The 56,361-nt window shown below is 62.9% G+C and carries 54 protein-coding genes and 1 pseudogene (1 of these 55 only partly in view); 30 read left to right on the top strand and 25 right to left on the bottom strand.

Annotation, left to right across the window (positions count from 1 at the left end; genetic code table 11):
• The 3 genes from FA94_RS08370 to FA94_RS08380 form a co-directional block, all read right to left on the bottom strand.
• Entirely contained in the window at positions 1-1,860 is a 1,860-nt protein-coding gene (locus tag FA94_RS08370) for an Hsp70 family protein (protein WP_035549622.1), read from the bottom strand.
• Positions 1,857-2,435 carry a DUF2760 domain-containing protein gene (locus FA94_RS08375; RefSeq protein ID WP_035549624.1) on the bottom strand — a complete coding sequence of 193 codons (579 nt, stop codon included), beginning with the start codon at positions 2,433-2,435 and terminating at the stop codon, positions 1,857-1,859. Before FA94_RS08375 ends, FA94_RS08370 begins: the two co-directional genes overlap by 4 nt.
• A 205-nt stretch (positions 2,436-2,640) precedes the next feature.
• Positions 2,641-3,561 (bottom strand): LysR family transcriptional regulator, encoded by a 921-nt coding sequence (locus FA94_RS08380; protein WP_035549626.1) that lies wholly within the window; start codon positions 3,559-3,561, stop codon positions 2,641-2,643.
• A gap of 131 nt (positions 3,562-3,692) precedes the next feature.
• Between FA94_RS08380 and FA94_RS08385 the strand changes: the two genes are divergently transcribed.
• Positions 3,693-4,352 (top strand): NADPH-dependent F420 reductase, encoded by a 660-nt coding sequence (locus tag FA94_RS08385; protein ID WP_035549629.1) that lies wholly within the window; start codon positions 3,693-3,695, stop codon positions 4,350-4,352.
• 63 nt (positions 4,353-4,415) lie between these two features.
• Here the strand turns inward: FA94_RS08385 and FA94_RS08390 are convergent, their stop codons facing one another.
• Both FA94_RS08390 and FA94_RS08395 read right to left on the bottom strand, forming a co-directional pair.
• Positions 4,416-4,886 (bottom strand): hypothetical protein, encoded by a 471-nt coding sequence (locus FA94_RS08390; RefSeq protein ID WP_231584897.1) that lies wholly within the window; start codon positions 4,884-4,886, stop codon positions 4,416-4,418.
• Complete coding sequence (locus FA94_RS08395; protein ID WP_035549632.1) at positions 4,876-5,454, bottom strand: YcxB family protein; 579 nt, start codon at positions 5,452-5,454, stop codon at positions 4,876-4,878. The genes FA94_RS08390 and FA94_RS08395 overlap by 11 nt, the downstream gene beginning before the upstream one ends.
• A gap of 472 nt (positions 5,455-5,926) precedes the next feature.
• Here FA94_RS08395 and FA94_RS08400 point away from each other — a divergent pair, with 472 nt between their 5' ends.
• The 3 genes from FA94_RS08400 to FA94_RS37210 are packed head-to-tail and all read left to right on the top strand — an operon-like array spanning position 5,927 to position 7,738.
• Positions 5,927-6,943, top strand: coding sequence for a DUF6402 family protein (locus tag FA94_RS08400; RefSeq protein ID WP_286165979.1), 1,017 nt, complete (start codon positions 5,927-5,929; stop codon positions 6,941-6,943).
• A gap of 37 nt (positions 6,944-6,980) precedes the next feature.
• Positions 6,981-7,151 (top strand): DUF6402 family protein, encoded by a 171-nt coding sequence (locus tag FA94_RS39735; protein WP_286165980.1) that lies wholly within the window; start codon positions 6,981-6,983, stop codon positions 7,149-7,151.
• A complete protein-coding gene (locus FA94_RS37210; RefSeq protein ID WP_051980478.1) occupies positions 7,127-7,738 on the top strand; it encodes a hypothetical protein in 612 nt (203 codons plus the stop codon). Before FA94_RS39735 ends, FA94_RS37210 begins: the two co-directional genes overlap by 25 nt.
• Positions 7,739-7,806: 68 nt before the next feature.
• On the opposite strand, the gene FA94_RS08410 is transcribed toward FA94_RS37210, so the two are convergent.
• Positions 7,807-9,519: a nicotinate phosphoribosyltransferase gene (locus FA94_RS08410; protein WP_035549635.1), complete on the bottom strand. Its 1,713-nt coding sequence runs from the start codon at positions 9,517-9,519 to the stop codon at positions 7,807-7,809.
• Between the two features lie 53 nt (positions 9,520-9,572).
• Entirely contained in the window at positions 9,573-10,391 is an 819-nt protein-coding gene (gene prs / locus FA94_RS08415) for a ribose-phosphate diphosphokinase (RefSeq protein WP_035549637.1), read from the bottom strand.
• A 134-nt stretch (positions 10,392-10,525) separates the two neighbouring features.
• On the opposite strand from prs, the gene FA94_RS08420 reads away from it, so the two are divergent.
• The 5 genes from FA94_RS08420 to pheA all read left to right on the top strand — a co-directional run bounded on the left by FA94_RS08420 (position 10,526) and on the right by pheA (position 15,704).
• Positions 10,526-11,224: an NUDIX hydrolase gene (locus FA94_RS08420; RefSeq protein WP_035549639.1), complete on the top strand. Its 699-nt coding sequence runs from the start codon at positions 10,526-10,528 to the stop codon at positions 11,222-11,224.
• Positions 11,225-11,239: 15 nt separating this feature from the next.
• Positions 11,240-11,941, top strand: coding sequence for a LysR substrate-binding domain-containing protein (locus tag FA94_RS37885; RefSeq protein ID WP_081935821.1), 702 nt, complete (start codon positions 11,240-11,242; stop codon positions 11,939-11,941).
• 465 nt (positions 11,942-12,406) lie between these two features.
• The gene (locus FA94_RS08430) at positions 12,407-13,564 is read left to right on the top strand and encodes an acyl-CoA dehydrogenase family protein (protein ID WP_035549642.1); all 1,158 of its coding nucleotides are present in this window, start codon (positions 12,407-12,409) and stop codon (positions 13,562-13,564) included.
• 53 nt (positions 13,565-13,617) lie between these two features.
• Positions 13,618-14,742 (top strand): 3-deoxy-7-phosphoheptulonate synthase, encoded by a 1,125-nt coding sequence (locus FA94_RS08435; protein WP_051980480.1) that lies wholly within the window; start codon positions 13,618-13,620, stop codon positions 14,740-14,742.
• Entirely contained in the window at positions 14,739-15,704 is a 966-nt protein-coding gene (pheA, locus tag FA94_RS08440) for a prephenate dehydratase (RefSeq protein WP_081935823.1), read from the top strand. The genes FA94_RS08435 and pheA overlap by 4 nt, the downstream gene beginning before the upstream one ends.
• 71 nt (positions 15,705-15,775) lie before the next feature.
• On the opposite strand, the gene FA94_RS08445 is transcribed toward pheA, so the two are convergent.
• Positions 15,776-16,537, bottom strand: coding sequence for an alanyl-tRNA editing protein (locus FA94_RS08445; protein ID WP_035549645.1), 762 nt, complete (start codon positions 16,535-16,537; stop codon positions 15,776-15,778).
• Between the two features lie 172 nt (positions 16,538-16,709).
• On the opposite strand from FA94_RS08445, the gene FA94_RS08450 reads away from it, so the two are divergent.
• Complete coding sequence (locus FA94_RS08450; protein WP_035549647.1) at positions 16,710-17,531, top strand: AraC family transcriptional regulator; 822 nt, start codon at positions 16,710-16,712, stop codon at positions 17,529-17,531.
• Between the two features lie 106 nt (positions 17,532-17,637).
• Here the strand turns inward: FA94_RS08450 and FA94_RS08455 are convergent, their stop codons facing one another.
• The 3 genes from FA94_RS08455 to FA94_RS08465 form a co-directional block, all read right to left on the bottom strand.
• Positions 17,638-18,048, bottom strand: a complete 411-nt coding sequence (locus FA94_RS08455) for an acyl-CoA thioesterase (protein ID WP_035549650.1) — start codon at positions 18,046-18,048, stop codon at positions 17,638-17,640.
• 115 nt (positions 18,049-18,163) lie between these two features.
• Positions 18,164-19,567 (bottom strand): glutamate--cysteine ligase, encoded by a 1,404-nt coding sequence (locus FA94_RS08460; RefSeq protein WP_051980482.1) that lies wholly within the window; start codon positions 19,565-19,567, stop codon positions 18,164-18,166.
• A gap of 190 nt (positions 19,568-19,757) precedes the next feature.
• Positions 19,758-20,681, bottom strand: a complete 924-nt coding sequence (locus tag FA94_RS08465) for an AraC family transcriptional regulator (RefSeq protein WP_081935825.1) — start codon at positions 20,679-20,681, stop codon at positions 19,758-19,760.
• 204 nt (positions 20,682-20,885) lie between these two features.
• Between FA94_RS08465 and FA94_RS08470 the strand changes: the two genes are divergently transcribed.
• From FA94_RS08470 to FA94_RS08490, 5 genes are all read left to right on the top strand, one after another.
• Positions 20,886-22,343 carry an efflux transporter outer membrane subunit gene (locus tag FA94_RS08470; RefSeq protein WP_035549653.1) on the top strand — a complete coding sequence of 486 codons (1,458 nt, stop codon included), beginning with the start codon at positions 20,886-20,888 and terminating at the stop codon, positions 22,341-22,343.
• On the top strand, positions 22,340-23,698 hold the full coding sequence (locus tag FA94_RS08475; RefSeq protein WP_035549656.1) for an HlyD family secretion protein: 1,359 nt from the start codon (positions 22,340-22,342) through the stop codon (positions 23,696-23,698). Before FA94_RS08470 ends, FA94_RS08475 begins: the two co-directional genes overlap by 4 nt.
• On the top strand, positions 23,695-25,251 hold the full coding sequence (locus FA94_RS08480; protein ID WP_035549658.1) for a DHA2 family efflux MFS transporter permease subunit: 1,557 nt from the start codon (positions 23,695-23,697) through the stop codon (positions 25,249-25,251). The genes FA94_RS08475 and FA94_RS08480 overlap by 4 nt, the downstream gene beginning before the upstream one ends.
• A gap of 96 nt (positions 25,252-25,347) precedes the next feature.
• The gene (locus tag FA94_RS08485) at positions 25,348-25,761 is read left to right on the top strand and encodes a hypothetical protein (protein ID WP_035549660.1); all 414 of its coding nucleotides are present in this window, start codon (positions 25,348-25,350) and stop codon (positions 25,759-25,761) included.
• Positions 25,762-25,852: 91 nt separating this feature from the next.
• On the top strand, positions 25,853-26,599 hold the full coding sequence (locus tag FA94_RS08490) for a helix-turn-helix transcriptional regulator (protein ID WP_051980483.1): 747 nt from the start codon (positions 25,853-25,855) through the stop codon (positions 26,597-26,599).
• Here the strand turns inward: FA94_RS08490 and FA94_RS08495 are convergent.
• The 6 genes from FA94_RS08495 to FA94_RS08520 form a co-directional block, all read right to left on the bottom strand.
• Positions 26,513-27,343 (bottom strand): glutamine amidotransferase, encoded by an 831-nt coding sequence (locus tag FA94_RS08495; RefSeq protein WP_063771775.1) that lies wholly within the window; start codon positions 27,341-27,343, stop codon positions 26,513-26,515. The genes FA94_RS08490 and FA94_RS08495 overlap by 87 nt on opposite strands.
• Positions 27,344-27,374: 31 nt before the next feature.
• On the bottom strand, positions 27,375-28,019 hold the full coding sequence (locus tag FA94_RS08500) for a glutathione S-transferase family protein (protein ID WP_035549665.1): 645 nt from the start codon (positions 28,017-28,019) through the stop codon (positions 27,375-27,377).
• Positions 28,013-29,254: a cystathionine beta-lyase gene (gene metC, locus FA94_RS08505; RefSeq protein WP_081936325.1), complete on the bottom strand. Its 1,242-nt coding sequence runs from the start codon at positions 29,252-29,254 to the stop codon at positions 28,013-28,015. The genes FA94_RS08500 and metC overlap by 7 nt, the downstream gene beginning before the upstream one ends.
• On the bottom strand, positions 29,251-29,940 hold the full coding sequence (locus tag FA94_RS08510; protein ID WP_035549668.1) for a pyridoxine/pyridoxamine 5'-phosphate oxidase: 690 nt from the start codon (positions 29,938-29,940) through the stop codon (positions 29,251-29,253). The genes metC and FA94_RS08510 overlap by 4 nt, the downstream gene beginning before the upstream one ends.
• Before the next feature lie 23 nt (positions 29,941-29,963).
• Positions 29,964-30,866, bottom strand: a complete 903-nt coding sequence (locus tag FA94_RS08515) for an HpcH/HpaI aldolase/citrate lyase family protein (RefSeq protein ID WP_035549671.1) — start codon at positions 30,864-30,866, stop codon at positions 29,964-29,966.
• A 359-nt stretch (positions 30,867-31,225) separates the two neighbouring features.
• Entirely contained in the window at positions 31,226-32,140 is a 915-nt protein-coding gene (locus tag FA94_RS08520) for a LysR family transcriptional regulator (protein WP_035549674.1), read from the bottom strand.
• A gap of 174 nt (positions 32,141-32,314) precedes the next feature.
• Between FA94_RS08520 and FA94_RS08525 the strand changes: the two genes are divergently transcribed.
• The 12 genes from FA94_RS08525 (at position 32,315) to FA94_RS08580 (ending at position 44,933) form a co-directional block, all read left to right on the top strand.
• Complete coding sequence (locus FA94_RS08525) at positions 32,315-33,703, top strand: nucleobase:cation symporter-2 family protein (RefSeq protein ID WP_051980484.1); 1,389 nt, start codon at positions 32,315-32,317, stop codon at positions 33,701-33,703.
• Positions 33,704-33,742: 39 nt separating this feature from the next.
• Positions 33,743-34,252, top strand: a complete 510-nt coding sequence (locus FA94_RS08530) for a nucleoside deaminase (RefSeq protein WP_035549676.1) — start codon at positions 33,743-33,745, stop codon at positions 34,250-34,252.
• Between the two features lie 185 nt (positions 34,253-34,437).
• Positions 34,438-34,689 (top strand): hypothetical protein, encoded by a 252-nt coding sequence (locus FA94_RS08535; RefSeq protein ID WP_035549678.1) that lies wholly within the window; start codon positions 34,438-34,440, stop codon positions 34,687-34,689.
• A gap of 166 nt (positions 34,690-34,855) precedes the next feature.
• Complete coding sequence (locus FA94_RS08540) at positions 34,856-35,983, top strand: hybrid sensor histidine kinase/response regulator (protein WP_035549680.1); 1,128 nt, start codon at positions 34,856-34,858, stop codon at positions 35,981-35,983.
• Between the two features lie 148 nt (positions 35,984-36,131).
• The gene (locus FA94_RS08545) at positions 36,132-36,950 is read left to right on the top strand and encodes an ABC transporter substrate-binding protein (RefSeq protein ID WP_035549682.1); all 819 of its coding nucleotides are present in this window, start codon (positions 36,132-36,134) and stop codon (positions 36,948-36,950) included.
• A 131-nt stretch (positions 36,951-37,081) separates the two neighbouring features.
• Positions 37,082-37,849, top strand: a complete 768-nt coding sequence (locus FA94_RS08550) for an amino acid ABC transporter permease (protein WP_035561655.1) — start codon at positions 37,082-37,084, stop codon at positions 37,847-37,849.
• The gene (locus tag FA94_RS08555; RefSeq protein WP_035549684.1) at positions 37,846-38,532 is read left to right on the top strand and encodes an amino acid ABC transporter permease; all 687 of its coding nucleotides are present in this window, start codon (positions 37,846-37,848) and stop codon (positions 38,530-38,532) included. Before FA94_RS08550 ends, FA94_RS08555 begins: the two co-directional genes overlap by 4 nt.
• Before the next feature lie 110 nt (positions 38,533-38,642).
• Complete coding sequence (locus FA94_RS08560; protein WP_063771776.1) at positions 38,643-41,252, top strand: EAL domain-containing protein; 2,610 nt, start codon at positions 38,643-38,645, stop codon at positions 41,250-41,252.
• A gap of 14 nt (positions 41,253-41,266) precedes the next feature.
• Positions 41,267-42,886, top strand: coding sequence for a methyl-accepting chemotaxis protein (locus tag FA94_RS08565; RefSeq protein ID WP_051980485.1), 1,620 nt, complete (start codon positions 41,267-41,269; stop codon positions 42,884-42,886).
• Between the two features lie 158 nt (positions 42,887-43,044).
• Positions 43,045-43,803, top strand: coding sequence for a class II aldolase/adducin family protein (locus tag FA94_RS08570; RefSeq protein WP_035561658.1), 759 nt, complete (start codon positions 43,045-43,047; stop codon positions 43,801-43,803).
• Positions 43,804-44,076: 273 nt separating this feature from the next.
• Positions 44,077-44,478 (top strand): hypothetical protein, encoded by a 402-nt coding sequence (locus FA94_RS08575; protein WP_051980486.1) that lies wholly within the window; start codon positions 44,077-44,079, stop codon positions 44,476-44,478.
• Positions 44,475-44,933, top strand: coding sequence for a hypothetical protein (locus FA94_RS08580; protein WP_035549686.1), 459 nt, complete (start codon positions 44,475-44,477; stop codon positions 44,931-44,933). Before FA94_RS08575 ends, FA94_RS08580 begins: the two co-directional genes overlap by 4 nt.
• A 71-nt stretch (positions 44,934-45,004) precedes the next feature.
• On the opposite strand, the pseudogene FA94_RS08585 reads toward FA94_RS08580, so the two are convergent.
• The 8 genes and pseudogenes from FA94_RS08585 to FA94_RS08620 all read right to left on the bottom strand — a co-directional run bounded on the left by FA94_RS08585 (position 45,005) and on the right by FA94_RS08620 (position 53,070).
• Positions 45,005-45,906 (bottom strand): annotated as a pseudogene (locus FA94_RS08585) (c-type cytochrome).
• Between the two features lie 32 nt (positions 45,907-45,938).
• Entirely contained in the window at positions 45,939-46,616 is a 678-nt protein-coding gene (locus FA94_RS08590; RefSeq protein WP_051980487.1) for a c-type cytochrome, read from the bottom strand.
• Positions 46,617-46,781: 165 nt separating this feature from the next.
• Positions 46,782-47,801 carry a substrate-binding domain-containing protein gene (locus FA94_RS08595; protein WP_081936327.1) on the bottom strand — a complete coding sequence of 340 codons (1,020 nt, stop codon included), beginning with the start codon at positions 47,799-47,801 and terminating at the stop codon, positions 46,782-46,784.
• A gap of 63 nt (positions 47,802-47,864) precedes the next feature.
• Entirely contained in the window at positions 47,865-48,656 is a 792-nt protein-coding gene (gene tetH / locus FA94_RS08600; RefSeq protein ID WP_035549693.1) for a thiosulfate dehydrogenase, read from the bottom strand.
• 195 nt (positions 48,657-48,851) lie between these two features.
• Positions 48,852-49,787 carry a CobW family GTP-binding protein gene (locus tag FA94_RS08605; protein ID WP_035549696.1) on the bottom strand — a complete coding sequence of 312 codons (936 nt, stop codon included), beginning with the start codon at positions 49,785-49,787 and terminating at the stop codon, positions 48,852-48,854.
• On the bottom strand, positions 49,784-51,442 hold the full coding sequence (locus tag FA94_RS08610; RefSeq protein ID WP_035549700.1) for an amidohydrolase: 1,659 nt from the start codon (positions 51,440-51,442) through the stop codon (positions 49,784-49,786). The genes FA94_RS08605 and FA94_RS08610 overlap by 4 nt, the downstream gene beginning before the upstream one ends.
• A gap of 20 nt (positions 51,443-51,462) precedes the next feature.
• On the bottom strand, positions 51,463-52,848 hold the full coding sequence (locus FA94_RS08615) for a sodium:solute symporter family protein (RefSeq protein WP_035549702.1): 1,386 nt from the start codon (positions 52,846-52,848) through the stop codon (positions 51,463-51,465).
• A gap of 12 nt (positions 52,849-52,860) precedes the next feature.
• Entirely contained in the window at positions 52,861-53,070 is a 210-nt protein-coding gene (locus FA94_RS08620; RefSeq protein WP_035549705.1) for a DUF3311 domain-containing protein, read from the bottom strand.
• Between the two features lie 320 nt (positions 53,071-53,390).
• Here FA94_RS08620 and FA94_RS08625 point away from each other — a divergent pair, with 320 nt between their 5' ends.
• The 3 genes from FA94_RS08625 to FA94_RS08635 form a co-directional block, all read left to right on the top strand.
• Positions 53,391-53,795 carry a nuclear transport factor 2 family protein gene (locus FA94_RS08625; RefSeq protein ID WP_035549708.1) on the top strand — a complete coding sequence of 135 codons (405 nt, stop codon included), beginning with the start codon at positions 53,391-53,393 and terminating at the stop codon, positions 53,793-53,795.
• Positions 53,796-53,813: 18 nt separating this feature from the next.
• Entirely contained in the window at positions 53,814-55,229 is a 1,416-nt protein-coding gene (locus FA94_RS08630; RefSeq protein WP_035549711.1) for an NAD(P)/FAD-dependent oxidoreductase, read from the top strand.
• 175 nt (positions 55,230-55,404) lie between these two features.
• Positions 55,405-56,361 carry the 5' portion of an AAA family ATPase gene (locus FA94_RS08635; RefSeq protein WP_035549714.1) on the top strand. The gene runs 21 nt beyond the window's last position, so 957 of the gene's 978 nt are visible here — the first part of the coding sequence; the start codon lies at positions 55,405-55,407; the stop codon falls past the right edge of the window.

The raw sequence follows: 56,361 nt of genomic DNA on the forward strand, positions 1-56,361 counted from the left end.
TCATGCATTCGCGTTGCCGCGCACGTCGAACTCGACTTTCCAGCGCGCGTCCGTGCCGCGCGGTATCGCTTCGAGTTCGAGCGTGCCCGTTTCGGTCACGCGCGCGTGCAGCTTCACCGGCACGACTTCACCGGCGGTGCGGCCGGCGGCCGGCAGCGTTGCCTGGATCTCTTCGAGTTCCTGCAATTCATCCGGGCCCCAGAAGTCGAGCAGCGTGCCGACCTGATCCTGACGACGCACCGACGAGCCGAAGAAACGGAAGTGCACCGGCTCGCCGACTACAAGACCGAACTCCTGCGCGGGCAACTCGGCGTCGGTGCCTTCCTCCATGCCGAAGGGCGCCACGCACAGCGCCTGGATCGGCGGTTCGAGGCCGGGCACGGCGGGCATGGCCGATTCGATCGCGATGTAGTACGCCCGCGCGGTGCCGCCGCGAATCCGCACGCCCTGACCGCGTCGCACGTAGCCGTAGTAAGCCGCGCCGCGTGCGACCGCGAGGTCGAGATCGGCGCCTTCGAGCAGTCGCGCCGGCGCCGCGCTTTCCGCCGCGAGCCAGTTGTTGAGCGTGCCCATGATGCGTTCGACCAGCAGCGGCGACTTGAACACGCCGCCGTTGAACAGCACCACGGTGGGATGCAGGAAGCTCGCGCCTTGCGCGGCGGCGTGGGCCGCCGCCTCGCCGAGACCTTCGAGTTCGGCCAGCGCGCCGACCTGGCGGCCGAGGAACGCGGCCAGATGCCGTGTAATGCCCGCGTCCTGCGCATACGGCAGACCGAGTTGCGTCAGACCGGCGCGCGCGCGGCTCACCGGACGTGCCGCGCTATCTACCTGCGGGAAAAAGCCTTCGAGGATTGTTTGTGTCAGTTCGGCGCGCGTGAGTTCGGTGCGGATCGAACCGCCGATCAGCTTCGAGCCGCGGCTCGGTACGACGAGCGGCACGGTGTCGGTGGCTGGATCGCTGAGCAGCGTTTCCTTGGCCGCGCGGCACGCGTAGGTGAGGGCGCGCAATTGCCACGCGTCGGCCTGGGTGCCTTGCGCCGCCAGCTTGCGTGCGACGACGTGCGCGAGCGCGAGGTCCATGTTGTCGCCGCCGAGCAGAATATGTTCGCCGACCGCGACGCGATGCAGTTCGAGATTGCCTTCACGCTCGATCACGGCGATCAGCGAGAGGTCGATCGTGCCGCCGCCCACGTCGACCACGAGGATGATGTCGCCGACCTTCACCTGTTTGCGCCATTGGCCGCCGCTCTTCTGGATCCAGCTATACAGCGCGGCCTGCGGTTCTTCGAGCAGCGTCATGCGGGCGAAGCCGGCGGCCTCGGCGGCTTCGGCGGTCAGTTCGCGCGCGGCCGGATCGAACGAGGCCGGGATCGTCACCGTGACGTCCTGCTGGCTGAACGGCGCCTCCGGATGCGCGTGATCCCATGCTTCGCGCAAGTGCGTCAGATAGCGCACCGAGCTTTCGAGCGGCGAGACGCGCGCGACTTCCGGCGGCGCGTCGTTGGGCAGAATCGCCGCGCGCCGGTCGACGCCCGGATGACACAACCAGCTCTTCGCGCTCGACACCAGCCGGATCGGCGTGGCCGCGCCGCGATTGCGGGCGAACTCGCCGACCGCGAATTCGCGCTGGCCGGTCCACGGCAGGTACAGGTCGCCGGACGCCAGTTCGTCCGGATGCGGCAAATACAGGAACGAGGGCAGCAGATCGAGATTGTCGATCGCGCCGGGGCCGGTGAGTTGCGCGATCGGCAGCACGCCTTGCGTGGTTTTCTCGCCGTCGCTGGCGCTGGTGTCGACGTACGACAGCGCGCAGTGCGTGGTGCCGAGATCGATACCGATCGAATAGCGGGCGTCGCTCATAGTTCCACCTCGGCCGGTGCGATGACGTTCGCGTTGTGGCTCTCGGCGAGTTTCGGCAGACGCACCTCGTCGACGCGCCAGCCGCGATGGCTGATGCTGCCGTTGAACGGCGCCTTGCCGACCACGTTGCCGGTCAGGCGAACCGCGCTGGCGTCGAAACCTTCGGCCAGCGTGATGCGGCTGCCTTCGGCTTCGTCGCGCACCGGACGGATCGTGAAATGCTCGCGCAGCGTCGTGCGGCAGCCGTCGTGCACGAGGCGCGCGGCCGCGCCGATGTCGGCGTCGCTGTAGCTCTTGATGTCTTCTTCGACGAAATCGATGAAGCGTGCGTCGCGTTGCAGCAGGCCGAGCAGTTGCAGCGCGGCGTCGGGGCTGGCGGTTTTCAGCACGGGCGCGGGGGCTGCGACGGGAGCGGGCGCAGGCGTGGGCGCCGGAGCCGGTGTGGCGGCAGCGGCCGTGCCGCCTTGACGCAGACGCAGTACGCCGGCAGCGAATTCACCGTCGCCGAGAATGCTGAAAAACGTGCCGACGGCAAGTGAAATCCTGCCGAGGAAGGATGGGTTCGAATCGGTCATCAATGCTCCTGAGAGGCTCTGTTAAAGGACGAGCTGTCCTGACTGTGCCGCACGCGACGGGCCTGGCGAGGCTTCATCGCGCCGTGGTTGGCGCGCGCGAGACCCGTATTTTGCCTTGCGGCGGGTCCGACGCGGACAAAGCCGGGCATTCTAGCGTTCGGCGCGCGTAATTTGGCGGACTTTGAAGAGCCGGATTCAAGCGCCGTCAGGTCGCTTCGAACTGGCCGTCCTGCACCGTGTCGGGACCGAATTCCGCGACCACCTGGTCGATGAAGGCCCGCAGTTTCGGGGTCGCACGGCTCGCTGGGAACACCAGATGCATCGGCCGGGCGGGCGTTTCGTAGTCGCGCAGAAGGCGCACCAGACGGCCTGCGGCGAGATCCTCCTGCACGGCCACCTCGGGCGCGAGCATCACGCCCGCGCCGTGGAGCGCGGCGGCGCGCAGCGCTTTCACGTCGTTGGCGTGAAACGGGCCCGAGACCGGCACCACGTACTCGCCGTGCGCGTCCGAGAAATGCCATTCGATCGCGACCGGCCGGGTCATGTAGACGAAGCTCAGGCACGCATGATCGGCTAATTCCGCGGGCGTTCGCGGCTCGCCGTGCTCCGCCAGATAGTCGGGCGAGGCGCACACGAGCAGCCGGTACGGCATCAGTTGCCGGCCGATCAGCGACGAATCCGTCAGCGCGCCGAGCCGGATCGCGGCCTCGTAGCCTTCGTCGATCAGATCGACGAAGCGGTCGGTCAGCGTCAGGTCGACCCGCACGTGCGGATGGCCTTTCAGATAGCGGGCGATCATCGGCGCGAGGCAGTTGGCGCCGAACGTGACCGGCGCGGTAATGCGCAGGCGCCCGCGCGGCGAGGCCGACAGTTCCTGCGCGACCGATTCGGCGGCTTCGGCATCCGCGAGCAGCGCCTTGCAGCGCTCGTAGAAAATCTGGCCGATTTCGGTGAGGCTCTGGCGGCGCGTGGTCCGGTTGAGCAGGCGCGCGCCGACGCGCTCTTCCAGCGTGCTCACGTGCTTGCCCGCCATCTGTGACGAGATGCCGAACGCGAGCGCGGCCGCGGCGAACGAGCCGCTGTCCGCGGTTTTGACGAACACGGCCATGCTGGTCAGACGGTCCATGATTCCCTACTTGTGGTTTCGACAATCGTCGGATCATGCGTGTTTATCATGTTGAAGTTTTGAATCATAGTGTTTCTCACCGACAGGCGCGCTCGACGGCGCGGTCCTCAACCAGTGATGGAGTGTGAAACATGAAGATAGGCATTCTCGGCGCGGGCTTTATCGGCCGCGCGATGGCAACCCTCGCGAAGCAGAGCGGGCATGACGTGATGATCAGCAATTCGCGCGATCCATCGACCTTGATGAGCACTGCCGCCGCGCTCGGTTGCGCGCTCGGCACCGCGCAACAGGCGGCGAGTTTCGGTGACGTGGTCGTCATGGCCGTGCCGTTTTCGCAGATCGGCGCGCTGCCGGTCGCCGCGCTCGACGGCAAGATCGTGATCGATACGTGCAACTACTATCCGGAGCGCGACGGCCCTATCGCGGCGCTTGACGAGCGTACGACTACGACCAGCCAGATGCTGGCCGCTTTGTTGCCGGGCGCGAAGGTGGTGAAGGCGTTCAACGCGATTCTGGCTGCGGATCTGCACACGGACGGTCGGCCGGTTGGTACGCCGCAGCGTCGCGCTTTGCCGTTCGCGGGCGATGATGCGGCGGCGAAACAGGTCGTGAGTGGGCTGATGGATCAGTTTGGCTTCGATCCGGTCGATGCCGGCGCGTTGCGGGATAGTTGGCGGTTTGAACGGGCGAAGCCGGTGTATTGCGTTCCGTTCGACCGTGATGGGATGGTTGCGGGATTGGCGGCGGCGCAGCGGGACGTCGAGTTGCCGCATGGGTCTTGGCGCAAGTGAGGGGCGGTTGCGGCGAGGGAGGGGGCGCGGTTTGGCGGGCGGTTGCGGCGCCGCGCTCTTGAATCATGCTTCGCTGGACGCTTTGATCCTTCGCATCATCAGGCGCGGACACAGCCACCTTAGGCCGCGCCACGTGATCCCGTGTTCGCGGATTGTGAAGAACCAGCGGTTCGGATCGTCGGCGAACGTCGCGATGAAATGCGTGCTGTCCGTCCACTGGATGTCATCCAGCCAGAACGAACAATACGGCGCGCCGATCTGACGGACGGCAAGCACGCGTTGCAGGTCCTTGCTGACCAGCACGAACGCTGCCGCTTCTTCGAACAGGCAATCGAAGTCGGTGGCGAATAGATAACCGGATGGCGTGTCGAACTGGAACAGCAACGTGTAGCCGGGAATCGCGAGCGGCAGCGTCTGGCCGTCGACGATCAGGCGCGACGCGGGCGGCCATGATTCGTAGGGGCCGTGGTGGTGTTCAAGTGTGAAGCGCTGGATGGGCGTCACGCATGACGCGCCGTTCGGTTCATCGTTCAACGCTGCGGTCCCTCACCGGCATATATCGAGCGATCACACGCTCGATTGCCGCGAGCTGCGTCGGCAGCAAATCGCGACGCGGCAGTGCGACGAATGCGGAGCCGCCCGCGAACAGATAGATGCGCTCGGCGTCGTCCGCGCGCGAGGTCAGGCTCGACCAGTTCAGACGCAGGCTCGATAGCGTCGACTCGCCGGTTACGCCGGTTGCGTCGAAGGTGACTTGCTGCGGGCCGATAAATGGCACCGCGCCGCGTTTGATCCGCGCTTTGAGGCCGGCCCGCGCGATACCGCGCAGGAAGAGGGGAGCGAAATACGCGTCGTTGCAGAACACCAGCGCGGCGGCCGCAATCGCGCAAGCGGCGATGCTGGATGCGATCGATATGCCGACATGCGTTGCGGACCAATACCAGCCGACGAGTCCGCCGACTACCGCGGCAATCCCGATCGAACGAAGCCGTCTGCGCAGCGTGCGTTTCGCCGAATAAAGCACGACATGCGCGGCGATAAAGTCTTCATCCGTCAAGGTGACGGAGACTTGAAAGGGGAGCTGCGTGTCGGAGTTGGTCATGCTTTAAATGGTGGGCCGTTGCTGCGAGAGGGAATAGTACACGAGGTTAATGCGCGTTATGCATGTGTATTCTGACTGGTGGTTTTGGGGACATGTAAAACGGTGCGTTATGTGACGCTTATGGGCTTGGACCAACCGATGCGGGCGGCTGGAACGCGGTGGCGTGCGCTTGTCCAAAATGTTGACTTCACCGCACTTCGTCTTCGCCATGTTCATCCCTATTTATGCAGAATCGATGTGATATTGGCGATTTTATCTGATGTTCTGGTGATGCGGAATTTACGGACGAAATTTGCAGAATTTTCTCATTGATTGAATGCCTCGATAAAAAATAAACTCGGCAACTAATCTGGTTTTCACGTCTTGAATGCGCGTGATCGGGTTGATATCCGTGTTTTTTTGATCCGCATGATTTGCATGCGGTATTCGTGTCGAGGGATTAAGTTCTTGGAAAATGAGAAGAATAGTTAAAGTGCCGTACTATTTTCTTGCCGGATCGAAGTGGAGTGAATCATCGGGCTCGCAAGGCTGCGTGCCGCTCAATACGTTGAAATGTATTTCGTTTGATCGTCTGGCGCGTAATGAGCCGTCGCCACCCAGACAAGTGCCCGTCCGAGCGCCGAACCCACAGGTAGAAGAAAAAAATCGAGAGAAATCGCCTTCGCTAGCACTTACCTCACGACCTGAACCGCAACCCCCTCAAGATGCCGAGCAGATTGAAAATCCGCCAACATTTGATCTGTTAGACATACCGCGTGCCATGAAAAACATGGGCTGGCCAGTCTCGGCAAAACTCGCGTCCGAGTGGTTCAGCAACTCAAAACACACTTATGATGATAATCCAAACTCCGTTCAACCTATCGACAGTGCGACGATCTCGCTGGATTGGTGTCTGAATTTCGGCGGCGTAAAAAACAAATACGACGATCTGATTTCAAGGAAGATTTACAATGAGGCGGCTGATACGCTCATAAAGAACAAGATCAAGCCGATTCTGGAAAGAGGGTTTCAACACTCGACCGCCTTGGACATCGACACCAAAATCTTTCTGAAGGATCTAAGAAGGTTTCATATGGACTGGCAGTTTCAGATCGCCAACATATCGAGTTACGATACCCTGACAAGTCGCCTCGGCATGACCGATTTGACGGCTGCCCTGGCAAATTTTGGTATCTATGCTGCAATCGGTCATGTTGAGGTCCGTGGGGATCGATATTACAAATATGATCGGAGTGCGAAGACCAAGACCTATTGTATGGATGCGCAGATCAAGGTAACCCATGTCTACGTATACTTGAAAGATAATTATTCGTTCAACGATCCGGATGGGAATTCGCAATATCCAGGTCACTGGAATAAAAGAGGGATGATACTGACGAAAGGCGCGCTTATTAGCGAGCTTGTCAATGGAAAAAGATTTCAGACTCGCTTTGGTGATTCGCCAGAAACCGAAATAAATTTTAACTGGAAGTATCTTTTTGATAGATAAACCAGTTGACAAAAGAACCGGCTTGATCTGAAAATTCATGGAAAGGGATGTGTATTGGCCTGTCTACAATAGTACGTATAATCGCTGGCGGGAAAAGCATGATCGGGGCGGCGATTTTATGATTTATTCAAGGCCGAAATATATAAAGCCAGGCAGGCCGATTGAGGTCGACTTGGGGGTGATATGCAGGCCGGCGGAAAAAATGTGAGGCGAATATTTATCGCTGTACTAATTTTGATTGTCTGCGGTTTCGTTTTTGATCTCGCTGGCGTCAAAATTTTACTTTTTCTGATCGAGTACAAGCAGGCAATGGTGCGTCTGATTGCGTTTGTTTTTGTGATCGTAATAACCTGTGTCTTCGTGAAGGCGAAGGCGAGTCGGAAAAGAAAGTTATCCGTCGCCATTTTTTTGATCGTTGGTGGCTATGCATGCGTTTGTCTCTACGACTTTGTCATGCCGACACAATATGCAAGATGCGATTTATACAGTCAAAAACTCAACGGCGGCATGAAAATTTTCAGTGGAAAAAATTATAAAGTAAGCTTATGCAGAACCGGTGGTGACGACATGCAAAGCGGCGATGAAATAAGGCTGCAGGTTTTCAGTGATGCGGGATTGCTTCTCGCGACAAGGTATTTTTCAGTCAACTGGAATGAAAATTTCCCGAATTCTCTTGAGTACGGACCTGATCGCATCACCTATTATGACAATAATGGACGTGCTTTTGAAAAGCACCTATTTATGCCGCCAACGGCATTAGATTGGGCGCGCGCGCGAATTCCATTGGTTGACTAAAGGTGAAGTGGCATTTGCAAGGCCCGGCACATTGATGCGCGGAGCCTCGTTCAACCTCACCCGCCTCCTCACCCCCAAACAATCGACCCCGCCTCCGGACACGTCCACGACGACTGCAAGCGCTCGCGAATCTCCGCCAGCGACTGCCTCACCAGCAATTCGCCATTCCGGAACACGGGCACCAGCGCACCGCCTTCAGCCTGCTCGACCGTCTGCTGTTCGTACAGCACGAAGTGATCGCCTTCCTTCTCGACACGCGGCAGCCCCTTCGCGGACTTCTTGGTGCCGTCGTCGGTGGCCGGGTCTTTATAGATGTCGACCGCTTCGCCATCCACCTCGGCATAGATCGCCTTGAGCGCATAGCCGAAGGTGTCGCGCGAGTTCATCCCATACACGTAGCTGCCGATGCCCAGCACCACGTTGCACGAAGCGAACCCCTTGGCCGCCATGCGCAACATGATGTCGCGCGCGCGCGTCAGCGTGATCGAGTCGCCGTAGATCAACCCGACGTGCGAATCCAGCACCTTGTAGCCTTTCTCGGTGGTGGTGCCGCCGTAGATATTCCACAGGCACTCCACCGCGCCGGTGCGCTCCGCTTCGCTGATCGTCTCGCCGCTTTCCTTGACCGTGTAGCGGCCCGTTTCAGTAACGGCGGGCTTACCGTCGCTGTCCAGCACGAGTTCGTCGTCGGTATAGCCCGTGAGGATCTTCACCGGATCGCCGGAGTCGGGGCGGAACACCACCTTGGCGTTGCCCAACGCGTCCGGCCGACGGGCGAGAATATCCGCTTTCAGTTCTTTGGCGATCACCGTCATCACGTTCCAGAAGTCGAACGTATCGCTGACGAGCGAGACCATTCCTTGCGGGTAGCCTTCGGTGACGAACTCGCGGATCACTTCCAGTTCGGCCTTGCGGCGCAGCGCCTTCGGGTCGAGCATGGCTTGCGCCGGATCGCGTTCGAGGCGTTGCTGCGTCAGCAGAATGCGCAGCGCCATCACGCTGTGTTCCGACGCTGGAATCGAACCGCCGACGAGCTCACGCTCCGCATTCGCGCCGTAGTGGTCCTCGAGATAATCGATCGCGGGGATCGTGTCCGTGCCGGTGAACGACAACAGGTGACCCGCGCCGCAACGCATGGCGTCGTGCACGCCGCTCATGCCGCGCATCGAAAAATCGTGACCTTGCCAGTTCACGAAGTCGAGCGGCGCGCCGGTCAGGTTCGCGAAGTAGGTCAGCAGCTTGCGGAATTCGAACGCGATGGTGGCGACCGTGGACGGCTTCCACGATTCGCAGCTCACCACCGTTTCAAAGTAGGTGGACACCCACGGAAAATCCGGGTGCGTGTTAGTGAAAATCACCGGCGGCACCTTGATGTCGACCCGCGAGCCTTCCGGCAGCGAGCGGATTTCAAGCGGCAGGTGGCCGAGATCGTGCAGCGCTTCGAGGCTCGCCACCGGCACGGCGTCCGGTCCCAACGCGGTATCCATGCGCCGCTTGTACTTGCGCACGGCCTGCGCCTTCGGCTTCTGGAAGAACTCGGCGCCGAACAGGTCGATCAGGAATTCCTGAATGAAGCCTTGCAGGCCGAACCACACCACCTTGTCATCGAACAGTTCGCGCAGCACCGGCGCGTACTTCGCGGAACGGGGCGTGAAGTTCGCGACGAGTTTGGTGGTCGCTTTCGGGTACATGGACGGGTGGCCGGTCTTGTAGAAATCGGCGAGATTGAACGGAACGAGCTGGTTCTTTTCGAGGACTTCCGTGCGGTCGGGGGCGTTCATCAACATCTCCTGGCGAGTTCGGATTCAGACGATAGGTTCGGATTCGGTTCAGTTCAAACCAGCTGGCAGCGTGTGTCGCTCGTCCAGTTGTTGCGCGTGAAAACCGTCTGGTAGTGTTCGAGCAGCGGCGCGAGGCCCTTGCTGAAAATGCCGTGCGTGACATACAGGTAAAGCGGCTGGCTCTGGCGCTGTTCGGCCTGACGGGTACGCAATGCCCCGGCGAGTTCGGTGAAGGTGCGGCCACCGTCGCAGATATCGTCCACCACCAGCAGCGGCGCGTCGGGCAAATCGCCCACCACCTGAGTACCGGTGATCTTGCCGGTCTGCGTGTTGCGCACTTTCTCGGCGAACACCACGTCGAGTTCCAGCGCGTGCGCCAGATGCATGACGCGCTTGCGGGCGCCGGCGTCCGGCGCGACCAGCGCAGCGCGGCCCAGGCCGAGGCTTGTGAGCGCACGGCGCAACGACGGCAACGGATCGGCAATCACCACGCGGTCGAGCAGGGCGGTCACGACGTCGCTATGCGGGTCCTGCACTTCGACCTGCGCATACTGCTGCGTGTTGATCAGGTCGCAGAAGACGCGCGCGCTGAGCGCTTCGCCCGCATTCGCCACGCGGTCCTGGCGGGCATACGGCACATACGGCAGGGACAACAGGATCGGCGTGCCAGGATAGCCGCGGCGCAGCGCGTCGGTCACGAGCAGCAGCGTCATGACCGCCTCGGCGTGGGGCAGATGCGCCTGAATGCGCAGCGTGTGCGCGGGCTTGCCCAGTTCGACGGTGACGTTGACCTCGCCGCCGGGGAACACCAGCTTGCGGAGTTCCAGCGGCACTTCACCCCGATCGCTCGATACGGCAAAAACCTGAATCATTTGTTATCCTCCGTCCTGCTTCGTCGGAATATCCGACTAACCGGTTGCCAGTATAAGATGACTTAGTTGAGAATTGCAACTATGTAGGTGAAAATACTCGTGACGCATATTCGGCCCAGGCATAGGAGTGATCCATGAAACAGAGCTACACCACGCCGGACGTGAGCGTTGACATTGTGTTGCTGACGCTGGACGAGGGCCTGCTGAAGGTGGCCTTGCACCAGCGCGATCGAGCGCCCGCGAAGCATAGCCTGGCGTTACCCGGTGGTTATGTCCACGTGGGCGAAGACGCGTCGCTGGAAGCGACGGCGAAGCGCGTGCTAGGGGAGAAGACCGGCTTCGCACCGCGCTATCTCGAGCAACTGCGCACGTTCGGCGGCCCGGCGCGCGATCCGCGCGGCTGGTCGGTTGCCGTGTCGCACGTCGCGCTGATCCCGCATGCGGAATTGAGCGAGGCCGGTGCGGGCGTGTTTCAGTTCTACGATGTGGACGACCTGCCCGAACTGGCATTCGATCATGCCGAGCAAGTGGAGGAAGCGGTGCAGCGGGTGCGCAACAAGGCGAGCTATTCGACGTTGCCGTGCTGGCTGCTGCCGGAGTTGTTCACGCTGACACAACTGCAGTCGATCTACGAACAGATTTTTGGCGAGACGGTGTCGCGCGGCACGTTCCGCTCGCGACTGGGGATCAAGGTGGCGGATCTGCAACCCGGCGACGCGGCGGACGAGGCCGATATCCTGATCGCCACCGACGAGTTTCAGGGCGGCAATCAGCGGCCCGCGCGGTTGTTCAGGGTGAATCGGTTGAGTCTGTTCAGGCGGGCGTTCTGGTAGGGCGGGAGGCGTGACATGCAGCGGCAAGCGGCGGCTGCAGTGCGGCGCGCGCGCCATCGCACCGCACACGCCGCTCATGCCACACCACAAGCACCACCCACTTCAAAACAACGTCCGCATCCCCACCCGCACCGCCGTCGACGAACTGCCGGTGCCCACATACATCCCATTGGTAAACACCGGCGCCGCCCCCCGCCGAGGAACACTGGCGCGGCGCCCCCAACGTGCGCAGATAGGTCGTGGCAGCACGCCGCCGCCGAACTGATGTTCACGCCACTGACGGAAGAGCCATTACTGGTGGTGATGCATGCGGGGCATCGGCTGGCGAAGGCGGCCTCGCTCAAGCTGAAGTATCTGCGCGGCGAGCCGTTTATCGCCTATCCGCGCCAGGCGGGCGTAACGATTTCGCAGTGGATGCTCGCGCTATGCGCGAAACGCGGCTTCGACCCGGAGGTCGCGCAGGAGGCACAACAGGTTTCCACATTGATCGGGCTGACCGCGCCTGGGCTGGCTATCGCACTGGTGCCGGCTACATTGCAAAGCATCATGCTGTCCGGCTGGCGAAACGCTGCGCGGAAGGCGCGGCTGCGGCGCGCTGACGGGAATCCGCACCGGGCGAACGGCTTTGGAATGGTTTATGTCGATAAATATCGCGGCATATCCTGGAAATATAAGGCGAGTCTGCGTGCGCGTTGTTTTACTCGCTTCGTTTCCTGAGAATAAATCGGCGCGCCTTATATCATTCGCGATACCAGGTCGACCCCTATCAGAAATCTCAGGCGTACAGCGAGATGATCCGCGAGTAGACTAGCCAGCGAATCAACCCGCAGCACGATCAATGGGCATACAGCTCGCCGCAAAATAAGGGCGACATCTCCCATGCACTATAGCTGTGCGTGAATATCCGATTCTCCATTAATACAGTCCGATCCGGTTACAGGCGCGCGCGGTTAATTTGACGTGTGCGAATAGCCGGGGTGCTGAATTCTAAAAAATCTGCGAAATGCATAATCTCGCGATTATTTTGACTGATAGAGAAAATGTTAAAGCCGGATGACAGCGGCGATTTATCCGGCGCGCGGTAACGACTCGACTATCACCGGCCTGGTATCAGAGCGCATATTTTCCGATGCGGACTCCGCCATGCCGTCCATTTAAATCTGATCGACGGAGCGGCGCACGATGTTTCACGACTGGACCCCCGAACAACTGACACTGCGCGAGCGTTTCGCCGCGGTTGGCGAGCAGCTTGCGAAAGCGCGCGACCAGCAGCCGGAAGGTTTCGATTACGCCGGGTGGAACCGCTTGCGCGACGAGCAGCTCTGGCATCTCGTGGTCCCCAGAGACTACGGCGGCCATGGCGAAGACTGGTGGGGTTTCACCGCCGCGCTCGACGGGCTGTCGTCGACGATCCGTACGCCGGAACTGCTGTTGTCGGTGATCGCCCAGGCCGGCATGGTGCGCGCGATGGTGCGGCACGGCAGCCCGTTTCAGAAGGAGCGTTATCTGGCCGCCATCATGCGCGGCAAGGTCAGCGCGACCGGCATTGCGGAGCCGTCCACCGGCACCGACGTGCGCAGCATCGAAACCACGCTGTCGGAGTCGCCGGACGGCTACCGCCTCAACGGCAGCAAATACAACATCGCGCATGCGCCGATCATGGACTTCATCCTCGTGGTGAGCCGTCTGGAGCGGCGCGAGTCGAGCAACATCGCGCTGGTGCTGCTCGACCGCGATACGCCGGGCCTCGTGATCGGCGCGCAGGACGACAAGCTCGGCAACCGCAATCTGCCCACCGGCGAACTGCGCTTCGACGACATCCACGTCGACGCGTCGCAGATACTCGGCCAGGCGGGGCGCGGCCTCGGCCACCTGATCGACATCATCTCGCTCGGCCGCCTTTACTACGGGCTGGTGGCGGCGAACCTGCCGCTGCCGTTCGTCGACGAAGCGATGCACTACGCGGCGCAGCGCACCAGCTTTAAAAGCACGATCGACTCGCATCAATATATCCAGAAGCGTCTAGTCGACATGAAGATCGGCATGGAGCGCAGCCGCTGGGCCGCTTACGGCGCGCTGGGCCGTTTGCTGAACGCGCATCCCGAGGCACTGCTGGCGTGTTCGGTGGCCAAGCTGGTCGGCGCCAGCGATCTGATCGACAACGCCACGAGCCTCGTCAAGTTGTACGGCAGCATCGGCTATCACAACGGCGGCATCGCCACGTTGCTGAAGGACGCGATGGGGTTTGCGAGCGTCGGCGGCACCGAAGAGATGCACCGCAAGAATATTTTCAACCAGATGCAGCGGCTCGCCGGCAGCGCATCGTCCTCGCAAGGCTGAGCGGTTCGGCCGCGTGGTTTCTCTCGGGCGTGACACGCTCATGGGGTCTGTCTATGTTGAGTTGGGATATCGGAAGAGGCATGAGCGCGACGACGCCGGTGATCGGGCCGGCGGAATTGAGGCAACAGTTGCCGTGCGACGTCGAAAGCCTGCACACCGTCATGCAAACGCGCCGCGCGATTTCCGAGGTCCTGCAGGGACTCAGCGGCAGGCTGATCGTGATCGTCGGCCCCTGTTCGATTCACGACCCGGTCGCCGCGCTCGAATACGCCGCGCGTTTGTCGAAGCAGCGGCATGTGTGGCAGGACGAGCTCGAGATCGTGATGCGCGTGTACTTTGAAAAGCCGCGCACCACGGTCGGCTGGAAAGGCCTGATCAACGATCCGCATCTGGACGGCAGCTACGCGATCGACGCCGGCATCCGGCTCGCCCGGCAATTGATGCTCGACATTACGCGGGCCGGCGTGCCGGTCGCGACCGAGTTCCTCGACGTGACCACGCCGCACTACCTGGCCGATCTGGTGAGCTGGGGCGCGATCGGCGCGCGCACCACGGAGTCGCAGATTCATCGCGAGCTGGCCTCGGGCTTGCCGTGTCCGATCGGGTTCAAGAACGGCACGGACGGCAACGTCAAGATCGCGATCGACGCGATTCACGCCGCCGGCCATGCGCATCATTTTCTCGGCGTGACGGAGAGCGGCCGGTTCGCGAAGGTCGCGACCAGCGGCAATCAGGACTGTCACCTCGTGCTGCGCGGCGGCAAGCAGCCCAATTACGACGCGCAGAGCGTCGCCGAAGCCTGCGCGTCGCTCGCGGCGGGCGGGCTGCCGGGGCGGGTTGTCATCGACGCGAGTCACGGCAACAGTTGCAAGCAGCACGACAAACAATTGTGCGTGTGCGATTCGTTGTGCGAGCAGATTGCCGGCGGCGGCGAGCGGATTGCCGGCGTGATGATCGAATCGAATCTGTTGCCCGGCCGCCAGGACGTGGTGGCCGACGTGCCGCTCGCCTACGGTCAGAGCATTACCGACGCGTGTATCGGCTGGGACGCGACCGAAGCATTGCTGGGCAAACTCGCCGACGCCGTGCGGCAGCGCCGTCAGCGGCATGCGGCGACGCCGATGCGCGAAAGCTTGCCGTCGTTGCCGTCGTTGTCGTCCTTGCAGTCGGCGGCATGATGGCGACGCCGAATGCACCGATCGCGCCTATTGCGGCTATGGCGGCTATGGCGCCGAAGGTTGCCGCGCCGCAGGCCGCGCAACACGCCGCGCGCCTGCTCGAACTCGCGCCGGCTTGCGGCGAAATCGAGCGTAATGCGATCGCCTTTCTCGGGCCATGCGGCACCTATACCGAAGACGCGATGCGGCTGTGCTTCGGCGAGACGCATGACGCGATGTCCTGCACCAACGTCGACGCCGTGTTCGATGCGGTCGCGCACGGCGGCGCGAGTCACGGCGTCGTGCCGGTCGAGAACTCGACGGAAGGCATCGTCGCGCGCACGCTGGATCTGCTGCTGAAAAACCGGCTGACCGTGAGCGGCGAGGTCGTGCTGCCGGTGCGGCATATGCTGATGACGGCGCATGGCGCGCTCGACGGCATTACCTGTGTGACGGCGCACGAACAGGCGCTCGCGCAGTGCCGGCGCTGGCTCGACGCGCATCTGCCGGACGTGCCCCGACAGGCGGTGGCGAGCAATGCGCAGGCGGCGCAGCTTGCCGCGCGTTCGGCGGGTCACGCGGCGATCGGCAGCCAGCGGGCGGCGCATCACTACGGCTTGCGGATCGTCGCATCGGCGATTCAGGACGAGCATTTCAACAGCACGCGTTTCTACGTGATCGGCCGCGACGAACCGCCGCCCACCGGCGACGATCGCACGCTGTTGTGTGTCGAACTCGAGAACAGCAGCGGGGCGCTGCAGCGCGTGCTCGCGCCGCTGGCCGAGCATCGGATTCCGGTGACGCGGCTCGACGCACGGCCGCTTCGAAGCGAGTTGTGGGCATACCGGTTCTTCGTCGAGTTGCCCAGGCATCGGCATGACGTGCAGATGGCCCACGCGCTCGCGCAGATGAAACGGCATGCTCGTGCGCTGGTTTTGCTGGGTTCGTTTCCGGCGGCGCCGGGTGGTGGTGCGGTGTTGTGACGGTTAGGCTGCGCGGGCCGAGCGGGATCCGGTGAATGCGGTGGCTAAGGTACGCGACTAAGGTCCGTGGCTCAGGCCCGCAACTCCGGCATCGACTCCGCGAAGTCACACGAAAGGCGATCTTTGCCACGCCCCAGGTTTTTCCGGTGTACCTGAATGCGTCCGACTGGCGCCGTCGACGCGATATGCGTCCCGCCGCAAGCAATCACCTGACCTTCGCACGCCCAATACCGCGCGTCCCGATACAACGGATGCTGATACGTGACGACCTCACTGCCGCGCAGCACGTACGCGTTGGCGATCCGTTCGATTTCCTGAAGCTCGTCGGCCGTGAAGCGGGTTTCCACGCTGAAATCGAAGCGCGCGGCGTCGACCTTGATATGACAACCGAACAGACCCGGCATGGCATCGGGTCGAACCTCGTTAACGCCCAGATACAACAGGTGCGACGCCGTGTGACTGAGCGAGAGCTGTGCGCGTCGCAGCGGGTCGATACGCACGGTGGCTTCCGCGCCGATCTCCAGTTCGCCGAGCAACGCGAGATCGTCCGGATGAATCACGTGCTCGATAATGCCGTCCACGAGGATGCTCGGGAAATCGGGAATGCGTGCGAAATTGCCGTACATTTTTCTCGCATCGACGAAACGCAACGCGCGCCCATCCTCAAGAATAATCGCGCCATGATCGGCTTCCTGGCCGCCGCCTTCCGGATAGGCGACCGTCGTATCGAGTTCGATACTGTTTGCGTTGACCTTGACGATCCTGGCCGCGCACGCCGATAAGGCGGCGTTCTCGTAATAGAGTTTGCGCGTTTTCCGGTTTAGTGAAAACATGATGTCCGATAGGCCCAGAAAGAGAACGGTCGCTTGACTGCATTACGGGCGATGATAGTGAATCGCGGCGTCTGCGTTGTCAGAAAACTGACCCAAAGAACAAGTCGGCGCATCTCGCGGGCACGTCGAACAACCAGTGGTTTCCGCAATCGCTCAACCCGCATGAGGGACGATGAATACGGCAGAAACACCGAACCCGGAGCGGATAAGCCAGCAGGCGGGCCGGCGGCTCGTGATCGGCCGCTGGGGCGTCGAGCTATTGCCGCGACATGCGTATGAAGTCATGTACACCCCGGACCAGGCGGTGATCGGCTTCGCGTTCGAAAGCCAGCGGGGCCATCACGCGTTTTCAAGCGATCGTGTGTTGCCGTTCTTCTCGAAGCCGAACAGCCTGGCCTATGTGCCTGGCGGTTGCACGGTGTTTTCGTCGTCGCAAGGTGGGGGCGAATATCTGCGCGTCACCATGTCTCGCGATCTTGCCGGCAGCGTGGCGGTCCAGCGACAGTTCAACGATTTCATCGATCCGATCGCGATCGACGCCGCGCAAACCATTCGGACTTTGTTGCTCACGGACGCGCCCGCCACGTTGTTGCTAGAAGAAAAGCTCATCGTTCTGGCGGAGCGCGTCAACTCCGTTGTTCATGGCGGATTGAGCGCGCCCCGGCAAGCCCGCTCGATGACCTCCGCGCGCCTGCGGCAGATCGACGAGATCATCGACTCGACCCTCGGCGAAGATATCAGCGTCAAGCTGATGGCGGACGCGCTGGGACTCTCCGAGGCGTTCTTCATTCGGGCCTTCAAGGCGGCGGTCGGAAAGAGCCCGCATAGCTACCTGATCGATCGCAGATTGGCCGCCGCTCGCGTGCTACTGGAAAGCTCGCGTCATGATTTGCGCGAGATCGCGCTCGCGGTCGGTTTCTCTTCGCACGCGCATATGACGGCCGCGTTTCGGAGCCGCCTGGGGATCACGCCCAGTCGTTTGCGGGGTGATTGAGAAAAGATCTGTACGGACGCCGCGTTAAGTCCTCCGCAATTGAAACGACCCGGTCGCGGCTGCGACCGGGTCGTTTCATTTCAAACCCAAGCGCTTCTCGCGCCCGTTACAGCGAACCCTGAAACGTCATCACCCGTTCCTTGAATGCATCCGGCACGAGCGCCGTCTTATTGGTCGTGTAATCGAACATCACATGCGTGGACGCGCCGCGCGCGATGATCTGCTTGTCGTCGCGTTCCATCACATGTTCTAGCTCGAAGCTCTTGCTGCCGAATTTGACGACGCTGGAGCGGACCGTCAGCTTGTCGCCGAACATGGCGGGCGCCAGATATTCGCACTGGGTCTTGACCATGATGTGCGGCAGTTTCTCCGTGCGCGGCATGTCCAGCAGATCGAACATGTAGCTCAAATACGAATGCTGCAGGTAGTCGTAATAGACCGGGCTGCTCACGTGGCCCATCGAATCGGTGTCGCGGTACTTAACGTCGATCGGTGTTTCGTAGTGTCGCTTTGACATGGTTGCCTCAACATGAGAAGTGATTGTCGTATCGGCTCGATCTTGGCGTCTCGCCGTCCTGCTTGATGCCTGGTTTTTTCCTGGCTTTTGCCAGGTTAATGCGCCTGCCTGATTGCTACTGAACTTCAAAAAACTCCGCCGAGCGATCGTTCTGCAACAACTCGCCAAAAATGCGCGTGACGTCGCCGTCCCATGCGTCGCGATAACGCGCGAGCCAGTACTCCGACTGATTCGGCGCGCCTGCGGCGATGTCCTGGAGCGGTGCAAGGTATTGCGTTTCGTCGTCGCCGGCGGCGTCATGCCGCGCTCGGGCGCGTAAGCCTTTGGCCGCGATCGCCACCACGTCGCCCGCGAGTTCGCGCAGCGTGCGGCCTTGCAGTCGCGCGTCGAGACCGAGGCGCGGCACGTCGCGGCGCACCGCCAGCAACTCCGCGCGGCTGATGCCGGCGGTCAGCGTCTGCGCATCGGACAACGCGCCCGTGTCATACAGCAGCCCGACCCATAGCGCCGACTGCGCGACCATCATCGCGGGCGTGCCGGCATCGGCGCCGCGCATTTCGAGGAAACGTTTCAACCGCACCTCGGTAAACGCCGTCGTCATGTGATCGGCGAAATCGGCCAGCGTCGCCGTGGCGTCTTCGAGACCGGGAATGCGCCGGCCGAGAAAATCGCGGAACGTGTGACCGGCCACGTCGATATAGCGGTCGTTGCGGCGCACGAAATACATGGGTACGTCGTCGAGCAACCAGTTCACGTAGCGCTCGAAACCGAAGCTGCGCGACATGAACAGCGCGGGAATGCCGCAGCGGTCGTGATCGGTGTCGGTCCAGACGTCGGCGCGCGTCGACATCAGGCCGGACGGTTGGCCCTCACGAAACGGCGAGTTGGCGAATAGCGCGGTGGCGAGCGGCTGAAGCGCGAGCGACACGCGCATCTTGGCTGCCATGTCCGCTTCCGACGCATAGTCGAGATTGACCTGCACGGTGCAGGTGCGCAGCATCATGTCGAGGCCGCGCGTGCCGACCTGCGGCATATAACGGCGCATGATCGCGTAACGGCGCTTCGGCATCCACGGCATCTCGTCGCGGCGCATCAGCGGATGAAAACCGAGCGGCGCCGCCTCGAACCCGAGTTGCTCGCCGATCGCCTTAACGGTGTCCAGATGCGCGTGCAGTTCCGTCTGCGTGTCATGCAGCGACGCCACCGGCGCGCCGGACAATTCCAGTTGTCCGGCGGGTTCGAGCGAGATCGCCGCGCCGTCGTCATAGCGCACGCCGATCAGATGCCCGTCGTCGAGAATCGGCGACCCTTGCTGCTCGAGCAGCCGTTGCAGCACCGCGCCGATGCCCGCGTTGCCGTGATACGAAAGCGGTTTGAGCGTGTTGCGGTCGAACAGGAACTTCTCGTGCTCGGTGCCGATGCGAAACGCCGCGCGGTCTTTGCATCCCGCGGCGATGTAGTCAGCCAGTTGCTGCACGGAGACGATAGGCGTCTCGTCTGAATCCACGGCGTTAGACATGGGTAAGCTCTACATAAGTGGGGGCGAAAACCGTCAGGTAGTGATCCTGATCAGTGTGTCGGACGCTTCGAGCGAAGCGCGCACGTTATGACGCAACGGACTAACTATATCTAGCCCGCTGCTAAGCGACTACTGATAGCGTTGACAGGTTTTTCGCGTCACCGTGTAGGAAAACGGTGTCGGACGGGGGTTACAGCGAGGGTTTGCGTTTCGCGAAATAGTGCGCGGGGGAATCGCCGAAACAGCGGCGAAACATGGCGATGAAATTACTCGGCGTCGCGTAGCCCAACGCGTCGGCCACGTTGGCGACGCTGTCGCCTTGCGCAAGACGTTCGAGCGCGCGCGTCAAACACGCCTGCTGACGCCACTGCGCGAAACTGCTGCCGGTCTCGGCGATAAACAGACGGCTCAGCGTGCGCGCCGACAGGCCGGCCCAGGCGGCCCATTCGTCGAGCGTGCGGGTGTCGTCGGGCTGGCCGAGGATCGCGTTGGCGATGCGCACGAGCCGGCGGTCGGTGGGCATCGGCAGATGCAGCGGCTCATGTGGCGCGCGGCGCATCTCGTCGAGCAGCACGAAGCTCATGCGTTCCTGTTCGGCATCGAGCCTGCACTGCGTGGCCCACGAGACCGCGCGCCTGACCAACGCTCGCATCAGTTCGCTGATGCTGATCACGCATGGCCGCTCCGGCAGGCTGGCGCTTGCCGCCGGCGTGATGACCACGCTCCAGCCGCTCATTGCGCCGCTAATGCTGACTTTATGCGATTCGCCTGGCGGGATCCAACCGGCGCGATGCGGCGGCAACAACCAGGATCCGTGCTGAGTGCGTACATGCGCGAGTCCGCTCTCGACGCAAAACACCTGGCCGCGCAAATGGTTATGCCAATCGACTTCGCGCGTGCCGAGTTGATAGTCGCTATCGCCTTCATGCTCGCCCCATACGGCGATCAGCGGCGGCCCGTCGGCGCGTTCGCTCGGATCGGATGACGGGGCGACGGGTGCGGTCGGCGTCGCTGTTTTGCGTGCGGTTTTAGGCTCACTGTGGTCCGCGTTTTTATGCGCGGATTTGTGCAGGAGGTGCTGCGCCTTGCTCGGGGTAGTCTTCTGGTATGGCATGGCTGGAATTCATTATTTTTTGTCTAAACAACGTTATCAGCTTTTCTATTGAACGTCCAACAATGCGGGTCATGGCAAGTCGCCCGATAGATGGAGTATTCAATGGAAGGATGGGCTGATATTCGACACGTCGCTTCGACGAGATCGCAACGATCGAAACGATCGACATGGCACCGTCGTGATGCATCTCGCATCGCGGCATGGATGACGGCGACGGCGTTGCTGATCACGTCCGCTGGCTGCGTCACCAGCCGCGGGCTCGCGCCGGTCGGCAAGCTGAGCGATCCGTCGCAGTTGCAGGCGTCGCAGAGTCTCGCGGGCATCGACGCCAACCGCGCATGGCCTGCCACCGACTGGTGGGTCGCGTTGGGGAACCCGCAATTGACGGCGCTGATCGAGCGCGCGCTCGCCGGCAACCCCGACCTCGCTATTGCCGACGCACGGGCCCGCGACGCGCAATCGCAGGTGACCGAAGCCAACGCCGCACGCTTTCCGAATCTGACCGCGAACGCCAACTTCACCGCGCAGCGTCAGTCAGGCACCGTGTATAGCGAAGAAGAGGGCGGCGGTTTCTTCTATCACACGCGCGGACTCAATCTCGGCTTCAACTGGGACATCGACCTGTGGGGCGGTAAGCGAGCCGCATGGGAAGCCGCGTTAGGCGAAGCGCGCGCGACGGAAGTCGACGCGCAGGCCGCGCGCATCCAGCTCTCGGTGAACGTGGCGCGCGCCTATACGAATTTGAACTACGCGTATGCGCAGCAGGAAGTCGCGCAGTCGGAAGCGGATCGCGCCAACGAAGCGCGCGATCTGACGCTGCAGCGGGTTCACAAAGGCATCGACAACCAGGCGCAACTCAAGCAGTCCGATAGCGAAGTGGCAACCGCCATGCAGCAACAGGCGATGGCCGCGCAGGAGATCGCCAGCGCACGGATCGCGCTCGCGATTCTGCTGGGCCAGGGGCCGGACGCGGGTCTGTCGATCCAGCGTCCCGCGGCGTTGCCGGTGCCCGCGCTCGCGGTGCCGGCCGACCTGCCGGCCAATCTGCTGGGCCGCCGCGCCGATCTGGTCGCGGCGCGCTGGCGGGTCGAGGCGGCGAGCCGCAACATCGCCAGCGCCAAAACGGAATTCCTGCCCAACATCAGTCTGAGCGCCATGGCGGGGCTCGCCACGCGCGGCGGCGCGTCGCTGTTCCAGGCGGCCTCGCGCACGTACTCGGTGACGCCGGCCATCAGTCTGCCGATCTTCGACGGCGGCGCATTGCGCGGCAATCTGCAGCATCGCGACGCGCAATACGACGTGGCGGTCGCGCAATACAACAAGACGCTGATCGGCGCGCTCAATCAGGTCGCCGACAACCTGCACAGCCTGCAATCGATGCAACTGCAAATCGACGCGCAGCAACACGCGTTCGACGCCGCCCACGACGCATGGGCGCTCGCCGACCAGCGCTATCGCGCGGGCGTCGGCAGTTATCTGGAAGCGCTGGTGGTGCGTCAGCAGTTGCTGGTTGCCAGCAAACGGATGGCGCAATTGCGCGCGCAACACGTCGATCTGTCTCTGCAACTGGTCGAGGCGCTGGGCGGCGGTTTCATGCCGCAGCGCCCCGACGCCGCGTTCGCAGCCGTCTCTCCTTCTCTCGACATTCAAGCTACGCCATGAGCAGCGAAAAAATTCTCGAACCCGTAAGTCAGGCCCCCGCGCCTGCGAATCAAACCGCGCTACGTCCGGGCGCCCCGCCTGAACCGGCGAAGCAGTCGCCAGGCGGCGCCGCGCCCGGCGGCTCGGGTGGCGCGGGCGGCAGTCCGACGCCGCCGGCTTCCGGGCGTCGCAAACTGCTGCTGCGTTTGCTGATCGCCGGCTTCGCAATCGGTATCGCCGTGTGGCTCGTGTGGCACTTTTTATACGGCCAATGGTACGAGGCGACGGATAACGCGTACGTGCAAGGCAACGTCGTCGAGATCACGCCGCAGGTGCAGGGCACGGTGGTGTCGATCGGCGCCGACGACGGCGACCTCGTGCGCAGCGGCGACACGCTGGTGAAGCTCGACCCGAGCGATACCGAAGTGGAACTGGCCGGTGCGCAGGCCGCGTTGGCCGGCTCGGTGCGCAAGGTGCGCGGGCTGTACAGCAACGAACGCGGCTTGCACGACAGTCTCGAGGGCTCGCAGGCGGAAGTCGACGCGCGCCGTACGTCGCTCGATAAAGCCCGTGCCGACTACGAACGCCGCCGCGATCTCGGCCGCACGGGTGCGATTTCGGCCGAAGAGCTGGCGCATGCACACGACACGCTGGTATCGGCGCAAAGCGCGTTCGTCGGCGCACAGAGCGCGCTGGCGAATCTGCAGCAGCAGTATCAGACCAGCAAGGCGCTGGTCGACGATACGGCCGTGGCGTCGCATCCTGATGTGGAAACGGCCGCCGCAAGATTGCGCGCCGCCTATCTGGAGAACGCGCGTGCCACGCTGGTCACGCCGGTCACCGGCTACGTCGCGAAACGCACGGTGCAATTGAGCCAGCGCGTACAGCCGGGCACGCCGTTGATGGCCGTGGTGCCGCTGCGGCAAGTCTGGGTCGACGCCAACTTCACCGAAAAGCAGGTCTCGGAGATGCGTATCGGCCAGCCGGTCGAGCTGCGCTCGGATCTGTACGGCGGCAGCGTGCGTTATAGCGGCAAGGTGCAGGCGCTTGGCGTGGGCACCGGCAGCGCGTTCGCGTTGCTGCCCGCGCAGAACGCCACCGGCAACTGGATCAAGATCGTCCAGCGCTTGCCGGTGCGGATCGAATTCACCGACCCGGCACAGCTGGAAAAGCATCCGCTGCGGATTGGCCTGTCGATGCACGCCAGCGTCGATCTGCATAATCGCGACGGCGCGATGCTGGCGCATCAGCCGCCGAGCGAACCGCTGTTCAGCAGCGATCTGTATCAACGCCAGTTACAGCTCGCGAATGCGCTGGTCGACAAGGTGATCCACGACAACCTGCCGGTAGCCGGTGCCACGGCGAGCGTGAAATGAGCGCGCCCGCGGCTGTGGCCGGCAGCGATTTCCGGCCCCGCAGCGTCCCGCTTACCACCTTCGGCCTTGCGCTGGCCGTGTTCATGCAGGTGCTGGACGGCACCATCGCCAATGTGTCGCTGCCGACCATCGCCGGTAATCTTGGCGTGAGCACGAATCAGAGCGCTTGGGTGATCACCACCTTTTCGGTGAGCAACGCGATCGCGCTGCCGCTGACGGGTTTTCTGGTGAAGCGCTTCGGCCAGGTGAAGCTGTTCGTCTGGGCGACGCTGCTGTTCACATTCGCCTCGCTGCTGTGCGGACTGGCGCATAGCCTGCCGCAACTGGTGGCGTTCCGCGCGTTCCAGGGCCTCGTTGCCGGACCGATGATTCCGACCACCCAGGCGCTGATGCTGTCGATCTATCCACCGGCGCGGCGTGGTTTCGCGCTCTCGATGATCGCGATGGTGACCGTCGTCGCGCCGATCGCGGGGCCCTTGCTCGGCGGTTGGATCACGGAGAACTACTCGTGGGAATGGTCGTTCCTGATCAACGTGCCGATCGGCATTTTCGCGTGTTCGATGGTGTACGCGCAGATGCAGGGGCGGCCCGAAACCACCGCGAAGGCGAAGGTGGACTATGTCGGTCTCGCGGCGCTGATACTCGGCGTCGGCGCATTGCAGATCGTGCTGGACAAGGGTAACGACGAGGACTGGTTCAACTCGACCTTCATCGTGTGGATGTCGGTCGTGGCCGCGTTCGGCATTCTGCTGTTCCTGATCTGGGAGCTGACCGAGTCGAATCCGATCGTCAACCTGCGGCTCTTCAAGCATCGCAATTTCGCCGCCGGGACGTTGACGCTGGTGCTGGCGTATTCGGCGTTCTTCGCGGTCAACGTGATCGTGCCGCAATGGCTGCAGCGCACGCTCGGTTACACGGCCTTCTGGGCCGGGGTCGCGGCCGCGCCGATGGGGATCATTCCAGTGCTGCTCACGCCGTTCATGGGCAAGTACGCGCCGCGCTTCAACATGCGGATGCTGGTGTGCATGGCGTTCGGCATTCTCGGCTGCGCGTCGTTTCTGCGGTCGCAGTTCTTTCTTGACGTGGACTTCGAGCACATCGCGCTGATCCAGTTGCTGCAAGGACTCGGGCTCGCGCTGTTCATCATGCCGATCAACAGCATTCTGCTGTCGGATCTGAAGCCCGACGAGATTGCCGCGGGCTCGGGCCTGTCGACCTTTCTGCGCACGCTCGGCGCGAGCTTCGCGGTGTCGATCACGTCGTTCCTGTGGGAGCGCCGCGCGGTGCAGCACCACGCGCAGATCACCGAGAGCATCAGCGTGTTCGATCCGGCGGTGCGTCAACAGTTGCGCGTGCTGGGGCAGGGGGATCCGCAAACCGGCTATCAGCTGCTCGACCGGATGATCGACGCGCAGGCCTATCAGATCTCGTTCAACGACGTCGCGTTCGCGCTGGGTTGGGTGTACATCGCGGTGATCGTGCTGGTGTGGCTGGCTAAACCGCCATTCGGGCCGAGGCCGGGCGGCGGTGCGCCCGCGGGGGCCAAGCGCTGAACCGCTAAAGCAATGAAGCGCGGGTGCGCCGGCCGTCGAATGCCGGCGCACCCGCCCAATCAAGATTTTTTTCAACTTGCAAGAGGAACCTGAATCATGAATCTGAGCCATGAACTGAGCACATCCGCCGTGTTCGATCTGTCGGAATTCCCGCTCGTGATCGCCCGCAACGACGCGATCGCACCCGGTTACGCGGTGGCCTGGGAGCAGGACATGAATGCGCTGCTGAAGACCGGCGAGCACTTCGTGTTGCTGTTCATTTCGCCGCGCCCCGAGGAAACGCACGAGGACCGCAAGCACCGCGGCATGTGGCTCAAGACGAACCGCGACGCGCTGTCGCAAGTCTGCAAGGCCTTGATCACGGTCGAACCCGACGAGAGCGAGCGCGAAGAGTCAAAGGCCGGCGCGGCGGCGATCTCGAAAGCCTTCGGCATTCCGCTCGAAGCGGTGGCCACGCTCGACGATGCCAAGAAGATAGGTAGGCAATTGCTGTCGGAAACGGGAGACTAACGCCGCCGTTCCGATTGGCAACAGGGCTGCGAGACGCTCGGGACGGTTATATCAGTACACCAGAACGAACAGAAAAAACGGGAGTATACGAATGAACGGCCAGAATGATTACTTGGATTTGCTCGTGCCGACCGACGAGTGCGCGCTACGCCACCGTATTCTCGACGCGACTGCAAAAATGGGCTTCGACAAGGTGGTGCTCGCGGTGTTGCCGTCGCAGGGGGTGTCTTTCTGCGCAGCGCACATGTGGAGCAACTGCGAGCCGGAATGGGAGCAGCGCTATCGCGAGCGTTCCTTCGATCAGGTCGATCCGCTGCTCAAACATTGTTTCAGATCACGCATGCCGCTGATCTGGGACCCGGCTTTTTTCGTCGCCCCGGCGCAGCGCGAGTTTCATGACGAAGCGAGCGCCTTTGGTCTGAACCGTGGCGTCACGCTGCCGCTGTATGGATTGAAGGGGGAGGTGGGCATGCTGACGTGCGCGGTGAACGATGAATACGCGCTCACCTACGACAATTGCCTGCGCTGCCTGCCGCGTTTGTCGTTGCTGCGCGACATTACGAGCGAGGCGATCGGCCAGTTCGGGTTCGATACCCGATCCGGCTCGGCGCCCCGCCTGAGCCGCCGCGAGACGGAATGTCTGCGCTGGCATGCGTTCGGCAAGACCTCATGGGAGATCGGCCACATTCTCAACGTGAGCGAGTCCTGCATCAACTTTCACTTCAACAATATCCGCCGCAAGTTCAACGTGTCACGTCGTCATGAGGCCGTGCTGAAGGCGATCGAATGGGGCCTGCTCAGCGTCACCGACATGACCGCGGGTCTCGCCGCCAGCTAGTAACGAATCGGCAGGCCGTCCGGCGAGCCATGTGTCCAGAAAACTGTTGAGCCATGCGACGCCGGCACGATCGTGCCGATGCGCTTCGCGAGTCTGAGTGGGAATATCCTGGGCGCCCGGCGCGGAGAGCTTGTGTGCGGCGGCGGCGGTCCAGCGCCGCATCATCTGATAGCTGACCTCCGGGTGAAATTGCACGCCGTACGCGGCCGGGCCGTAACGCACCGCCTGGTTTTCAAACTCGTCGCCGGCGGCCAGCCGTTCGAGTCCCGCGACACTGTCGAAGCCTTCGCGGTGCCATTGATACACGCGCTCCGGCCATTGACACAACGCGCGCCCGAGCGGTGTCGGCTTGATCGGCCAGTAGCCGATTTCAGCGCGGCCGTCGCGATGTGTCGTCACGTTTCCGCCCAGATGACGAATCATCATCTGGGCGCCAAGACAGATGCCGAGAAACGGCGCCTGCTCGCGCAAGGGCACGCCGATCCAGTCGGTTTCGGTGCGAATCCACGCGTCGTCGTCGTTGGCGCTCATCGGGCCGCCGAAGATCATCGCGCCCGCGTGGTCGCGCAGTGTCGTGGGCAGCGGATCGCCGAGCGGCGGCCGGCGAATGTCGAGTTCGTAGCCGCGTTGCAGCAGCAGACGGCCCACGCGCCCGGGGCTCGATTGCTCGCGATGCAGCACGATGAGAATCCGGCCATGCGGGTTGCCGGATGCCGTGTGCGGTGCGTCGTATGAAAGGGACATGGCGGATAGGCGGATTGGCAAATTCAGTGGGTCAGCCGGGACGGCCGCGTAATGCTTCGAACGAGACCATCACGTGCTCGCGAAAGGCGGGGCGTTGTTGCAGCCGCCGGTACCATGCGTTCACATGCGGCAGCGCCGGGCGGTCGACGTCGAGCGAGAAATAGCGGAACAGCGTCGCGCCGACCGGAATATCGCCGAGCCCCAACGCGTCGCCGCTCAGAAACGGCCGCGTGGCGAGTATCCGGTCGAGCATCTGGAAGTGCTGGGTGCAGCGCGCGTTCTTCTCGTGAACCAGCGGCCAGTTACGCTCGGACTCGGGCGTGCGAACCATCGCCCAGAACAGCCCGGTCATCAGATCGGGTTCGAGCGTGGTCTGGCACCAGTCCATCCAGCGCTCGGCATGCGAGCGCGCGAACGGATCGGCGAGCCAGAACGGCGCCTGACGCGTCTGTGCGGCAAGCAGCCGGAGGATCGTGTGCGATTCCCACGCAATCTCGCCGTCGAGCTCGATCACCGGAATACGCCGGGTCGGATTGAGCGCTTCGAATTCGGCCGTTTCGCAACCGCCGAATTCACCGCCAATCGACACATGCCGGTACGCCAGCCCCAACTCGCCGGCGAGCCACAGCACTTTCTGCACGTTGAACGAACTGCGTCTTCCCCAGATCGTCAGCATGTGGCGGCATCCTGCCGCGCGGGGCAGGCGGCGCTGTAGCGTTGCAGACCGGCGGCGAGATCGGCGATCAGATCGGCGGGCGCTTCGAGGCCAATATGCAGACGCACGCCGATACTGCCGTCCGGCCAACGCTGCGCGATACGCTGCGACTGCAGGTCGAACGGCACCGCCAGACTTTCGAAACCGCCCCACGAATAGCCGAGGCCGAACAGTTCGAGACTGTCGAGAAAGGCCGCGAGCGCTTCGTCGGGCGCGGCATGCAGGATCACCGAAAACAGTCCGGAGGTGCCTTTGAAGTCGCGTTTCCAGAGCGCGTGACCGGGACAATCCTCGAACGCGGGAAACAGAATGCCCAGCACTTCGGGCTGCTGCTTGAGCCAGCTCGCCACCGCATACGCGTTCTCCTGATGCTGGCGCAAACGCAGCCCCAGCGTGCGCAGGCCGCGTAGTGCGAGATACATGTCGTCCGGACCGACACACAGACCGAGATCGCCGTGCAGTTGCTTCAACGCAGGCCACGCGGCGGCGTTCGCGGACACGGTGCCGAGCATCGCGTCGGAATGGCCGACCAGATATTTGGTGCCGGCCTGGATCGACAGATCGACGCCATGATCGTGCGGCCGGAACAGCAGCGGCGTGGCCCAACTGTTGTCGGCGATCACGCTCATGCCGTGCGCGTGCGCCACGCGGGTGATCGCGCCGATATCCTGCACTTCGAACGTGTACGACCCCGGCGACTCCACGTAGACCGCGCGGGTACGCGGCCGGATCAACGGTTCGAGCGCGGCGCCCAGCAGCGGATCGTAGTACGTGGTGTCGATGCCCATGCGCCGTAGCACGCCGTCGCAGGCATGCCGGACCGGGCCGTAGACGCTGTCCGTCATCAGCAGATGATCGCCCGGCGTGAGACACGACAGCAGCGCGAGCGTGCAGGCGGACAGCCCCGACGGACAAAGCACCGCGCCGGCGCCGCCTTCGAGCTCGATCAGCGCGTGTTCGAGCGCGTCGGAGGTCGGCGTGCCGCGCCGGCCGTAGATGTACGGCTGGGTCCGGTGCAAGAGGTCGTGCGTGGTCGGACTCAGTACCGTCGAGCCGTGATAGACCGGCGGATTGACGAAGCCGTGATAGGCGCCGGGGTCGCGTCCCGCGAGCGTGAGCCGGGTCGCGTCGGCGAACCGGTCCAGCAGCGGTGTGTACGGCGACGCGGGCGGCGCGTCCGGCGTAGCGCAACTCATGGCCATAGCAGGCTGCGCTCCCACGAAGCGTCCACGCCGCTGCCCGTGCCATTTTCTTTGCCGCTGCCCACGCGCACGTAGCGCAGTCGCGTAAAACGGCGCTCGGCATCCGACTGCCAGAACTCCACTTCATGCGGCGCCAACGCATACATGCCCCAGTGCGGCGACACCAGTTCCGGCTGCGACGCGACGCGCGCGAGTTGCTCGTGCAGCGCGTGCCGGAGATCGTCCTGACTGTTAAGCACTTCGCTCTGCCGGCCGATCAGAATGCTGGCGCGCGAGCGCTCCGGACGCGCCATGAAATCCGCGCGGCACGTTTCGTCGGACAGACGCTCCACCTTGCCGCGCAAGCGGATCTGCTGGGCCGTGGCGGGCCAGTAAAACGTAATGGCGGCCTCGGGCCGGTGCGTCAACTGACGGCCCTTGGGGCTCGTCGCGTTGGCCGCGAAATGCCAGCCCTGCGCGTCCATGTTCAGCAACACGACGGAGCGGGCGTCGGGCGCGCCGTCCAGATCGACCGTGGAGAGCGTCATGACTTGCGGTTCGCTGACGCGGGCTTCCACCGCGGCATCGAACCACTGCTCGAACAGCGCGTGCGGCGTGGCCGGCACGGCGTTCGTGTCGAAGGTCTGGTGAGCGCCCGCGAGGGTCTTGAGCGACTTCAGGCGGCTTTCAAAGGCGGTCATAGCTAGGCGAGTGTCCATGTCGTTCATGCGAGGCCGAATTGCGTGGCGCGCGCGAGCAACCGGTGCGCGGCGAGATAGTCGGGGACTTCGGCGAGAAAGCCGTCCACCACGGCGGCGGCGACCCGCTGGCCGTTCGATTGTTCGCGGGCTTTGTCGAAGGTCTGGATCACGCGGCGGGCGAGCGCGACTTCGTCGGCGCTCGGCGTCAGCACGCGGTTGACGATTGCCGTGAGCGGCGCGTTGACGATGCCCTTGGCCTTGTAGCCGAACGCGCGCGACCTGCGCATGTCGAGTTCCGCGCCTTCGACGTCCGCGTAGCTGTACGGACAGTCGATCGCCGTGACGCCGACGGCCGCGCATTCGAGCAGAAACCGCGAGCGCACGTAATCGAGTTCGTGGCCGGCGTGCGTGCGTTCGGCGCCGAGATCGGCCACCATGTCTTCGGTGCCGACCAGCACCGCGGAAATCCGGCGGCTGCAGCGGGCAATCGCCATCGTGTTGACCACGCCCAGCGGCGATTCGATATTCGGCACGAGCTCGGTCGAACCCGGTTGAATGTCGTACTCCGCTTCGCAACGCGTGACGGCTTCGTCGAGCGCGACGACCTGTTCGGGCGTCGACACGAACGACATCATGATGATGTCCGGGCGGCTGCGCATGACGGCCCGCAGATCGTCCACGCCGCCGCTGTCGAGCGGGTTCACGCGCACGGAGGTCAGCACGCCGGCGTCGCGCCAGCATTTCAGGACTTCGTCCGCGATTCGGTGGGCTTCCGGCCGGCGTGCCGGCGGCGTGAAAGTCTCGAGTTCCTGAACGAGGACGTCGGCGCCGGTCTGCGGACCGGCGAGAAGTGTTTCGCGGTCGGCGCCGGCCAGAAACAGCCAGGAGCGGCGCAACTGCGGCGGACGTCGATTGAGCAGGGGCATCGGATATTCCTCTCAGGCGCGGACCTCGTGAGTGCGCGCGCTACGTTGGTGACGATGAAGCGGATAGGCCGCGCAACGCGCCAGCGTTCAAGCCGGTGCGCTACGTGATGGGATGGAGTGATCTGGCGACGCCCGTGGCCGGGACGGGTTGAGTCCGCAACACCGATACGATGAGTGAATGACGTGATTCCGTGCGGGCTACCGCTCGTCATGCATCGGTCGATCGGTCGTTGTGTCGGTGAGCAGTCCCGGTTGCGTCAGGCGTCGTTGAGTCGGCCAAAGATTAAACGCGGCCGCCGCCGGCAACAACTATCAGGAATGTCAGTGTGCGGCAGACAAGCGTAGGTATTTCGTACGCGCTACAACGTGGTGGCGTTGCCGTTGCGGTCCAGCTCGAACACCTTGTGCTCCTGCAACCGGCGCTTGAGCCAGACCCCCGCTTTACCGAGCACGCGCGCCTTCGACCAGATCAGATCGACGCCGACCTGCCAGTCGGTATGCGGATAAGCCGCGAGTTGCAGTTCGACGAATTCCCCTTCGTCGAGCTCGCGCCGGATCAATTGCCTCGGTAACGTGGTCCAGCCGAGGCCCGCCCGCGTCATCTCCAGCAGCGCGAGATAACTCTCGGCCTGCCAGCAACGCGTCGAGTCGAGATATTCGGTACTCGGCAACGTGTTGTTGTGCGCGCTGAACACCAGCCGCCGATGCGAGCCAAGCTCGGCGAAGCTGACGCTATCGCGTTGCGCCAGCGGATGATCGCGCCGCGCCACGTGCGCGAGAATCAGCTTGCCCATCTGCGAAAAACCGAGATCGCGCGGATAGTCCGGTTGCGCGAACGCGACCCCCAGGTCCACTTCATCGTTGAGCAGCAGCTTGCTCACATCGCCATGCAGCGGATGACGAATGTCGAGATCGACATCGGGAAACTGCGCGGCGAAATCGAACAGCGCGGGCATCAACGTGTTGTAGGGCACTTCGATAGCGAGCGTTAGACCCGGCTCGACCAGCTCACCCAGATCATTCGCATGCGACTCCAGATCGAGACAGCGCTCCAGCACCAACTCCGCCTCATTGAGCAGTTTGCGTCCCGCCGCGGTCAGCACCGGCAATTTGCTGCTTCGGTCGAACAGCGCGAGTCCCCAGTCCACTTCGAGATTGGCAATGGCCATGCTGATGGTGGATTGCGTTTTGCCGAGACTGCGCGCGGCCGCCGAGAACGAACCGGCTTTTACCACGCGGGCAAACATCTCGAGTTGATCGAGGGAATAGCGCATGGCCGTGTTTCCGATCTATTGAAAAAAACGATGGATGTTCATTTGGTGGCCCGGCGGCCTTGATGGATTATGGCGCACCGACCAGCCCGCGGCCAAGCGCTTCGACGGGCCAGCTTCCCCGATACGCCGGTGCAAACCGGCGGTCCCGAAGCCATGCAAATAATGGAGACAACCATGAGTGAACGTAGCGCCGTCCATCCCGTCGACGAAATATTGCCGGTCCGGCAACTCGTCAGTTTTGGCCTGCAGCATGTGCTGGTGATGTACGCCGGCGCGGTGGCCGTTCCCCTGATTCTGGGCAGCGCGCTCGGTCTTACGCCGCAACAGATGATCACGCTGATCAACGCCAATCTGTTGACCTCGGGCATCGCGACGCTGATCCAGACGCTCGGCTTCTGGAAGTTCGGCGCGCGGCTGCCGTTGATCCAGGGTTGTTCGTTTATCGCCATCGCGCCGATGATCATGATCGGCAAGCAATATGGCCTGGCGCACGTGTTCGGTTCGGTGATCGCGTGCGGTGCGTTGACAATGCTGATCGCGCCGGTATTCAGCCGTTTTCTGCGGTTCTTTCCACCGGTCGTGATCGGCAGTCTGATCACGATCATCGGCGTGTCGCTGATGCCGGCGGCCGCGATCTGGCTGGGCGGCGGCGATCCTGGCGCGCCGGCTTTCGGGTCGGTGGCGAACCTCGTGCTCGGCTTCGTCACGGTGGCCATCACGCTGTTCATCTACGCGCGTTTCAAGGGCTTTATCGGCAATCTTTCGGTGCTGATCGGGCTGATTGCGGGCACGCTGATCGCGGCGGCTTGCGGCATGACGAGCTTCGCGCACGTGGGCGATGCGGCATGGTTCGAAATCAGCGCACCGTTCGCATTCGGCTGGCCGCGTTTCGCGGTGACGCCTATCCTTGTGATGACACTGGCGATGCTCGTCATCATGGCGGAAACCACCGGCAACGTGCTCGCGATCGGCACGATCATCGGCCGGCCGTCGTCGCAAAGCACGCTCGGCAACGCGTTTCGCGCCGATGGTTTGTCGACCCTGCTGGGCGGTATTTTCAACAGCTTTCCGTATAACGCGTTCACGCAGAATACTGGCCTTATAGCGCTGTCGAATGTGAAAAGCCGCTATGTGGTGGCGTCGGCGGGAGCGATCATGATTCTGATGGGCATGTTTCCGAAGCTCGGCGCAATCATCGCTTCGGTGCCGCGGCCGGTGCTGGGCGGCTGCGCGATCGTCATGTTCGGCATGACGACCGTGGCGGGCATTCAGGAGTTGTCGCGTGTGAAGTTCGACGGCACCCGCAACGCGATTATCGTTGCGGTATCGGTAAGCGTCGGCGTGTTGCCGATGTCGTTTCCAGCGCTGTTCGGTCACGTGACTGGACCGCTGAAGCTGGTGCTGGACAGTGGGATTTTTCTTGGGGCGATCAGCGCCATCGTGCTCAATGTTTTGCTTAATCGCGAAAGCGGGTCCGGTCAGCTTGTTGGATCGGCGTCGGAGCTGGACCACGGTTCGTCTACATCGCTTTCCGCGCACAGTGCGCAATCGGAAGTTCTTTAATCACCCAACGCTCTCAACTCTCATTCAAGGAATCAGAAAATGAACATACAAAAAGCTTCCACCGCATCGACATTGTCCGAGACCGATCTGTCCTTGCTCCGCGCGGCGATCGACCTCGCCGAGGAATCGAAGAAGAGCGGCCGCCATCCATTCGCCGCGATCGTGGCGAACGAGCGCGGTGAAATCATCGCCACCGCCGGCAATAATTCGATGCCACCCGAAGGCGACCCGACCCAGCACGCCGAACTCGCGGCGGCGGCCAAAGCGGCGAAACTGCTGTCCCCGGACGAACTCGCGAAATGCACGCTCTACACGAGCGCCGAACCGTGCTGCATGTGCTCGGGCGCGATCTACTGGTGCAACATCGGCCGGGTTGTGTATGCGCTGTCCGAGCATCGGCTGTTGACGCTCACCGGGGATCATCCGGAGAACCCGACGTTCTCGCTGCCTTGCCGGGAGATCTTCCTGCGCGGACAACGGCATATTGAAGTGGTCGGTCCGCTGCTCGAAGAGGAAGCCGAACAATCGCATATCGGCTTCTGGGGCTAAGGAGCGTGACTGAGTGAGCGAGTTCTCGTCGGCATACCGGACGGCCCGCCGATGCAGTATCCTCTCGCGTGGCGCACCCCCGTTTTAAGCGGCCGACGTGCCGCGCACGCCGTTTCTTCGCGCTCGCCCGTCTGGTCGGTCATACAAAGCGTACAAAGCGCCATGGAACTGAAAGGAGGGCGGAGATGAGCTTCTCGGCCGACATGCTCGTGCTGATCTGCGCCGGTTGCTGGGTCGCGGTGGTCCTCGCGCGCTCAGGCGTACTGCGCGGCAAACGCGGCGCGCGGGATTCACAGGGCGCGCGCGTCTTGCGAGGCGCGCTGGGGAAACGCGACGTGCCCGACGTGCGCAACGTTCAGGATGTCAGAGACGTGCGAAACGTCGGCCGGATCGGCGGCCTGAAAAACACGCGCGGCTGGCGCAAACCGCGCCCCTGAGTGAGCCGTGCAGCACAGCGGCGCGTCGACGCAATCCGCATAAGCACTCAGGCGGAATATTCCCGCGCTTTGGCGAACGCGCTAACATGTTCCCCCCAACGCCAATTTCATCACTCGTGAATCGGGCGCCATTCAACCCTGGCCACCGCGATCGGCAGACAACGCTATGAGTGACACCCCGCAGCCGCCGTTTTCCATTCTCTTCGTCGACGACGACGAGCTGTCGCGCAACCATTTCGCACGCGCCATTCGCGCGGATTACAACGTGCATGTCGCCGGCAGCGCGGAGGAGGCCATGGCCGTGCTCGACCGCCACGGCGCGGAGATCGCCGTGCTGGTGACGGATTTCCGCATGCCCGGCCGCGACGGCGACGATCTGCTGCGCCACGTCGCGCACGAATACCCGCAGATCGTGCGGATTCTCGTGACCGCGTACGCCGATAAAGACCTGCTGCTGAAAACCGTCAATACCGGCGAGATCTTCCGCATCCTCGAAAAGCCGTTGCGCACGGAGAAGGTCCGCGAGGTGCTGCAACTGGCCATGATGCGCTACGCCGAGCGGGAAACGCGTCAGCAGCGCCTGCTGGCCATGGACGAAACGCTGGCCTTCCTGGCTCACGAACTGAACACCCCGCTGGCGACGATCTCGCTGTTCGCGCAATCGGTCGGCAGCAATGTCGCGGAGCAATACGATCCGGAGCGTCAGAAGGAGATCGGTCACGCGGCCACGTCGATGCTCAACAACGCGCAGTATTGCCTGACGCTGATCTCGTCGTTCTGGGCGACGGTGCACAAGAGCGGCGCCCAGCAATCGGCGTCGGGCGTGAGTCTGCGCGAAGTGACCGCGACGCGGCTGATCGCCACCTTGCTCGACACTTATCCGTTCGCCGACTCGCAGCGCGACTGGATTCAGGTCGACGTGCAAGGCGATTTCGTGGTCCGCACCATGCCCAACTGCGTGGCGCTGGTGCTGTCTTCGCTGTTGTCCAATGCGCTGCGCGCGCTTGAGACGACTGCCGATCCTCTGCTGCGGCTCGAAGTCGTCGCCACGCCCGAGCCGGAAATCCGGGTTCGCGACAATGGTCCCGGCATCGCGCCGGAGATCAAGGCGCGTCTGATGCAGGACCCCGTCACCACGTATGCAGGAGCCGGCGGCCACGGCATGGGCACGATCTTTTGCAACCGCATCATGCAATCGTCCGGCGGCTCGCTGCGGATCGACTCCGCGCTCGGCGAGGGGACGACCGTGACGATGGCGTTTCCCGGCCATTTGTCGTCGACCCCGCGCGGATAGATTCGCCGCGCGGCTGTTATGAAATCCCCGACTTAGTAGCTGACAAATGCTTGGTTCGTGGCCTCCCGGCGCGCTGCTACAGTGGCCGCCACGCTGACGGGTGCGCCCGCAACGATCAAGAAAATCAATTGCTTAAGGGGCTTTCACCATGAAGAACTGGACTCGCCGTGCCGCTATTGCCGGACTGCTATTGACGCTGGCGGGCGTCGCACACGCCGATCAACTCGACGACATCAAGAAGGCCGGCGTCTTGCGCGTCGCCACATTCGACAGTAATCCGCCGTTCGGTTTCGTCGATCCGAAGAGTAATCAGATTGTCGGTCTCGACGTCGACTATGCGCGCGCCGTCGCGGCGAAACTTGGCGTGAAGCTCGAGATTCAACCCACCAACCCGGCCAATCGGATTGCGTTTCTGAAGTCGAACAAGGTCGATCTGGTCTTCGCGAACTTCACGATTACAGATGAGCGCAAGAAGGAAATCGACTTCAGCACGCCGTATTTCGCGTCCGGCACGCAGTTCATCGCGAAGAAGGGCGTATTGAAGTCGCCGCAGCAACTGGCGAGTCTGCGGATCGGCGCGGACAAGGGCACCACCAACGAACAGCAGGTCCGCGCGCAGTATCCGGCCGCGACCATCGTCGCTTACGACGACACGCCGTTCGCGTTCGCCGCGCTGCGCGCCGGCAACGTGCAGGCCATCACGCAGGACGGCCCGAAGCTGGTCGCGTTGCTGGCCAATGTGCCGGATGAGGACAAGTACGAGATTCCGCCGTTCACGATCTCGAACGACTACGAAGGCGTCGGTGTGCCGAAGAACCAGCCGCGTCTGTTGAGCGTGGTCAACGAGACGCTGCAGGATCTGGAAGCGGAGGGCAACGCTTCGAAGATTTACGACCAGTGGTTCGGCCCGAAGAGCCGCGCGCCGCTGCCGCGTCTGTTCAAGATCGGCGATCCGCAGAAGAGCTGAGCGAAGCGTTGAACTGAGCGCCAGGCACAGCGCGCTCACCCTCCGGCCCGCCGCGCATCTGACGGCGGGCTGATCTGTTTCTGCATTTCCCTCGCATTTTCCCGCACAGCAATGGTTTCCAAACAATGACGATGAACACGTGGCTCGAACCGCGCTACACGGCGTGGATCTGGCACGGCTTCGCCATGACGCTGGCGCTGTCGGCCTGTGTGATCGTGGGCGCGACGCTGTTGGGTTTCGGCCTGGCGCTCGCCCGCAGCGCGCGTTATGCGGCCGTGCGCCGCGCGGCGGCCGCTTATGTGCTGATCTTCCGTAACTCGCCGCTGATCGTGCAGCTGCTGTTCTGGTATTTCGGCGCGGCCGCGCTAATGCCGGAAAGCGCGATGAGCTGGCTGAATACACCGCATACACTCACGCTCGGGCCATTGACACCCGGCTGGCCGAGCTTCGAGTTTCTGGCCGGCTGGATCGGCCTCACGTGCTATGCAACCCCCTTTATCGGCGAGGAATTCCGCGCGGGGCTGCGCGGCGTGCGCGACGGTCAGCATCAGGCGGCCGCCGCGCTCGGACTGACGCGCTTCGCGGCGTTCCGCTATGTGATTCTGCCGCAGGCGGTGCGGATCGCAACGCCGCCGCTGGCCGGGCAATATATGAATATCGTCAAGAACTCGTCGCTGACCATGGCGATCGGGCTGGCCGAGTTGTCGTACTCGTCGCGCCAGGTCGAGACGGAAACGCTGAAGACGTTCCAGTCGTTCGGCATGGCGACGCTGCTTTACATCGCGACGATTGCCACGATTGAAATCGCGTTGCTGCTGCGGCAGCGCAATGGCGTTCACGGTGCTCGCAGTACTCGTGGTGCTCGTGGTGCTTACATCACGCGCGGAGGCCGCTCATGAGCGCGCCCGACTGGCTGTCTATCCTCCGCTACCTGCTGCTCGGCACGTTTCCCAATGGCCCGCTCGGCGGCGTCGCGCTGACCGTGGCGTTGACGCTGGCGTCGGCGTCGTTATCGGCGCTGCTCGGCCTGGCCGGCGGCGTCGCGCTGGCCATGACGCGCGGCATCGCGCATCTCGTGCTGCTCACCGTGGTGGGCCTGTTCCGCGCGATTCCCGTGCTGATGCTGATTTTCTGGACCTTCTTCCTGATGCCCGTGCTGCTGCATGCGGACGTCCCCGGACTCGCGACCGTGGTGTGCGCGCTCGCGCTGATCGGCGGCGCCTATCTGTCGCATTCGGTGCAGGCGGGCATCGTCGCGATCGGCGACGGACAGTGGCAGGCGGCGCTGTCGCTCGGCATGACGCGCGGCCAGGCGCTGCGTTACGTGCTGTTGCCGCAGGCGGTGCGGGTGATGACGCCGTCGTTCGTCAATCAATGGGTGTCGCTGATCAAGGACACGTCGCTGGCCTATATCGTCGGCGTGCCCGAGTTCACCTTTCTTGCCAATCAGGTCAATAGCCGGCTGATGGTTTATCCCGCGCAGATCTTTCTGTTCGTCGGGCTGGTATATCTGGTGCTGTGCTGCACGTTTCAATGGGCCGTGACGCGCGTGCTGAGCGCACGCTTCGGCACGCCGGGCTAGCAAGGAAAAGCGCAAGGCAAAGCGCGTTTGACGTGGATCAAGGTGAGCTGGGGTGGGCGCTGATACTGTCGGCGCCATCTCAGAATTGCGACCTACGATCCCGTCAAGCCATGGCTCATCACACGCTGGATATCGAAATCGGGCGGCTGGTTTCCGGCTCGATGCTGGAGTGCTCGCCGCGCACATCGATTCATGACGCCGCCCACTGCATGGCGGAGCAGCGGCGCAGCGCGATCGTCGTGATGGACGGTCCGCGCGCGGTCGGCATCTGGACCGAACACGACGCGCTGGCGCTGGCCGACGACACCGACGTCCACGCCACGCCGGTGGAAGCCGTGATGAGCTGGCCGGTGATGTCGTTGCCGCAGCACACGCGCCTGGGCGATGCCGCGTTGCACTTCAGGAACAGCGGCATTCGTCATTGCCTCGTGGTCGACGACCAGGGGCACTCGCTCGGCATTCTCACGCAGACCGACTTCGTGATGAATCAGGGCGCCGAGTACTTCCTGCGGATGAAGTCGATCGAATCGATCAAAACCGCCGCGCCGGTGCTGGTCGATCACGCGCTGTGCGTGAAGGAAGCCATGCGTTTGATGCGCGCGCAACGACTGAGCGCGGTGGTGGTCGCGTATCCGGACGGCGTGCACGGCATTCTGACCGAGCGCGATATCGTCGGTCTGGTCGCGAACGGCGCGACGAACGGCACGGTGGGTTGCCATGCGAGCCGGCCGCTTCGGTGCCTGCGCCAGTCGCAGAGTCTGTATGCCGCGCGCCAGTATCTGATCGAGCATCGCATGCGTCATGTCGGCATTCTCGACCGGCACGACGTGTTGATTGGCGTGCTGGGTCTCGCCGATATTCTCAACGACATCGAACACGAGTACGTGCAGGAACTGCAAATCGCGCTGCGCGAGCGCGACGACGCGTTGTTCGAGTCGCGCTACAACCTGCGCCTCGCCGACCGGGTGGTCGAATCGTCGCTCGATGGCGTGATGGTGACCGATCTGCACGGCACCATCGAACGGGTCAATCCGGCTTTCACCCGACTGACCGGCTACGCGAAATCCGAGGTGGTGGGGCGCAACGCCAACCTGCTGAGTTCCGGCCGCCAGCCGCCGGGTTTTTATCGCGAGCTATGGCAACACCTGCAGGAAGCCGGGCATTGGCAAGGCGAAATCTGGAACCGCAAGAAGAGCGGCGAGCTGTACCTGGAATATCTGTCGATCTCCGGTATCTGCGACGAAACCGGCCTCTGCACGCATTACGCCGCGATCTTTTCGGATATCACCGGGCGCCGACTGGCGGAGGAGCGGTTGAGTTATCTGGCCACGCACGACGCGCTCACCGGCCTGCCGAATCGCACGTTGTTCAGCGAACGGCTCGGTCACGCGATGGTGCGCGCGCAGCGCAGCGGCAAACGGGTCGCGGTGATGTTTCTCGATCTCGACCGCTTCAAGCTGATCAACGACACGCTCGGCCACGGCATCGGCGACGAAACGCTGAAGGTGATTGCGGAGCGGCTCAAACACGGCGTGCGTGAAACCGATACGGTCGCGCGGTTGGGCGGCGACGAGTTCACGATCGTCGCGGAAGATATCGAAGATATCCGCCATGTCGGCAAGATCGCGCAATCGCTACTCGAGGTGATCGGCCGGCCGATCGGCGTCGGCGCGCAGAGCGTGTTCGTGACGCCGAGCATCGGCATCAGCATGTTTCCCGACGACGGCACCGATCCGAAGCAATTGCTGATGCAGGCGGATCGCGCCATGTACGAAGCCAAGGAAGTCGGCAAGAACAACTTCCAGTTCTTCGCGGCGACGATGACTTCGTCGGCGAAAGAGCGGATCGTGCTTGAAGGCGAATTGCGTCAGGCGCTGCTGGCCGGCGAATTCCGTCTGCACTACCAGCCCGAATACGATCTGCGCACCGGCGCGATGACCGGCGTGGAAGCGCTGGTCCGCTGGCAGCATCCGCAGCGTGGCTTGATTGGGCCCGATCAGTTTATTCCGGCCGCGGAAGAGTCGGCGCTGATCGTGCCGATCGGCGGCTGGGTGCTGCGCGAGGCGTGCCGGCAGGCGCGCGCCTGGCTCGACGAAGGCTTCGAGTTCGGACGCATTGCCGTCAATCTGTCCGGCAAGCAGTGCCGTCACGACGGTTTCCTGCACGAGGTGGCCCGTGTGTTGAGCGACACCGGCTTGCCGGCGCAGCGCCTGCAGTTCGAACTGGTCGAGAGCATGGCCATGACCGGCCGCGAAGAGACCGCCGCGTTGCTGGGTGAACTGGCGCGGCGCGGCATCAGTCTCGCAATCGACGACTTCGGCACCGGCTACTCGGCATTCGCCTATTTGCAGAGTCTGCCGGTGGATACGCTGAAGATCGACCGCTCGTTTCTCGCGCAGATCGGACCCGGCACCACCGACGGCGCGATCGTTCGCGCGATCGTCGCAATGGCTAAGGCGCTCGGCATCACGGTCGTGGCCGAAGGCGTCGAATACGACGCCCAGTGGCGCTTTCTGCGCGAAATCGGCTGTGACCGCGCGCAGGGTTATTTGCTGGGCCGGCCGGTTCCCGCCGAGCAGTTGATCCGCACCGTGCACGACGCGCGCTATGCGCCGTGTGCCGCGCTGGCGAGCGAGCGCGGCCGATTCGACGGCAAGCTCGAAACTGCTGCTGAACCGGCCTCATTGCACGTATCACTATCGGCCTCACTACAGGCGTAACAAGCGACAACCCCATGCGTGAAAATCTCCCGGTCACCGATGAAGAGTACGTGCTGTCCGAACTGGACGTGATCATCACCCGCACGGACCTGACGGGCAACATCGTCTATGCCAATGAAGCGTTCCTGCGCAGCAGCGGCTATCCGCACGCCGAGGTGATCGGCAAGCCGCAGAATATCGTCCGCCATTTGGACATGCCCGAGGAAGCGTATCGGGATTTGTGGGAGACCATCGGCGGCGACCGGCCGTGGACCGGCGTGGTCAAGAATCGCCGCAAGCAGGGCGGCTATTACTGGGTGCTCGCCAATGTCACGTCGGTGTTCGAGAAGGGCGAGAAGGTCGGCTATATGTCGGTGCGCACGAAGCCGTCCAGCGAGCAGATCGCGCGGGCCGACCGCCTGTATGAGCGGCTCAATTCGCCGTCCGGCCACAAGCTGCGCCTGTCCGGCGGAACGGTGATCCGCACGGGCGTGGCCGGTGTCGCGGACCGCTTGCTGCGCCTGCCGGTCAATCTGCGCGTGTGGGCCACCATGGCGATGTTGATCGCCGTGATCCTGCTGCAAACGCTCGTCGCGAGTGGTTGGGTGCTGCCGCAGGTGCCGCCGCTGTGGCAGACCTTGGTGCTGGCCGGCGTGGGAACCGGTATCGCGCTTGCCTGCGGCGTCTATCTGACGCGCAATTTGCTGATGCCGCTGCAGGCGCTCAACGCAGGCGCGTTGAGCGTGCTGAACGGCCACATCCAGCAGCGCTTTCCGGAACGCGGCGACGCGCAGACCCGCATGCTCGGCCGGATGCTGAACCAGATGAACGCGAAGCTGGTCGGCGTGCTGATCGACGCCAAGATTTCAATCGATGCGATCCGCGACAAGACCCACGAATTCGTGCGCGGCAATAGCGATCTGGCCACCCGCACCGACGAACAGGCGAGCGCGATCGATCAGACCACCGCCAGCCTCGCCGAGATCACGGAGACGGCGGAACAGAACGCGCTCGGTGCGGAGCGCGCCAATACGTCCGGGCGGCAGACGGCGGAAACCGCCGAAGTCGCGGCCGGCGAGGTGCAGAAGACGGTCGCCGTGATGGAGCGCGTGCGCGAGCATTCGCGCAAGATCTCGGACATCACGTCGGTGATCGACGCGATTGCGTTTCAGACCAATATCATCGCGCTGAACGCGTCGGTGGAAGCGGCGCGCGCGGGGCAATACGGGCGCGGCTTCGCGGTGGTGGCCTCCGAGGTGCGCAGTCTCGCGCAACGCGCGGCCGGCGCCGCGAAGGAAATCAAAACCTTGATCGAAACGTCGCTGCATACGGTCACCACGGCCTCGCAAACGGCGGCGCGCGCCGGCGAGACGATGAATACCGTCGAGCAGACGGTCACGCAATTGACCCGCACGCTGTACGACATTGCGCTCGCGAGCCGCGGCCAGAGCGTGCAGATTGCGCAGATCAACGAAGCGGTCGGGCAGGTGGCCGGGCTGACCCAGCGCAATGCGGCGCTGGTCGAGCAGTCGGCGGTGGCATCCTCCGATCTTCAGCAACAGACGCAGTCGCTCGAGTCGGCGATGAGTATTTTTCATTTGCGCAGTGAGACGCGCGGTGAAGAGCGTAGCGAGGAAACGGCCGAAGTCGCGTAGAAGGCCGGCGGCGTTGTGAGTCCACGTGGCGTAGGTGTCGATCGGCCGGCGCTAGCTGTCGCAGTACACTGGCGCCAGCAATCCGTGAAATCACGGCATCGACGCAATGGAGGCACAACGTGACGCAAGTTCAAACGCAAGACGCGACGCATGCGGGGCTGCAACAGGAGGCATCGAAGTCATCCGAATGGGAGGTACGCTGCGAACTGGCGGCGCTATACCGTTTGATGGCCCATCTGAAGATGTCCGATCTGATCGACACGCACATCACCGCGCGCGTGCCGGGCGAGCCCGGTCATTTTCTGATCAACCGCTACGGCGTGTTGTTCAACGAAATGCGGGCGTCGGACCTGGTGAAGATCGACGCAGAAGGCCGCGTGGTGGAACGCGATCCGGACCCGGTCCGGCATCGCGTGAACGTGGCGGGCTTTGTGATTCATTCGGCGGTGCATGGCGCGCGCGAGGACATGCATTGGGTGATCCATGTGCATACCGCCGCGAGCAGCGCGGTGTCCGCGCAGGAAGACGGCTTGCTTCCGATCAGCCAGCATGCGCTGCGTTTCTATCGACGGCTCGCGTATCACGACTACGAAGGCATCGCCCTCGACACGGCCGAGCGTGAGCGTCTGGTGGCGGATCTCGGTGCGCACAAGGCCATGATGCTGCGCAATCACGGCGTGCTGGTCGGCGCGCCGAGCGCGGCGGAAGCGTTCAGCCTGATCTATTTTCTCGAACAAGCGTGCCGCATTCAGATCGGCGCGATGGCCGGTAACGCGCGTCTGCGGGTGCCGGACGCGGCGGTTTGCGAGAAAACGGCGAAGCAATTCGATGCGGCCGGTGAATACGACTTGATGGACCTCGCCTGGCAGGCTGCGCTGCGGCTGATCGGCGATCAGGCCGCCGCGTATCGAAGCTGATAAAAACTAATCCGGTAACCGGGCCGCGCATTGCATTAAATGCGCGGCCCGGGTAAAAAATACAGTTCATTCAAAAACGTTCATGCCGAATTGATCTGGCCAGAATCGATCTGATTCGCTCTAAAAATCCCCATTCACATTTCATCCGACCTCGCTATAATCCGAACGCCTGCATTTTTGGCACTTTACCTGCGCGAGCGCGATGGGCTTTTTGACGGGATGCCGACATCGCCATAAAAACGGACGCCGTCACACGGTTAATGGACCACGATAATGGCTGCCGCACAAAATATCAAAACGCTTTGTCAGAATCACTGGACGCAATGGAAAGCCGACTGCAGCGGCTTTCTGAAAGCCGTCGCCGCCGACCTCGACGTCACGTTGACGGGCGATGCAAATAGCATTGTCGACCAGATGGGTCGCTCGCCGTGGCTTCAACTCGGCGCGGATGCGGATAAAGCCGTTGCCTATGCCGGATTGAGTTATCTGGTGGTTGCCGCATTGAAGGCGACCCATCATGGCCATGTGGCGATTATCATGCCGGGTCAATCCAAACCCTATCCGCTTGCTTACTGGGGCCGCTATGGCGGCATCGGCCGGCAGAATACCGCGATTAACTTTTCGTGGAACCATGCGGATCTCACGAACGTGCAGTATTACGCCATCAAGCCATGAAACAGCATTTCGTCAAGCAGGTAGCGATTATCGTCGCCGGTCTGGTGGTGGCCGCACCGGTTGCGTTCGCGCAGACGTGTCATTACAGCGAAGTCGATCCCGGCAAGGGGAAGGTTAGCGCCGGCGAGTTGTCGATCGATCTCGGGCAAAGCGACGGCTCGGATAACCCGACCGCGTGGCTGGGGCCGGTCACCGTCACGCATGCGAGCGGCGAAGCGTGTTCGGTGGATCCGAACGTGAGCATCGTCGAACGTCCGCTGTACACGAACGGCAAGCAGCTGCTCGTTTCCGCGTACTCGGGTAGCGAACAGAACGTCTATGCGATCGATGCGGCGACCTGCAAGGTGCGGTGGAAGAGCGAGTCGTTTTCGGGGCGCGTGAAGCTGACGGGGAATCGGTTGCAGTTGGGTAAGCGCAGCGTGAAGCTGGGGGAAGATTGCACGCCGGTGCGGTGAGTTTTAAGGGGGGAGCGGTGGGGCGTGATTGTGATTCGCGATCCACAAACCGCCCCGTCACGACCCGCCCCTCACGGCGTCCCCAAAACGCGCCCATTCACCTTCTGCCCATACATCGACAGCGGCGAGTCGTGGAATTTCGCGCGCGTTGCCGCCACCGATCCCACAAAGCGCGGATCCTGCGGCCGCTCATGACTGTCCATGAACGTCGCCGCGTCCCACGCTTCCTGATCCGTCAGCGTTCCTCCGAGTCCCAGCGGCATATTCGCCTTGATGAAACCCGCGGCGTTCTGAATGTCGCCCATGCCCGCGCCCCAGTTGAACGAATGCGCGCCCCACAGCGGCGGGAAAACCGTCGCGCCGCCGCTGGATTGCCCCTGGCCGTCCGCGCCGTGACACAGCGCGCAGTGCTGCGCGTAGATCGCACCGCCTCTCGCGTAGTCCGCTTTCTGCGCGGGCGCGGGCAGTTTCGGATAGCCTTGCCCCGCCAACTTCGTACCGACAGGCGCGCCTTTCGCGAGCCAGTACGCGTAGCTTTCGAGCGCCACGAGAATCGGGTCGCCGAGCGGCGGCGCCTTGCCGTTCATGCTGTACTGAAAGCAGCCCTGCATGCGTTCGGCAAACGAGTTCACACGATTGTTCTTGGCGCGGTAGGCCGGATACAACGGATACGCGCCCCACAGCGGACTGGAATCCGCCTTGCGTCCCGCATCCAGATGGCAGCTCGCGCAATTGAGCGTATTGCCGACGTACTTGCCGGCGAACTGCGTCGTATGGGTAAAAATCTGTTCGCCGAGTTTGACGGATTGGCCGAAGCCATCCGTCGGCAGGGTGGATTCGGCGGGGGCGTGAACGGTTTTTTCGCGGGCGATGCAGCCGCGCTCACTGACGGTGCCGACGCAACGGCAGGCGCACTCCCGTCAGCAAACGCCACGCTCGAAGCCACACTCAACACCGCGCTCGACGCACCCATCAGCGCCATGCGAACCAGGCTGTTTCGATCGATCATGGCTTGCTCCCATTTGCCGACTTGCCCGCGCCGGTCACACCCACGCTCACGCCGGCATAGTAGTCGGCCACCGCCGTGATATCCGCGTCGGACAGTTTGCTCGCGACCACGGGCATCAGCGCCATCGGTCCAGGCGGACGCTTGCCGTCCTTCCAGTTATGCAATTGACTTGCGATATAAGCAGCCGGCTGCCCGGCCAACGGCGGAAACGTCGGGGCCACGCCGATGCCGCCCGGTCCATGGCATTGCACACACGCGGGCAGTGTCTGATCCCAGCGTCCGCGCGTGGCGATCCATGCACCGACATCGGCCGGCGTAACGGAAGCGCTGTCAGACGCTTTGATTCCGGCAGGCGCGGGCAAGCCGGCGAAGTAACTCGCGACCGCCGAGCGTTCGCTCGCGGTCAACAGCTTGGCCATGGGTTGCATGATCGGGTTCGGACGGGTGCCTTCGGCGAAGGCCGTCAACTGGGTCGACAGATAAGCGGCGCTCAGGCCGGCGAGTCGCGGGAAACCTGCCGCCGCGTTGCCTTCGCCTTTCGCACCGTGGCAGCCGATACAGGCCGCGACACCTTGTGCGGTGCCATGAGTGGCAATGTTTTGCCCAGCGCTAGCCTCGGTCGCCTGAGCCGCGGGCATGACCGATAACGTCGATGCCACGCTCACGGCCAGCATCGCGCAGGCACGCCGTAAATGGATGATGGAATCGTCCACATCGTCTCCTACGATTTGTCGTTTTATGTTCTTACGCAGGCTTCTGCCACTTCCGCCGCTTGCACCGCTTCTGCCTGGTACGCGGACAACGTTCGCCTGTGGGGACGCCGTGCTCGCGAAAGCGCTTCATTCTGCGCTCGAAGGATCGGCGGCGCTCGACTTCGAAGCCGCTTCATCATACTTCCCGAAGCCATAGCGCTGGAAGATATCGAACGCCTCGGGCGAGCGCAGAAACGCCAGCCACTGACGCGCCGCTTGCGGATGCGCCGCACCCTGAACCACGGCGCCGGCATAGATGGCCGTCGTGTTCTCGGCGGCCGGAATATCCACATGCTCCAGCGGATGCCCGATCTGCTCCTGGAACAGCGCTTCCGATTTCCACACCACGCCGGCATCCGCACGACCCTGCATCAGAAACAGCGCGGTTTCGCGATGATGAATATGCGTCAGCTCAGTCGACCCCGCCCGCACCTTGTCGCCGTACACGGTAGTCGCCAGCGCCTCGCCACCGGCCTTGACCAGCGACGCATTGATCTGCCGCGTCACGCCTTCGAACTCGGGGTTCGGCATGGCGAGACGCAAGCCGGGTTTCCCCAGATCATTGAGCGAGCTCACGTGTTGCGGGTTGCCTTGACGAACCATGATCGTCAACTGATTGGTCACGTACGGTACGGCGGGTCCGGTGAGCGTGCCGTCCGCGATCAGCGCCTTGACCTTCGCGAGCCCGGCGAAGTAGGCGTCGGGCTTGACCGTCCACGTCATATTGCCGACGGTGATCGTGCCGCCGGCCTTGATCTGCTTGACCAGCAGGCCGGGCGGAATCGTTTCCCAGTAGATGCGTCCGCGAAACTCGGGGTGATCCTGCTCGAAGCGGGCCACCAGCGGCGCCATCGCAAAGAAGTAGTTGCCGCCGACGAACAGCACCAGCTTCGGCGCCGTGAGGTCGCCGTGAAAATCGGCCAGCACGTCGACCTGCGGGACCGTGAATTCCATGCCGCGATTCACGGCGTCGTTGTTCGCACCGTGCTGCCAGGGCGGGAAGAGGTTCGGGTTCGAAGCAGGGCCTGGGCTCGCGTCTGGGCCTGGCGTAGCAGTCGCTGAAAACGCGCCAGTTGCCACGCAACACAACGAGACCGCCAACGTCATCCGCACGAACCGTCGAAAGCCCTGCGACGCGCTGAGCGCGTAACTAAACGGCATGACGACCCCCTACGCGATGTAGTGAAACCCGGCCTGCTGAAGTTCGACCAGCGTGGCCACCGCGCCTGGTGTGACGACCGCGCCTGGAATCACGTGGTTGGTCAGATCGGCCGCGAGCGCGTCGAGCGGCAGTTTGTCCGGATTCACGTTGGCGGCGTTCAGCCGGTCGGCCAGTTCCCAGATCGCGTTGTGGCACGACAGGAACACGACGCCGCGTTGCTGCAGCGCGGGAATGCAGTTTTCATGCGACGAAAACGCGCCGTCGGGGCTCTGATGATCCAGCGTGCCGCTGGCGGCGGCTGCCTTGTTGTCGAGTAACGAATTGGACGCGAACTTGCCGCCGCTCATTTTGGCGAGATCGTACTTGTCCCAGGCGAGCTGATCGAACAGCGCAAGATGCGCGGAACCGTGCGTGGCCGATACGGCCAGAAAATCCGGATGCCTGAACGACCAGATCTGCGCGTTCAACGAATTGCGCATCAGGTTGAGCCACGGGCCGGCAATGTCGGTGTTGTCCCACGCCTGTTTCGGACCGGCGCGATAGCCGATCACTTCCGTTAGCGCCGCGTGATCCCACTGATCCGGGTGGTCGAGAATCATCGGCACCGTTTTGAAGTCGCGGCGCCGTGGCGCGGCGGCGAGGCGCCGGGTCAGCTCGGTGAGGTTGGCGGCGCCGTCGGGCAGCAGCGACGCGGCGCCGGCCGCGAGCGCCTGCGATGAGCCGCCCGCGCTCACGATCGCCGTGCCGGCAGCGACGGCGAAGGTCTTCAATGCATTGCGGCGGGTAGTGTTGTTAGTCATGGTTATGTCTCCAACCTGTTGTCCGAACCGTTCGCCGTCGTGGTTGGGGGTCGAGGTGAGTCCTCGCGCCCGACAAGCTGCGGCGTCGTTGTCGCGTGCCTAGTCTAGAGACATCCGTTCCATAAAAACAATCATAAAATCGGATGTGAAGTATTGGCGCGTCCGATCGTTCGTTCTGTTTTTCTCAAGACGCTGTCAGATTTCTGCCGCGCCGAGCGCGGCTCTCGCACGCGACTCCTCGTCCCGATCGAACATGCCGATCAGCACGATCAGCGACTCCGCCGCCGTTCGCGTGGGCGATGCCGTAATCAGCACACGACGGCCGACCACGTGCAATTCATGCAACGCACCGTCGCTGTCCAGACGCACGAAGCCCTTGGCGCGCAGCAGCTTCGCCGAAAAACTTTGCAGCGCTTCCTTGAGCTTGCTGCGACTCAGGCACGCGTCGGTGACGAAAGAGAAACTGCTCAGCGCTGCGAGCGTGGGTGTGGGCGAGGCAGCGGCGGACAACGGCGACCCGTCGTGACACCGGGCGGGCACGACCTGACGGTCGAAGATCAAACCGAGCGGCACCACGCCATGAACCGCCTCGAGCATGACGCGGCTATGCGCTAGCGCTTCGACACGCGTTCTCACGGTCTCGCGCGACGTCTCATCGAGCAGATCCATCTTGTTCAGCACGAGGGCCGTTGCACCTTCAATCTGCCGTTGCGCGATATCGCCGACATATGGATCGGCAAGCGTCGCCTCGATGCGCTCGGCATCCACCAGCACGACCACGCCGTCGAGCCGGAACGCCCGATCGAGCAAGCCAATCTGCGCGATGCGAACCGGGTCCGACACGCCGCTCGCCTCGATGATCAGCAGATCCGGCGGATCGTCGCGCGAGCTGATGGCGAGCAGCGCGTCGACCAGCCGTCCGCCGATCGAACAGCACACGCAACCGTTCTCGAGATTGATCACGTCGTCGGTGCGTTCGCGGATCAGCGCGGCGTCGATATTGATCGAACCGAAGTCGTTGACGAGCACCGTGATACGGCGCGTGCCGGCGTTCGTCAGGACGTGGTTGAGCAGGGTGGTCTTGCCGGCGCCGAGATAGCCGCCGATCACGACGAGCGGAATCGCGCTCATCCCACCGGCGCCTGGAAGACGCGGCCGCCGAGCACCGTGCCCCACACTTCGAGGTCTTTGAGTCTTTCCAGTGCGACCTCGGCGGGATCTTCAGCCAGTACCGCGAAGTCCGCGAATTTGCCGACTTCGATACTGCCCACCAGGTGATCCATCTTCAGCGTGTAAGCGGCGCCCAATGTGATCGCGCGCAATGCATCCGCGATCGGCACGCGCTCGCTCGCCCCGAGAATGCGGCCCGACGACGTCTCGCGTTGCGCCGCGCACCATGCGGTGAACAACGGATTGAGCGGCGTGATCGGCGCATCGGAATGAAACGCGAACGGAATGCCCAGACGTCGCGCGGATTCGGCCGCGTTCATGCGGTTCGCGCGATCGGCGCCCATGGTCTGCGTGTAGTGCGCGTCGCCCCAGTAATAAAGGTGATTCGAGAAGAAGTTGATGCACAGGCCGAGGCTCGCCGCACGCCCGAGTTGGCTCGCGTCCGCCATCTGGCAGTGTTGCAGCGTGTGCCGATGATCGCGGCGCGGATGGCGTGTCAGAAGCTGCTCGAACGCGTCGAGCACGAGTTCGGTCGCTTCGTTGCCGTTGGTGTGAACATGCAGTTGCAGGCCGGCTTCATGGAACGGCGTGAACACCTCGACGAACTGGCTCGGCGGAATCAGCCATAAACCGTTGGGCTTGCCGTTCAGATAGCCGGGCCATTTCAGCCGCGCGGTGAAGCCCTGAATCGATCCGTCGACGATGAATTTGACCGGCCCGAAATGCAGCTTCGGCGTCGCGGTTTTCATGGCGTCGAGCACCCGTTGCGCGCCGCCTTCGGGACTGCGTTGCGGCGCGAACGCGGGCATGATCCGCACCGGAAAATCCGCCGCCCCGGTGACGTCGCGCAGATTGCGATTGCCGCGTTCGGAGAAGTCGTTGACCAGATCGGTGGCGGTCGTCACGCCGGCGAGTTGCGCGACGCGGCCGAAATTCCAGATTGCCTCGACGCTCTCGCTCGCGGCGATCGACAAGCCGCCGCCGATCACCCGATACACGGGGAACATCGCCGCGAACTCCTGCAATTCGCCGGTGGGTTGCCCGCTGCTGTCCTTGTCGATACCGTCGATATCGGTTTCTTCGTCGATACCCGCGCGTTGCAGCATCAGCGAATTGACGTTCATCAGATGGACGCTCGCATGCAGGATCACGATGGGACGCTCGGCCGACACCGTGTCGAGTTCGCGTACGGTCAGACGCTGCGTGCCGAAGAAGATCGGATCGAAGCCCCACGCGAGCAGCGGCGCGTCGGCGGACGGCATGTCCGCTTGCGCTTCGCGCAAACGCTCGATCACCGCGTCCAGCGTTTTCAATCCCGGCCAGCGGCGGCCATCGGGGCCACGGCGGTCGTAGTAGCCGACGTAGACGGCGTCCCACATCGCGCCTTCCATCAGATGGCAATGCCCTTCCACGAAGCCGGGCATCAGCACCTTGTCGCGGAAGGTGTCGACGACGTCGGCATCGCCCCATTGCTTCACGTCGTCCGCGTCGCCTACCGACAGAATCTGGCCGTCGCGAATCGCGACGTGGGTGGCGTGGGGCTGCATCGGGTTCATCGTCACGATCTTCTTCGCGACGAACACCTGAGTCCGGTTTCGGTTATCTGACTGTGTCATGGGCAGGAATAGTGGTTCGGTCAGGGCAATGCATGCGCACGGCTCGCTTTCGCGGTGAGATTCACCGCGGTCAGCACCAGCAGATTCACACCGAGACACAGCAGTCCCAGATTGAAGCCGCCGAGGTCGACCTGCAGCATATACAGAATGACCGCCAGCACCTGTCCGGTCAACATGCCGCAAGCAATCGCGGCGGGCCGCACGCGCAGGCCGAACAGAATGATGATCACGCCCGGAAAGAACTGTGTGACGCCGTAGTAGGTGGTGTTGATCAGCGTGAGCATCAGATTCGGCGTGAGCAGCGTCATCACGATCGACACCAGCAGATACAGCACGATTACCACTTTCGCGCTTTTCTTCTGACGCGACTCGGGCATGCCGGGCAGCAGATTGCGCGTGACGATCGGACCGATCGCCAGACAGATGCCGGCCAGTACCAGCAACCCGGACAACGACGCGCCCGCGGCGACGAGCCCGAGCAGCCAGCCGGGCAGCAGACGGATCGCGGCGGCGAAGAACGCTTCGTTCGGCGACGCCAGTTGCAGGTTCTGGCTGATCGCATAGTAAGAGGCGACCACGAGGAACGGATACATCAGCATGTAGAGCGGCATGGCGACTTGCGTGCGGCGGATCGTGTTCGCGCTCTTCGCGGTGAAGAAGTTTTGCACCGCGAACGGCATCACGTAAAAGCCGAGCGACTGGAACAGCATGGTGCTCATGGAGAAGGTGAGCTGATGCGAGTTCATCCGGTTGCTCACATGCAGACTGGCTGCATGGAAGACGTCGGTCACGCCGGTTTCCATGGCCACCGCGACACCGGTCACGACGATCGCGGCGACCATCAGAATGTCTTTCAGCACGGCGATGTAGGCCGATGCGCGCACGCCGGCAATCGCGATATAGGTGAACGCGAGCAGCGCGGCGAACAGGATCAGATACAGCGGTTTGAAGTGCCAGCCGAGACCGTTCAACGCGGCGACGAGTCCGGTGAATTGCAACTCGCCCCATGGCAGCAGAAACACGATCGCCGAGGCGGCCACGATCAACTCCAGCGGACGGCTCTGAAAATGGCCCTTGAACAGATCGGGCAGCGTGATCGCGTTATAGCGTTTGCCCGCTTGCCAGATTTTCGGGCCGATGAAATAGCCGACTGGATAGGCCAGCAGAATGTAGCCGAGAAACCAGACGCCGTAGGTCGGTCCTTTCGCATAGATGCCGCCCGGAAAGCCGACCATCGTGCCGATGCTGTAGATCTCGCCGGCAGCCAGGAAGAACACCAGGTAAGCGCCGAACTGCCGCGACGCCACGAAGAAGTCATGCATGCTTTGCGGGCCGCGTCCCTGATTGGAACGGATCGCAAGATACAGCGAGAAAGCGATGAAACCGAGGAATACGGCGGTGGCCATCCGGACACTCCTTTAGCGGTTTTGCGGGTGGGACTCGTCGTGATGGCTGTCGAACACGCGCCAGCAGATCATCAGGCAGCCGGAAGTGAGAATGAACCACGCGAAGATCCACGCGTAGATGAACGGCACGCCGAACACGAAGCGGTCGACGGAAGCCACCCACGGCAGCAGGCCGATCACGCCCAGATACGGAATGCCGAGTCCGATAAAGAATTTGAGCACCTTGGTTCCTCGCGGATGAAGTCATGGATGATTAAGCGAGCCTGACCACCAGTGTTGCCGAACAAAAAAACAGAACCATAGAGCCAGTTGACGGGACTCGTTGAGTCCAATTCAGTGTACGCCGCAGAGGTGACGAAACCCCGACGGTGCGCCCCGTGCCACGCGGGAGCGCAAGCCGTGCCGTAGCGTGCTGCACCAGGCGAAAGCCCGGCACTGGACCTACCCGTCAGACAAACCCCCTGCCTACAATTTCCGCACGGATCGCCGGGTCGGTGGCGGCATCCCATGCGTGACCGAAAATCATCCAGGAGAAGAGCTTCATGGCTCAAACACAAACCGCACAACCGCAAGTCACGGCCGAGACGCTCGCCGCGTTTTCCGACGCCTTCAATCGTCACGACGCGCAGGCGTTGATGGGTTTCATGACCGAAGACTGCGTATTCGACGCGGCTGGCGGGCCGGAAGTCTTCGGCACACGTTTCGTCGGCAGGGAAGCGACGCGCGCGGCGTTCGAAGCGGTCTTCAAGACCTTCCCCGACGCGCACTGGGGGCAAGGCCGTCACACCGTGAACGGCGAGCGCGGCGTATCCGAATGGCTGTTCACGGGCACGCATGCGGAAGGCTGGCGCATCGAGGCGGAAGGCTGCGATCTGTTCGAGTTCCGCGACGGACTGATCGCGGTCAAGCGCGCCTTCCGCAAGGAACGTCCGAAGCAGAACGTTTGATGCTCACAGGAGCCGCAGATGGAGCACAGTGAAATCGAACGCGTCGCGCAGCGTCTGTCGTCGGAGCGCGAGGACGATACCCGCTACGATCCCACCTACGACCCGCTGGTGTCGCCCGGACCGGGCTGGGGCAAGCAGTACGCGCCGACCTACTGGGTGGCGACCGCCGGCACGCCGCCCGCCGACGACGGCCCGATTACCGCTGACGTGGATGTGGACGTGGCGATTATCGGCGGCGGGTATACGGGGCTCGCGACGGCGCTGTGTCTCGCGCGCGAGCACGGCATCAAGGCGGTGGTGCTGGAAGCCAACAAGACCAGTTGGGGCTGCAGCAGCCGCAACGGCGGGCAAGGGCAGAACGCGTCGGGACGGCTGTCGCGTTCGCAATGGATCGAGCGCTGGGGCAAAGACGTCGCGCTGAAAATGCACGACGAGATTCAGGAAGGCTTCGACAACTTCAAGTCGCTGATCGCGGAGATCGATTGCGATCCACAACCGGGTGGCCACTTTCTGATCGCGCACCGGCCGCGCATCATGCAGAAGCTCGCTGCGGAGGCCAAGGTCTGGAAGGACGTGTTCGGCTATCCGTCGGAGTTGATCGACCGGCAGACGTTTCAGCGCGAATATGTCAACGACGCGGAAGCGGCCGGCGCGCTGCACGAGCCCGAGGGTATCGGCATCCATGCGCTGAAGCTCGCGTTCGGCTATCTGCGGCTCGCGCGCGAAGCGGGCGCGAAGGTGCATCCGGCGAGTCCGGTGCTCGGCTGGGAGACCATCAACGGGATTCATCATTTGCGCACGCCGGGCGGCATGGTTCGCGCGCGCGCGGTGGGGATCGCGACCGGCGCTTATACGGCGCAAACGCTGCATGATTCGTTACGCAGTCGCATCATGCCGATCCTGTCGAATTCGATGGTGACGCGTCCGCTCACCGCGCAGGAAATCGCCGCGTGCAATTTCCGCACGACCCAGGTGCTGACGGATACGCGCACGCTGCGCTTTTACTATCGCTTTCTGCCGGATAACCGCCTGCAGATCGGCAGCCGTTCCGCGATCACCGGCGCCGATGCGCCGAATCCGCGCCACTACGAACTGCTGGTCGACGGCATGGTCCGCAAGTTTCCCGCGCTGCGCGGCGTCGCGATCGACTACTCGTGGTGGGGCTGGGTGGACGTCAGTCACGACATGATGCCGCGCGTGTTCCAGCCGGATCCGCGGGAGACGATCTATTACGCGCTGGGTTATGGCGGCAACGGCGTGTCGTATTCGCAGCAGGCCGGGCGGCGGCTGGCCGAACGTATTGCAGGGAAGGCAGCGAAGGAGACGCTGCCGATTTTCGCGTCGCCCTTGCCGGGGCATCCATTCGCGCCGTTCCGGCGGATCGGCCAGCGGGCGCTGTACCAGTTGTACTTCCGTCGTGACGAGAAGCCGTAACTCGCGTAGAAATATAAAAAACGGAATGATTTGTATCGGAAAAATAAACTGCGTATCATGAACCGGCGAGGCCGCGCCACGCTTTTCCGTGTGCGCGGCCCTTGTCGTGAGGCAGGCCAAATACTGGCCAAACACAGGCCAGGCAGGCGACGCACAGAGCACAGAGGAGAGCGCAGTGACCGATATCTCGACAGCCCGACCCGACCGCATGGTTTCGGTGCGCACGGTGTTCGGCATCGATTCAGGCTTGATGGTGCCGGCCTTCAGCGAACGCGACGACCACGTGCCGGACATCGACGAGGTGTACCGCTTCAATCCCGAGGTGACGCTGGCGATTCTCGCCGGCTTCATGCGCGAGCGCCGCGTGATGGTGCAGGGTTTGCACGGCACCGGTAAATCCACCCATATCGAACAGGTTGCCGCACGCCTGAACTGGCCGTGCGTGCGCGTGAATCTCGACGGTCATATCAGCCGCCTCGATCTGGTCGGCAAAGACACGATCGTCGTGCGCGACGATCTGCAGGTGACCGAGTTTCAGGAAGGCATCGTGCCGTGGGCGTTGCAGCGTCCCATGGCGCTGATCTTCGACGAATACGACGCGGGCCGACCGGACGTGATGTTCGTGATCCAGCGCATTCTCGAACGCGACGGCAAGTTCACGCTGCTCGATCAGAATCGCGTGATTCATCCGCATCCTTTTTTCCGGCTATTTGCTACGACCAATACGGTCGGGCTCGGCAATCTGAACGGTTTGTATCACGGCACGCAGTTGCTGAATCACGCGCAGATGGACCGCTGGAATGTGGTGGCCACACTCAATTACCTGCCGCGCGAAGAAGAGGCGAGCATCGTGCAGGCGCGCGTGCCGGAGCTGGCCGATGAGGCCGGCCGCAGGCTGATCGAGTCGATGATCAGCGTCGCCGATCTGACGCGCAAAGGCTTCGCCACCGGCGATCTGTCGACGCTGATGTCGCCGCGCACGGTGATCGACTGGGCGGAAAACTGCCAGATTTTCCGCGACCCGGCGCTCGCGTTTCGCCTCACGTTCGTCAACAAGTGCGACGAGGCCGAACGGGCGATCGTCGCCGAATATTTTCAGCGCTGCTTCGACCGAGAACTGGACAGTGAGGTC

The sequence above is a fragment of the Burkholderia sp. 9120 genome (assembly GCF_000745015.1).
Lineage (GTDB): Bacteria > Pseudomonadota > Gammaproteobacteria > Burkholderiales > Burkholderiaceae > Paraburkholderia.

What these genes read in the sequence shown, in the direction of transcription:
- FA94_RS08510 (WP_035549668.1), bottom strand. Translation starts at nt 29,940, where the DNA reads ATGACCGCCTTTGAAAGCCGCCTGAAGTCGCTCAAGACCCTCGCGGGC.
- FA94_RS08545 (WP_035549682.1), top strand. Translation starts at nt 36,132, where the DNA reads ATGAAGAACTGGACTCGCCGTGCCGCTATTGCCGGACTGCTATTGACG.
- FA94_RS08490 (WP_051980483.1), top strand. Translation starts at nt 25,853, where the DNA reads ATGAACGGCCAGAATGATTACTTGGATTTGCTCGTGCCGACCGACGAG.
- FA94_RS08480 (WP_035549658.1), top strand. Translation starts at nt 23,695, where the DNA reads ATGAGCGCGCCCGCGGCTGTGGCCGGCAGCGATTTCCGGCCCCGCAGC.
- FA94_RS08575 (WP_051980486.1), top strand. Translation starts at nt 44,077, where the DNA reads ATGGCTGCCGCACAAAATATCAAAACGCTTTGTCAGAATCACTGGACG.
- FA94_RS08370 (WP_035549622.1), bottom strand. Translation starts at nt 1,860, where the DNA reads ATGAGCGACGCCCGCTATTCGATCGGTATCGATCTCGGCACCACGCAC.
- FA94_RS08465 (WP_081935825.1), bottom strand. Translation starts at nt 20,681, where the DNA reads ATGCCATACCAGAAGACTACCCCGAGCAAGGCGCAGCACCTCCTGCAC.
- FA94_RS08410 (WP_035549635.1), bottom strand. Translation starts at nt 9,519, where the DNA reads ATGAACGCCCCCGACCGCACGGAAGTCCTCGAAAAGAACCAGCTCGTT.
- tetH (WP_035549693.1), bottom strand. Translation starts at nt 48,656, where the DNA reads ATGACTAACAACACTACCCGCCGCAATGCATTGAAGACCTTCGCCGTC.
- FA94_RS08560 (WP_063771776.1), top strand. Translation starts at nt 38,643, where the DNA reads ATGGCTCATCACACGCTGGATATCGAAATCGGGCGGCTGGTTTCCGGC.
- FA94_RS08535 (WP_035549678.1), top strand. Translation starts at nt 34,438, where the DNA reads ATGAGCTTCTCGGCCGACATGCTCGTGCTGATCTGCGCCGGTTGCTGG.
- FA94_RS39735 (WP_286165980.1), top strand. Translation starts at nt 6,981, where the DNA reads ATGGAAAGGGATGTGTATTGGCCTGTCTACAATAGTACGTATAATCGC.
- FA94_RS08630 (WP_035549711.1), top strand. Translation starts at nt 53,814, where the DNA reads ATGGAGCACAGTGAAATCGAACGCGTCGCGCAGCGTCTGTCGTCGGAG.
- FA94_RS08500 (WP_035549665.1), bottom strand. Translation starts at nt 28,019, where the DNA reads ATGCTGACGATCTGGGGAAGACGCAGTTCGTTCAACGTGCAGAAAGTG.
- FA94_RS08595 (WP_081936327.1), bottom strand. Translation starts at nt 47,801, where the DNA reads ATGACGTTGGCGGTCTCGTTGTGTTGCGTGGCAACTGGCGCGTTTTCA.
- FA94_RS08615 (WP_035549702.1), bottom strand. Translation starts at nt 52,848, where the DNA reads ATGGCCACCGCCGTATTCCTCGGTTTCATCGCTTTCTCGCTGTATCTT.
- FA94_RS08605 (WP_035549696.1), bottom strand. Translation starts at nt 49,787, where the DNA reads ATGAGCGCGATTCCGCTCGTCGTGATCGGCGGCTATCTCGGCGCCGGC.
- FA94_RS08450 (WP_035549647.1), top strand. Translation starts at nt 16,710, where the DNA reads ATGAATACGGCAGAAACACCGAACCCGGAGCGGATAAGCCAGCAGGCG.
- FA94_RS08530 (WP_035549676.1), top strand. Translation starts at nt 33,743, where the DNA reads ATGAACATACAAAAAGCTTCCACCGCATCGACATTGTCCGAGACCGAT.
- FA94_RS08625 (WP_035549708.1), top strand. Translation starts at nt 53,391, where the DNA reads ATGGCTCAAACACAAACCGCACAACCGCAAGTCACGGCCGAGACGCTC.
- FA94_RS08555 (WP_035549684.1), top strand. Translation starts at nt 37,846, where the DNA reads ATGAGCGCGCCCGACTGGCTGTCTATCCTCCGCTACCTGCTGCTCGGC.
- FA94_RS08540 (WP_035549680.1), top strand. Translation starts at nt 34,856, where the DNA reads ATGAGTGACACCCCGCAGCCGCCGTTTTCCATTCTCTTCGTCGACGAC.
- FA94_RS08495 (WP_063771775.1), bottom strand. Translation starts at nt 27,343, where the DNA reads ATGTCCCTTTCATACGACGCACCGCACACGGCATCCGGCAACCCGCAT.
- FA94_RS08395 (WP_035549632.1), bottom strand. Translation starts at nt 5,454, where the DNA reads ATGACCAACTCCGACACGCAGCTCCCCTTTCAAGTCTCCGTCACCTTG.
- FA94_RS08590 (WP_051980487.1), bottom strand. Translation starts at nt 46,616, where the DNA reads ATGCTGGCCGTGAGCGTGGCATCGACGTTATCGGTCATGCCCGCGGCT.
- FA94_RS08515 (WP_035549671.1), bottom strand. Translation starts at nt 30,866, where the DNA reads ATGCCCCTGCTCAATCGACGTCCGCCGCAGTTGCGCCGCTCCTGGCTG.
- FA94_RS37210 (WP_051980478.1), top strand. Translation starts at nt 7,127, where the DNA reads ATGCAGGCCGGCGGAAAAAATGTGAGGCGAATATTTATCGCTGTACTA.
- FA94_RS08455 (WP_035549650.1), bottom strand. Translation starts at nt 18,048, where the DNA reads ATGTCAAAGCGACACTACGAAACACCGATCGACGTTAAGTACCGCGAC.
- FA94_RS08380 (WP_035549626.1), bottom strand. Translation starts at nt 3,561, where the DNA reads ATGGACCGTCTGACCAGCATGGCCGTGTTCGTCAAAACCGCGGACAGC.
- FA94_RS37885 (WP_081935821.1), top strand. Translation starts at nt 11,240, where the DNA reads ATGCAGCGGCAAGCGGCGGCTGCAGTGCGGCGCGCGCGCCATCGCACC.
- FA94_RS08435 (WP_051980480.1), top strand. Translation starts at nt 13,618, where the DNA reads ATGTTGAGTTGGGATATCGGAAGAGGCATGAGCGCGACGACGCCGGTG.
- FA94_RS08460 (WP_051980482.1), bottom strand. Translation starts at nt 19,567, where the DNA reads ATGTCTAACGCCGTGGATTCAGACGAGACGCCTATCGTCTCCGTGCAG.
- FA94_RS08375 (WP_035549624.1), bottom strand. Translation starts at nt 2,435, where the DNA reads ATGACCGATTCGAACCCATCCTTCCTCGGCAGGATTTCACTTGCCGTC.
- FA94_RS08470 (WP_035549653.1), top strand. Translation starts at nt 20,886, where the DNA reads ATGACGGCGACGGCGTTGCTGATCACGTCCGCTGGCTGCGTCACCAGC.
- FA94_RS08550 (WP_035561655.1), top strand. Translation starts at nt 37,082, where the DNA reads ATGAACACGTGGCTCGAACCGCGCTACACGGCGTGGATCTGGCACGGC.
- FA94_RS08420 (WP_035549639.1), top strand. Translation starts at nt 10,526, where the DNA reads ATGAAACAGAGCTACACCACGCCGGACGTGAGCGTTGACATTGTGTTG.
- FA94_RS08485 (WP_035549660.1), top strand. Translation starts at nt 25,348, where the DNA reads ATGAATCTGAGCCATGAACTGAGCACATCCGCCGTGTTCGATCTGTCG.
- FA94_RS08430 (WP_035549642.1), top strand. Translation starts at nt 12,407, where the DNA reads ATGTTTCACGACTGGACCCCCGAACAACTGACACTGCGCGAGCGTTTC.
- FA94_RS08580 (WP_035549686.1), top strand. Translation starts at nt 44,475, where the DNA reads ATGAAACAGCATTTCGTCAAGCAGGTAGCGATTATCGTCGCCGGTCTG.
- pheA (WP_081935823.1), top strand. Translation starts at nt 14,739, where the DNA reads ATGATGGCGACGCCGAATGCACCGATCGCGCCTATTGCGGCTATGGCG.
- prs (WP_035549637.1), bottom strand. Translation starts at nt 10,391, where the DNA reads ATGATTCAGGTTTTTGCCGTATCGAGCGATCGGGGTGAAGTGCCGCTG.
- metC (WP_081936325.1), bottom strand. Translation starts at nt 29,254, where the DNA reads ATGAGTTGCGCTACGCCGGACGCGCCGCCCGCGTCGCCGTACACACCG.
- FA94_RS08525 (WP_051980484.1), top strand. Translation starts at nt 32,315, where the DNA reads ATGAGTGAACGTAGCGCCGTCCATCCCGTCGACGAAATATTGCCGGTC.
- FA94_RS08520 (WP_035549674.1), bottom strand. Translation starts at nt 32,140, where the DNA reads ATGCGCTATTCCCTCGATCAACTCGAGATGTTTGCCCGCGTGGTAAAA.
- FA94_RS08445 (WP_035549645.1), bottom strand. Translation starts at nt 16,537, where the DNA reads ATGTTTTCACTAAACCGGAAAACGCGCAAACTCTATTACGAGAACGCC.
- FA94_RS08565 (WP_051980485.1), top strand. Translation starts at nt 41,267, where the DNA reads ATGCGTGAAAATCTCCCGGTCACCGATGAAGAGTACGTGCTGTCCGAA.
- FA94_RS08475 (WP_035549656.1), top strand. Translation starts at nt 22,340, where the DNA reads ATGAGCAGCGAAAAAATTCTCGAACCCGTAAGTCAGGCCCCCGCGCCT.
- FA94_RS08610 (WP_035549700.1), bottom strand. Translation starts at nt 51,442, where the DNA reads ATGACACAGTCAGATAACCGAAACCGGACTCAGGTGTTCGTCGCGAAG.
- FA94_RS08385 (WP_035549629.1), top strand. Translation starts at nt 3,693, where the DNA reads ATGAAGATAGGCATTCTCGGCGCGGGCTTTATCGGCCGCGCGATGGCA.